General features: G+C 54.8%; 27 protein-coding genes (1 of these 27 running past the window's edge). 14 read left to right on the forward strand and 13 right to left on the reverse strand.

From position 1 onward, the window contains the following. From BN8_RS00435 to BN8_RS00450, 4 genes are all read right to left on the reverse strand, one after another. On the reverse strand, window positions 1-144 hold the 5' portion of the coding sequence (locus tag BN8_RS00435; RefSeq protein ID WP_009279776.1) for a M24 family metallopeptidase. The gene continues 1,227 nt to the left of window position 1, outside the view; the window shows 144 of its 1,371 coding nt (coding positions 1-144); it begins with the start codon at window positions 142-144; the stop codon falls past the left edge of the window. Window positions 145-258: 114 nt separating this feature from the next. Beyond that, entirely contained in the window at window positions 259-1,092 is an 834-nt protein-coding gene (locus tag BN8_RS00440) for an SDR family NAD(P)-dependent oxidoreductase (RefSeq protein ID WP_009279777.1), read from the reverse strand. 104 nt (window positions 1,093-1,196) lie between these two features. Continuing rightward, entirely contained in the window at window positions 1,197-2,861 is a 1,665-nt protein-coding gene (locus tag BN8_RS00445) for a putative maltokinase (RefSeq protein ID WP_009279778.1), read from the reverse strand. 131 nt (window positions 2,862-2,992) lie between these two features. Then, window positions 2,993-5,056 carry an alpha-1,4-glucan--maltose-1-phosphate maltosyltransferase gene (locus BN8_RS00450; protein WP_009279779.1) on the reverse strand — a complete coding sequence of 688 codons (2,064 nt, stop codon included), beginning with the start codon at window positions 5,054-5,056 and terminating at the stop codon, window positions 2,993-2,995. 145 nt (window positions 5,057-5,201) lie between these two features. On the opposite strand from BN8_RS00450, the gene BN8_RS00455 reads away from it, so the two are divergent. From BN8_RS00455 to BN8_RS00465, 3 genes are all read left to right on the forward strand, one after another. Further along, complete coding sequence (locus tag BN8_RS00455) at window positions 5,202-6,569, forward strand: NAD-dependent succinate-semialdehyde dehydrogenase (RefSeq protein ID WP_009279780.1); 1,368 nt, start codon at window positions 5,202-5,204, stop codon at window positions 6,567-6,569. Window positions 6,570-6,654: 85 nt separating this feature from the next. After that, window positions 6,655-7,995, forward strand: a complete 1,341-nt coding sequence (locus BN8_RS00460; RefSeq protein ID WP_009279781.1) for an AAA family ATPase — start codon at window positions 6,655-6,657, stop codon at window positions 7,993-7,995. Beyond that, on the forward strand, window positions 7,992-8,807 hold the full coding sequence (locus BN8_RS00465; RefSeq protein ID WP_009279782.1) for an HNH endonuclease family protein: 816 nt from the start codon (window positions 7,992-7,994) through the stop codon (window positions 8,805-8,807). Before BN8_RS00460 ends, BN8_RS00465 begins: the two co-directional genes overlap by 4 nt. A 48-nt stretch (window positions 8,808-8,855) precedes the next feature. Here the strand turns inward: BN8_RS00465 and BN8_RS00470 are convergent, their stop codons facing one another. Beyond that, window positions 8,856-10,214, reverse strand: a complete 1,359-nt coding sequence (locus BN8_RS00470; RefSeq protein WP_009279783.1) for a hypothetical protein — start codon at window positions 10,212-10,214, stop codon at window positions 8,856-8,858. 176 nt (window positions 10,215-10,390) lie between these two features. On the opposite strand from BN8_RS00470, the gene BN8_RS00475 reads away from it, so the two are divergent. From BN8_RS00475 to BN8_RS00485, 3 genes are all read left to right on the forward strand, one after another. Then, window positions 10,391-13,417 (forward strand): SusC/RagA family TonB-linked outer membrane protein, encoded by a 3,027-nt coding sequence (locus tag BN8_RS00475; RefSeq protein ID WP_009279784.1) that lies wholly within the window; start codon window positions 10,391-10,393, stop codon window positions 13,415-13,417. 36 nt (window positions 13,418-13,453) lie between these two features. Continuing rightward, the gene (locus BN8_RS00480; protein WP_009279785.1) at window positions 13,454-15,136 is read left to right on the forward strand and encodes a RagB/SusD family nutrient uptake outer membrane protein; all 1,683 of its coding nucleotides are present in this window, start codon (window positions 13,454-13,456) and stop codon (window positions 15,134-15,136) included. Between the two features lie 75 nt (window positions 15,137-15,211). After that, window positions 15,212-17,692, forward strand: a complete 2,481-nt coding sequence (locus BN8_RS00485) for a hypothetical protein (protein WP_009279786.1) — start codon at window positions 15,212-15,214, stop codon at window positions 17,690-17,692. A 173-nt stretch (window positions 17,693-17,865) separates the two neighbouring features. Here the strand turns inward: BN8_RS00485 and BN8_RS00490 are convergent, their stop codons facing one another. The 3 genes from BN8_RS00490 to BN8_RS00500 all read right to left on the reverse strand — a co-directional run bounded on the left by BN8_RS00490 (window position 17,866) and on the right by BN8_RS00500 (window position 21,650). Continuing rightward, window positions 17,866-19,416: a phosphatase PAP2 family protein gene (locus BN8_RS00490; protein WP_009279787.1), complete on the reverse strand. Its 1,551-nt coding sequence runs from the start codon at window positions 19,414-19,416 to the stop codon at window positions 17,866-17,868. A 12-nt stretch (window positions 19,417-19,428) separates the two neighbouring features. Next, window positions 19,429-20,313, reverse strand: a complete 885-nt coding sequence (locus BN8_RS00495) for a hypothetical protein (RefSeq protein WP_009279788.1) — start codon at window positions 20,311-20,313, stop codon at window positions 19,429-19,431. Between the two features lie 230 nt (window positions 20,314-20,543). Further along, window positions 20,544-21,650 (reverse strand): hypothetical protein, encoded by a 1,107-nt coding sequence (locus tag BN8_RS00500; RefSeq protein WP_051040973.1) that lies wholly within the window; start codon window positions 21,648-21,650, stop codon window positions 20,544-20,546. Between the two features lie 121 nt (window positions 21,651-21,771). Between BN8_RS00500 and BN8_RS33100 the strand changes: the two genes are divergently transcribed. Then, window positions 21,772-21,966: a hypothetical protein gene (locus BN8_RS33100; protein ID WP_192579006.1), complete on the forward strand. Its 195-nt coding sequence runs from the start codon at window positions 21,772-21,774 to the stop codon at window positions 21,964-21,966. On the opposite strand, the gene BN8_RS00505 is transcribed toward BN8_RS33100, so the two are convergent. The 3 genes from BN8_RS00505 to BN8_RS00515 form a co-directional block, all read right to left on the reverse strand. Then, a complete protein-coding gene (locus BN8_RS00505; protein WP_009279790.1) occupies window positions 21,948-22,502 on the reverse strand; it encodes a hypothetical protein in 555 nt (184 codons plus the stop codon). The genes BN8_RS33100 and BN8_RS00505 overlap by 19 nt on opposite strands. A 197-nt stretch (window positions 22,503-22,699) precedes the next feature. Next, window positions 22,700-24,205 carry a phosphatase PAP2 family protein gene (locus tag BN8_RS00510; RefSeq protein ID WP_009279791.1) on the reverse strand — a complete coding sequence of 502 codons (1,506 nt, stop codon included), beginning with the start codon at window positions 24,203-24,205 and terminating at the stop codon, window positions 22,700-22,702. A 207-nt stretch (window positions 24,206-24,412) separates the two neighbouring features. Next, on the reverse strand, window positions 24,413-25,318 hold the full coding sequence (locus BN8_RS00515) for a hypothetical protein (protein ID WP_009279792.1): 906 nt from the start codon (window positions 25,316-25,318) through the stop codon (window positions 24,413-24,415). Between the two features lie 184 nt (window positions 25,319-25,502). Between BN8_RS00515 and moaA the strand changes: the two genes are divergently transcribed. Continuing rightward, window positions 25,503-26,483, forward strand: a complete 981-nt coding sequence (gene moaA / locus BN8_RS00520) for a GTP 3',8-cyclase MoaA (RefSeq protein ID WP_040005186.1) — start codon at window positions 25,503-25,505, stop codon at window positions 26,481-26,483. Between the two features lie 5 nt (window positions 26,484-26,488). On the opposite strand, the gene BN8_RS00525 is transcribed toward moaA, so the two are convergent. Further along, complete coding sequence (locus BN8_RS00525) at window positions 26,489-27,418, reverse strand: ABC transporter substrate-binding protein (protein ID WP_009279794.1); 930 nt, start codon at window positions 27,416-27,418, stop codon at window positions 26,489-26,491. Between the two features lie 51 nt (window positions 27,419-27,469). Next, window positions 27,470-28,606 (reverse strand): PepSY-associated TM helix domain-containing protein, encoded by a 1,137-nt coding sequence (locus BN8_RS00530; RefSeq protein WP_009279795.1) that lies wholly within the window; start codon window positions 28,604-28,606, stop codon window positions 27,470-27,472. Between the two features lie 164 nt (window positions 28,607-28,770). Between BN8_RS00530 and BN8_RS00535 the strand changes: the two genes are divergently transcribed. The 6 genes from BN8_RS00535 to BN8_RS00560 all read left to right on the forward strand — a co-directional run. Continuing rightward, entirely contained in the window at window positions 28,771-31,125 is a 2,355-nt protein-coding gene (locus tag BN8_RS00535; RefSeq protein WP_009279796.1) for a TonB-dependent receptor, read from the forward strand. A gap of 207 nt (window positions 31,126-31,332) precedes the next feature. Then, the gene (locus BN8_RS00540; RefSeq protein WP_009279797.1) at window positions 31,333-31,962 is read left to right on the forward strand and encodes an RNA polymerase sigma factor; all 630 of its coding nucleotides are present in this window, start codon (window positions 31,333-31,335) and stop codon (window positions 31,960-31,962) included. 109 nt (window positions 31,963-32,071) lie between these two features. Further along, a complete protein-coding gene (locus tag BN8_RS00545; RefSeq protein WP_009279798.1) occupies window positions 32,072-33,049 on the forward strand; it encodes a FecR family protein in 978 nt (325 codons plus the stop codon). 17 nt (window positions 33,050-33,066) lie between these two features. Next, a complete protein-coding gene (locus BN8_RS00550; RefSeq protein ID WP_229367619.1) occupies window positions 33,067-36,573 on the forward strand; it encodes a SusC/RagA family TonB-linked outer membrane protein in 3,507 nt (1,168 codons plus the stop codon). Between the two features lie 133 nt (window positions 36,574-36,706). Next, the gene (locus BN8_RS00555) at window positions 36,707-38,242 is read left to right on the forward strand and encodes a RagB/SusD family nutrient uptake outer membrane protein (RefSeq protein WP_009279800.1); all 1,536 of its coding nucleotides are present in this window, start codon (window positions 36,707-36,709) and stop codon (window positions 38,240-38,242) included. A gap of 105 nt (window positions 38,243-38,347) precedes the next feature. Next, a partial coding sequence (locus BN8_RS00560; protein ID WP_040005188.1) for a VCBS repeat-containing protein occupies window positions 38,348-40,999 on the forward strand: 2,652 nt, incomplete at its 3' end.

Raw genomic sequence — 40,999 nt, forward strand, 5'->3', positions numbered from 1 at the left:
CAGCAGGTTCGTGAAGCGGTCTTCCAGAATCTCGTCGACTACCCGGGCGCGTTCCCGTTCAGACAGGATGGTGGGTTGGGGCTGTGCCTGAGCGAAAGCCCACGTTGTGCTGAGTGCGAAAAGAAGGTGTAGTAGTTTGGTCATGCCGGACGTTCAACGTTTCTGGTTCAAAAATTCAGGTTCAACAAGTGGTAGGTTTACCAGTTCATGGCTCAAACCATGAAAATACAAACTTTGAACTTGAATCCTACGCAAACGTTAAACTCCCGGACTAAATGCTTTCTCCATCTGGTCGTGAATCATACGGACGTAGCCGGTCGGGAACATGCGCGTTACCCAATCAATCTGGCGGGCGTCGGCACCAATCAGGACCCGGGCTTTGTTGCGTCGAACGCCTTCCCAGATCTGGCGGGCGGCTTCGTCGGCCGTGGTTCGGGCGGCTTTTTCAAAACTGGCGGCACTTTCTTTATGCATGGCTTTCGTTACGAATCCGCTTTTGCCGATACGGGCGTTAGAGGCAATGTTGGTTTTGATGCCGCCCGGATGCACGCAGGTAACGCCGATGTTGGTATCCAGTAATTCCATGCGTAGCGTGTCCGTGAAACCCCGGACGCCGAACTTGGCGGTGCAATAAGCCGATTGATTCATGACCCCGGCCAGCCCGAAAACACTGGATACGTTGACGATGTGCCCTTCGTTCTGCATGATCAGATACGGCAAAAACGCTTTCGTCATCCGGATCACACCCCACAGGTTGATACTGAGCAGCCACTCGAAATCGTCCAGTTCAGTTTCGGAGAAGGGGCCGCTGCCCAGGGCTACACCAGCGTTGTTGACCAGAATCAGCCGGCGGTCGTCGAGGGTAGGGAGGGTATCTTCGGCGAAGAGCCGAATCGCCAGGGCGTCAGATACGTCGAGCGGTTGGGTGTCTACATTATCGCCGGCCAGCCGGGCGGTTTCGGCCAGGGCGTCTTCGTTTATGTCGGTGGCAATAACCTGAGCGCCTTTGGCTGCGGCCTGGATGGTAAGCTGACGGCCAATGCCGGAGCCGGCACCGGTGATGATGACAGTTGCATTTTCAAAAGGTGTCATGAGTTTAATTTGACGTTGTAGTTCGAGCCGGGCATACGGGCTCGCCTGTCAAACTACAAACTTCAGACCCGAACTACAAACGTCAAATGATAAACCACTACATTTTAACTGCTCTTGTCTGTCAGTAAACCGGTTTGTAACATGGGGATTTCCTCTACGTGGCCCATGTCGCTCAGGCGGATTTTCTCAATCTCCCGAATGACGTCGATGATGCCCTTGAGGGGAATTTTCACCCAGGAAGGCCGGTAGCTGATCTCATAGCCGAGTTCATAAACGGCCTTTTCGAGCAGGTAAACCAGCAATAGGAAGTTCACCTCACTGTTGTTTTTGAACAGCGGGTGTGGTGTGCCGAACTGATCCAGATAGGCATTCAGGAACGTATCCCGAATCAGATAGAACCAGCGGTCAGAAACGCGTTGCAGATGCGCCGGGTCGATGCCCTCCGTCTCGGAAGAGTTGAATAGTTTGGCGCTCACGGCGTAGTGATACGACCGGATCATGCCCGCTACGTCTTTGAGGGGGGAATGCTTTATCTTCCGATCCGAGATGCTGCTTTCGGGCTCACCTTCAAAATCGATGATGACGAAATCGCTACCCGCAGCCAGAACCTGACCCAGGTGATAGTCGCCGTGAATCCGAATCCGCAGCGAACTAAGCGGCCGGGTTCGGAAATCGTCGATGAACTGGTCGATCATCTCCTTGGCTTCCATAAACACCCAGGCCTGCCGCTGCGCCAGCGGGTCCAGCTTGGTGTAGTTATCGACCAGCAGAGCGTATCGGCGTTCGAGCAGGCTTTCCAGGCGTCGGATGATGAAGTTGCGGTATTCGTCCGTAAACGGCTCGGGGGCAAACTCTGGTTCAGCATCCGGTTTGTAGAGGCTACAGTGCATCTCGCCGGTCCGTTTGCCCAGCAACTCAACCCGGTCGAACACGTCCTCCCGAATGGCAAACATCCGGTGGGGCACGGCGTACAGGAAGTCGTTGAGGTAATCGCCGGTCTGCATCCAGCTATCTTTGTCGTTGGGAACCATGCGCTGCACCATACCCAGCGTAATCTCGGTTTCCGGGCGCTGCCACACAATACTGCCCCCAAACGCCGGGATGTGCTGAAAACCGCCAACCTCCGTCAGAAACGCTACCATTTCTACTTCCGGGTTAGTTTCCTGGAAGAGTTTGCGGTAAAGTTTCATGAAGTATTTATCGCCGAAGACCATGGCCGAATTACTCGAATCGACCGGCAGCACCCGCGACGGCAGCGCGCCATCGCCCTCCTCGAGACCTTTCCCCCGGTTAAAAACCAATTGGCCGTCGGTTTGGGGGATGATCTGATCCGTGTGAATGGCCGTAAACAGCGCCTGCCGGAATCGGTCGTCATAAATGGCGTCGATCAGTACGCCGGGATACTCACCCAGAACAGCTTCGCCAATTCGGCCTTTATCGGGAATGTCGGCCAGCCGAAACGGCAGTTCCCGGGCCGTATGATCGGCTACGAACGACACCGGCAGCAGGTACCGCTCCGGCTCGCCGTCGGTATAGCGGGCTTCCAGAATCAACAGGTACGCGACATCTGGTTCGTCGGTCCGGCCTGGAAGGGGCAGGGGATGCACCACCGGAATCGAGAAACCGGCCTGATGCCGGGCTTTGCCCGCAAACCAGCGGCAGGTATTGACGTAGGAAGGCAATAACGTTTCGGCCAGGGCCGGCCAGAACGTAGCATCATTGGCGAGGGTAGACCAAGTAGTTGATGAAGTTAGAGGTTGAGAGGACATAGGCGCTGAACGAAATTAAAACACACGTGTGTAGTGTCACATAGAACATACAACTAATGATTTAGGGCCCTTGTTAGCCAAAACGCCCGGCTTCTACAAACCGGGCGTTATCAAACCTCTTGCTGAAGCGCTTACAGCAGGTCTATGCGGAACAGGTGCATCGGCAGCGTGTAGGGGTCCAGCTCAACGTAATTCCACTCGCCCCGCCAGGTGTAATAGGCACCTGTAAGCAGGTCGTACACTACGTATTCCTGGTCCGGCTGAATGTTCAATTCCCAGATGGGAACCTGCACCATGCCTGCCCGGCGGCTGTAGGCATCGGTGTTGACGACAATCAGCAGGCGGTTTTGTTCGGCCACTTTCACATAAGCCATGATCGCATCGTCGCTGACGGAGCAGAACGTGATGTTGTTGGTCTTCTGCAACGCTGCGTTTTCGTGCCGGATGCGGTTGGTCAGGCCAATGAGGTACGTTAGTTTGTTGGTCCGTCCCCAGTCCCAGTAGCGTACCTCGTATTTCTCGGAGTTGAGGTATTCTTCCTTGTTGGGGAAGGGAATGTGTTCCATCAGTTCGAACGATGGGCCGTAGATACCGTAGTTGCTCGACAGCGTAGCGGCCAGGAAATAGCGAATCAGGAACTGCGGTTCGTGGCCCCCCTGCAAGATATACGGGTTGATGTCGTGCGTGGTCGGCCAGAAGTTCGGGCGGAAGTAGTACTTCATCTCGCTCTGCGTCAGCTCGGTCATATACTCCTGCAACTCCTGCTTGTTGTTACGCCAGGTGTAATACGTGTACGAATGCGCAAAGCCACGCTTGGCCAGCTCCTGCATCACCTTTGGCTTCGTGAAGGCTTCCGACAGGAAGATCATATCGGGGTACTCTTTCTTGACTTCGGCAATCACCCATTCCCAGAACGCAAACGGTTTGGTGTGCGGGTTGTCGACGCGGATCATCCGAACGCCCCATTCGCCCCAGAGCAGCAGCACGCGCCGGAGTTCCAGCCAGAGGTTCTGCCAGTCTTCGGTTTCAAAGTAAACGGGGTAGATGTCCTGATACTTCTTCGGCGGATTCTCGGCGTACTGAATAGTACCGTCAGGGCGCTTCTTGAACCATTCGGGGTGTTCTTTCGCCCACGGATGGTCGGGCGAGCACTGAATGGCCAGGTCCATCGCTACTTCCATGCCGTAGTTTCTGGCGACGGCGATCAGGTGTTTGAAATCGTCCAGCGTACCCAGTTCAGGGTGGATCGCATCGTGCCCTCCCAGCTCCGAACCGATACCGTACGGAACGCCCGGATCGCCCGGCTGCGACACCACGGAGTTGTTCTTGCCCTTGCGGTGCGATGTGCCAATGGGGTGAATCGGAGGCAGATACAGTACGTCGAAGCCCATGCCTGAAATGCGCGGCAGCAAGGCTTCTACGTCCCGGAAAGTGCCGTGGTGGCCCTCCTCGCGCGCAGCCGACCGAGGGAACAGGCAATACCAGGTGCTGAACCCGGCTCTTGGGCGGTCTACTTCAACGGCCAGTTCGGGCGCATGACGGGTAGGGTACTGGCGCTCGGGATACAGGTGAGCGTAATGCAAAAACTGCTCGCTTTCGGCGAAGGAGACCGCTTCGTTGTAGTTATTGCCCTCAGCATCGGCCGAGCCGGTACGGAATAAGGTCGCGATCCGGTACAGTTCAGCCTCATCGTGGGCGTTGCCGGCCTGTCGACCGGCCCGTTGTGCCATGCCTTCGACGTAGGTAGCCCCGGCCAGCAGTTCGCTCGTAATACGCTGCCCGTCGGCAACTTTCAGGTGGATTTCGTGCTGCCACGATGCCGGATGGTCGACCCACGCTTCAATGGTGTAATGATACCGCCCCTGTTTTTCTACCACAAAGGCTCCGCCCCAGCGGTCGTTGATGATCAGTGCCATCGGTGTTTCCTGCCAGGTGTTGTCGTCGCCGTGTTTGTACAACAGACGGGCCGCCAGGTAATCGTGGCCATCCGCAAAGATGTCGGCTTCAACGGCTATAACATCGCCGGGTACGGCTTTGATGGGGAAGCGCCCACCGTCGATTTCAGGCGTTACGCGCTCAATGACGACGCGCTGCTGACCCTGAATGCCGGAAAGTGTAGTCTGAAGAGCAAGCTCAGCGTTGGACTGGGGAGCGCGTTTTTTAGTCGGCTTCTTAGCCGTGGTTGGTGTGCTCATCGCAGCTTCTGGTCGGTTGGTATTAAAAATTATACCGAAATACTACCGACAATGTTACAAAAAAGTAGGTTGTTGTAGTGTGAACATCAATCAGCAGCCTACGGCAACGTAGGGTTATGGTCTTACTGGTTAACTAAAATGAGTTATGTCGAAGACGTTCCAATCCATAAATCCGTATACACTTCACGTTATTCAGGAGTTCGCCGAAGAAACGTCGGCGCAGGTAGACGCCAGGCTGGCGCAGGCCACTGAAACCCAACGAACATGGGTTAGCCGCTCGTTTGCTGAACGGGGTGAGTTGTTTCGCCAACTGGGTACGTATCTGCGCGATAACCGGCAGCGACTGGCCGAACTGATAACCGCCGAGATGGGAAAAATCTTGTCGGAATCGCTGGGCGAGGTGGATAAATGTGCCGGGCAGTGCGACTACTACGCCGACAACGCCGAACGCCTGCTTCAGCCGGACATCATTCCGACCGATGCGCAGGAGAGCCGGGTGGTGTATGAACCGGTGGGAGTAGTGCTGGCTATCATGCCCTGGAATTTTCCGTTCTGGCAGGTGTTCCGGTATTCGGTTCCAGCCCTGATGGCGGGCAACGTCACGCTGCTGAAACACGCCCCGAATGTATTCGGGTGCGCCATCGCAATTGAGGAAGCCTACCGGGCCGTGGGTTTTCCGGAAGGTGTTTTTCAGTCGCTTATCAGCGACGTTGATGCAGTGGAGCGGCTGCTGGCCGACAACCGCGTAGGCATGGTTACGCTTACCGGTAGCGAACGCGCCGGTTCAACAGTCGCCAGTCTGGCTGGGCGGAACATCAAAAAGTCAGTGCTGGAGCTGGGCGGCAGCGATGCGCTCATCGTTCTAAAAGACGCTGATCTGGATAAAGCCGCCGAGGCCGCCGTGCAGTCGCGGATGAGCAACGCCGGTCAGGTGTGCATTGCCGCCAAGCGGTTCCTGGTGGAGAAGCCGGTCAAAGCTGCTTTTACAGAGAAAGTGAAGGCGTTGATTGACGCCATGAAACAAGGCGACCCAACGCAGAACGATACGAAAATAGGGCCTCTGGCGCGGGTCGATCTGGCCGAACAGCTCGAACGGCAACTGCAAACGGCGCTCAACGAAGGCGCTACGTTGCTGTCGGGTGGCGAACGTCGGGATGCTAATTTCCAGCCGACACTGCTGGATAACGTATCGCCGGATTCGGTCGTGTTTCGGGAAGAAACGTTTGGGCCACTGGCGGCCATCACCGAAGTGGCTGATGAAGCCGAGGCCGTCCGGCTGGCCAATCAGTCGCGTTACGGCCTGAGTGCCGCCATCTGGACGAAGGACCTGGCCAAAGCCGACCGGCTGAGCCGTCAGCTGGAAGTGGGCAGCGTGTTCGTGAACGCCATCGTTCGTTCGGATTCGCGCTTACCGATCGGTGGAGTGAAAAAGTCCGGCTACGGCCGCGAACTCTCCGAAGCCGGGATCAAGGATTTCTGTACTGCCAAGACGGTGTATATTGGGAAGACGTAGGGCAGAGGGTATGGTTGATGCGTTCATGTAAAAGCATACCAAATAGAAGGCTTAGCTTCGCGACAAATTTGTACTTTCGTTTGCTATGTACATCCGACGTATTGAGATCAATAACATTCGCTCCATTGAGCATTTTGAGATGACTTTTGCTGAAGGGCAGGAGGCTGGCTGGCACGTACTGATTGGGGATAATGGAGCAGGAAAATCAACAATTGTACGATCTGTAGCATTAGCAATGCTTGACATTACTGACATCAATGCCGCCGGCCAAAATTGGGATGATTGGCTAAATCGAAAGCACGATCTTGGAAGTATTGATGTGCAAATCGCGCCTGACGGTCGCTACGAGACACAAACTGGACTGGTTCAGAATAGAATTACATTTGAGTGGGAGCAATATGGCAAAGAAGAATCGAGAGCTACATTACTTGAAGTAATTTTTAGGGGCCGCAAGAGCTATTCTAAAACTTCGTATGCTACACCAACAATAACAACTGCTTCGGCTCCACCGCCCACGCCTTCCGCTCCATCAGAGCATCTTAGGGTAGATGCTTGGTTTTCGGCTGCTTATGGACCATTTCGACGATTCACAGGGGGGAGCTTAGAAAAAGATAAGCTATACCAAACCAACCCAAGGTTGGGAGCCCATTTATCGGCTTTTGGCGAAGATGTAGCCCTGTCAGGAGCGTTAGCTTATTTACAGGAATTATACGTCAGACAATTGGAAGATAGATATAATGATAGACCCGTAAATCCATCTTTAGATTATCTGAAAACGTTCATAAATGAAGCAGGACTTTTACCTCATCAGACCAAACTCGAAAGCATTAGTGTCAAGGATGGCGTGTATTTTAAAGACGGTAATGGAAGTATAGTTCGAGATGTTCAAATGTCAGACGGCTATCGATCAGTCCTCAGTATGATGTTTGAACTGATTCGCCAGTTGATTCGTGTCTACGGGGCAGACGTCGTTTTTCAACAGATTAGCAGGAATAACTTAGTTATTGATCTGCCCGGTGTCGTTTTAGTTGACGAAATCGATGCTCATTTGCACCCGACCTGGCAGACACGGATCGGGCAGTGGTTCACCAGATATTTTCCTAATCTTCAATTTATAGTCACGACACATAGTCCATTGGTTTGTCGGGCGGCCGAAAAAGGCTCAGTATGGCGATTAGCAGCCCCAGGTAGCAACCAGCAGTCAGGTGAGGTAATCGGTATAGAGCGTGACCGACTTATCTATGGCAATGTACTGGATGCGTATGGCACTGAGGTCTTCGGAGAAAATGTATCTCAGTCGAACGAAGGGCAAGAGTTAGCGGAGAAATTAGCGAAGTTGAATGTAAAGTCATTCAAAGGAATCATTACAGAGGAAGAGCGGCAGGAGCTATATGAACTGAAAGCCAAACTACCTACTGCCCGATGATTCGCTTATCAGTACCTGAATTGCCAGTCACTACTCTGCGGAAATTAGCAGAATACCAACGGCTTGTGCTGGATGCGGGTGATTATACTTTACAGGTTGCAAAAGCCAAGTCGCTGTTCAAACAGCACAATAAGGCGGATAACGCGGCTTTTAAAATTGTTAGAGAGAAACTTGCCGAAATGTGTGTTGGACCAAGACGCTGTAACTATTGCGAAGATAGCGTCGCCGATGAGGTTGAACACATTGCCCCCAAAGACTTATTTCCTGAACAGTGCTTTTCCTGGGATAACTACTGTTACGCGTGTGGTCCATGTAATGGCCCAAAAAGTAATAGATATGCGGTGTTTCGTCAGGACCAGAATGAGTCCTTCTACGAGATACCCGAGCATGGCGATCCGCCTTTGATCAGGCCACCATTAGGTCAACATGTGCTAATTAATCCAAGGGTGGAGGACCCATTGCAGTTTATGCTGTTGGATTTACAGACGAAAACGTTTCGGTTTGCACCGTTAATGGATGAAGATTCACTATCGTACCAGCGTGCTGACTACACCATTCGTATCCTAAATCTGAACACGCGCGGTGATCTTATAAATGCCCGGCGTAACGCATACACTAACTTTAGAGCTCGGCTTCGTGAATACATTCATGATCGGGACCATGACGCCACCGAAAGTCATCTTGGCGAACTTAAGCGGAATTTTGCTGATGAAAGCCACCAGACGGTCTGGCAAGAAATGAAACGCCAGCATCAATTTCTACCCGAGCTACAACAATTATTTGGAGAGGCACCTGAGGCTTTGATGTGGTAAAGACATTTATAGTTGTTAAGCCAAAGTCATGTATGACGGCATTCCAGTCTAAAAACTACCATCAAACACTTTTCCCGTTTTCAGGTCTTTCAGCGAAAACGAATTGATCGTGCCGATTCCGGCGAACCGGATGTTGACGCCGTAGACCCGGTGCAGCGGTTGTTTGTACGACGCTTCGTAGACCTGTCGGCCGTTGATGAACACATGGGCCCGCTGATTAATGACTCGTAAGGCCAACGTACCGCCTGTGCGGAGGTCGGCCCCCAGAAAACGTAAATCGTCCCGCTGCCCCCATTTAACCTGCTCCGATAACTGTATCTGAGACCAGTACACGCAACCGGGTTTGATAACATCGAACGAATGCTTCGACGACTCCCCGTAGACCGTAACGCCTACCTGTGAACACCGCACGCCGGTCCGGGTGGGCGAGGTTACTACGTGGGTCGTCAGCTCAAAATTATCCGCGTCGATGTCCGTGACCTGTGTGTTGGCAAACTCGATGAAAAACGTACGATTGGTGTCAATACCGGCCTGGGCTGTCTCGACCGCGCTGATGCTTCGTTTTCCGCTCACGAATAAATCGGGTAGTTCGATTGGATAGACCCGGGTGGTGTCGTACATCATGTAGGCAGTAGCGGCCCAGCCCCTGGTCGGCAGAAAAATGGTTGCCGTATCGAGATTCTGCGCCCCTCGTTTCAAAACGGCAAAGTAGCGCCCCGGCTTTTCGTAGTAGTGATTATACAGTATAGTCGTCGTATCTACCGGCTTTCGCTTTCCATCCCCAAACTCAATCAGATAGCGGGCCGATCTATCCACGAATTGCTCAAGCCCCTCAATCTGTAGGTTCGCCGAATGGGGATTTTCGCCGACCGGATTTTTACAGATTAGCCGAATGGCCGTCGGTGCGCCTTGTTTGGCAATGGGGCTGTTCGATACTAGAATTCCAACGGCGGACACAACCAGAACAACTAAACCCACCAGCCAAAACCTCCGGTTGACGTGTGGTTTTTTGCCTGATGCTACGGGCTGATTAACGGCTGCTACGGGTAAGACCGTCGGCAGTTTAGGCAACTCTTCGGTTGGCGGTTCGACAAGTGGCTCGGGTCGGGATTGAGCTTCCACAAAACGGTCCCAGTCCAGGTAACCGACGTAGCTGGCCAGTGCGTCGCGGGTAGCCTTCTGTGGGTAATAGCGGGAGTCCGTCTTGATCTTTCCAAAAATTCGCTTGAGCGTATTGGGGCTAATCTGTACGCCGGTTTTTCGGAAAAGAATTTGACCTAGCCGGACGTAGTCACCGTTTGTCCAGGCCGTTCGTTCGGGTTTGCCATAGGTTTCGCTGACAAGTTGACAACAATGCTCCAGGTGATAGTAGAAGCCGGCCTTGCCTTGTCCATTTTCTGCAATCATTGTTCGGGAGTTGTCTGTAAATCAATGGATTGTCTTGTCCAGAATTTTGGTCAGCCAAATGGTCAAATCTGCCTGCCCCATCGTCGCATAGTGCAAATTTATATTTGCTTACTCAAATTTATCCTAAGTCCTATCGGGGTCGACCCGACTAAGAACCAATAAATATCGGAAAAATTATGCGACAAAAACTTCTACTAAGCTGTGCGTTGCTTTTAGGCTGGTTTGTCCCACTGCTGGCGCAGACACGTCAGATAAGCGGGAAAGTAACCGACGAAACAGCCAAGGACCTGCCCGGTGTCAGTATTGTCGTTAAAGGTACCCAGCGTGGTACCGTTACGGATGCTAACGGAGACTATAAGCTCACGATTCCCGACGCGGCTACGGTGGTATTAACGTTTTCGTTTGTGGGCTACCAAAGTCAGGAGCTGAATGCCGCCGGCCAGTCGACGCTGAACGTTGCGCTCAAACCCGACGACAATTCCCTGGAAGAAGTGGTTGTGGTCGGCTACGGTACGCAGAAGAAAAAAGACCTGACCGGCGCGGTATCGACCATCGATGCCAAAGATGTGGGCGGGCGTCAGACCGTCCAGATTTCCGAAGCCCTGCAGGGCAGTATTGCGGGGGTATCCGTTACCCGAAGCAGCGGAGCACCGGGGGCGGGTGCCAACATCCTGATCCGGGGCATTACGACACTCGGGACCAACAGCCCGCTGATCATCGTAGATGGTGTACCCGTCAGCAGCATCGATAACGTCAACCCCAACGATGTCGAAAACATCACGGTGCTGAAAGATGCCGCGTCGGCCGCAATCTACGGATCGCGCGGGGCCGCCGGGGTTGTGCTCGTGACGACCAAGCGGGCGCGGGAAGGGCAGAGTAGTTTTGAGTACAACGTCGAATACGGTGTTCAGAAACCGACGGCTTTGCCTGCCTACGCGAATGCTCCCGAATACATGCGGCTGTTCAACGAGCAGGCCACCAACGATGGCTCCTCCAGTGGGCCGTACTCCCAGGATTTTATTGAGAATTTTGAGCGGTACAATCGGGAGCGGCCCGACGTGTTTCCGTTTGCCAATACGGACTGGCAGAAAACCGTCATGACCCGGGCAACGGCCCCGCGCGTTCGCCATGATCTGGTGTTCACGATGGGAACGGGCAAGATCAAGACGAAAGCATCGTTGGGGTATACCAAAGCGGGGGCTTTCTACGACAACTACAACTACGAACGCTACCTGTTCCGGGTCAACAACGATTTGCAGGTAAACGCAAAACTTGGTGTCAATCTGGACGTTGCCTATAAACGTACTAATACCGTCACGCCGGTCGTTAACCCGATTTACGAAGCCCGCGTGATGCCTCCCATCTACGATGATTTCTATTCGGATGGTCGATATGCGCTGGCTAAAGATGGTCGCAACCCGATTGCGCAGTTGAACGAAGGCGGCACGACCAACGGCGCTTATAACCAGATTCTGGCCCGGCTGGCGTTCAACTTCAAACCGATTGATGGCCTGACGCTGACCGCCCTGGTTTCGCCCACTATCGACCTTGATAAAACTAAATCGTTCTCGAAGCGCATTACGTTCACCAATCCGGACGGCAGCCCGAGTTCGTTCAGCAACCAGGCCCGCACGACGCTGACCGAAGGCCGAACCGAAAATCTGGCCATCACGGGGCAGTTGCTGGCTAATTACACCCGGGATTTTGCCGGTGGGCACAACATCGACGTACTGGGCGGCTACGAAGAGATTTACAATAGCAACGAATCGCTGTCGGCATCCCGGAGCGGCTTTGCGCTGACCGATTTCCCGTATCTGAATGCCGGATCGCAGGAATTGCGGGACAATTCAGGCAGTGCGAGCGAGGTCGCCTTACGGTCTGTGTTCGGCCGGGTCAAGTACGATTACAAGAACAAGTACTACGTGCAGGGAAATCTGCGCTACGATCAATCGTCACGCTTTAACCGTCAGTACCGGGATGCTCTGTTCCCATCGGTTTCGGCCGGCTGGACATTGTCGGAAGAAAACTTTCTGCGGACCAATAGCTGGGTTTCGTTTCTAAAACTGCGTGGCTCCTTGGGTGAGGTAGGTAACGAGCGAATCGGCAACTACCCGTATCAGGCCACGATCAGCTTCAGCAATGCCTTGTTCTACCAGAACGGGGCTGTTGTGCCGCTGAACGGCGGTGGCCAGGTTGACTATGCCGTCGAGAACATCTCCTGGGAAACGACCCGCACGTTCGACGTTGGCCTGGATGCGGCCTTCCTGAAAAACCGGCTTACAGTTACGGCCGATTACTACAAAAAACGCACGTACGATATTCTGCTGGCCCTGGATATTCCGCTGTACCTGGGCTACGAACGCCCGCAGCAGAACGCCGGTATCCTGGACGTAGAAGGTTGGGAACTGGAAACGAGCTGGCGCGACCGCATCGGTGGTAAAGTGAACTACTCAATTGCCTTCAACCTGGCGGATGCCCGGTCGCGGATTGTCGATCTGAAAGGCACGCAGGTGCTGGGCAGTTTGTCGACGTTCAAAGGCAGCGAATACAACGAATGGTACGGGTATCGCTCAGCCGGGCTCTACCAGACGCAGGACGAAGCCAACAACTCACCCCGCCTGAACACCAACGTAACGGCCGGCGATGTCCGCTACGTCGACATCAACAACGACGGTAAAATTACTCCCGACGATCGGGTGCTGCTGGGTGGGTCATTACCCCGCTACCAATACGGCAGCACGCTACGGTTCGACTATAACGGTTTCGACTTCGGACTGGTGGTGCAGGGCGTAGGCAAAAAGCTGAGTCGGCTACCCGATGAGATTGTGCGGCCGTTTGCGGAGGCTTTCGGCAACGTACCAGAGGAAATCATTGGCAGATTCTGGAGCAGGAATAACACCGCCGAACAGAATTTGCAGGCGCGTTATCCCCGCCTGTCGACCCGGTCGCTGGGGGCTAACTACGAAATGTCCGACTTCTGGCTGATCAGCGGGGCGTATTTCCGGGTCAAGAATATTACCCTGGGCTATACACTACGTAATACCTTGCTGAAACGAATCGGGCTGCAATCGACGCGGCTGTACGTATCGGCTAATGACGTCTTTGCCATTCACCGCTTCCCGAGGTACTGGGACCCCGAAGTGGGCAACTCCTCATACCCTATCGTAACGACCTTACTGGCCGGAGCTACCCTGCGCTTCTAATCAACCCCTGATTTCTGAACCGCCAACCCATTAGCCATGAAGAATTTAGTTTCTATACTCTTGCTGACAGCCAGCGTTACAGCCTGCAATACGCTGGACCTGAACCCGCTGTCCGAACCATCGTCGGAGACGTTTTATTCAAATCAGACGGAGCTTGAGCTGGCCGTTAACGATCTCTACCGGCTCGATTTCTGGGGCAACGACAATGAACAGTTCACCGATAACTACTGGCACCGGGGGCAGTTGGGCAACGCCGTTACGTTCGGTACGATGAACGCCGAAGACGGTACCGTTCAGGCTTACTGGACAGCCTGCTACAAAGCCATTGCCCGCGCCAACTCGTTTCTGGCTAACAAAGACCGGGCGAAAGCGAACACACCCGCTACGGTGATGACGCAACTGGAAGCGGAGATGCGGCTGATCCGGGCGTATCAGTATTCGCGGCTGATTACCCACTTCGGCGACGTACCGCTGATGACCAAACCGATGGTACTGGAAGAATCGTATGCTGTTACTCGCACGAGTCAGGCGGAGATTCTGAAATTTATCTTCGACGAACTGGATTTTGCCATCGCCAACCTGCCGCAGTCGTATCCGGCTTCGGCCGTTAAGCGGCTGACCAAAGGGGCGGCTCTGGCAGTTAAAGCCCGAACGGCTCTTTACACCGGCAACTGGGCGGTTGCTAAAGACGCTGCTCAGGCTATCATGCAGTTTACAGGAGCCGGTGCCTACAGCCTGCATCCCGGCTACAGCCAGTTGTTTCTGAAGGCTGGTGAAACCAGTCCGGAACTGATTATCAGCATCCCGCGCGACGAAGCGCAGAAGGTATTTACGTCCGGTACGAACGTTCAGGATCAGTTACCCCGGGTTACAGGTGGTTTTGGAGCGCAGATTCCAACCCGGGAGATGGTCGACGCCTACGAATGCCGGGATGGCAAACCCATTGATGAGTCGCCCCTGTATAACCCAAAAGAACCGTTCAAAAACCGCGACCCGCGGCTGACGGCTTCCATCGTTGAATTCGGTACGCAATGGCTTGGGTACACGTATCAGCCGCATCCGGATTCAACCACCATTTTCAGCTCCAAAGAAAATCGACGCGTATCAAATCTGGATACGCGGGCCGTGGCCGCTTTTGCCAGCTTCACGGGGTTTCTCTGGAAAAAAGGGGTTGACCAAAGCTGGGCCGATAAACGCAGCGAAGACAACGACGCGATTCTGTTCCGATACGCCGAAGTGCTGCTTACCTACGCCGAAGCCAAAATCGAACTGGGCGAGATTGACGCCAGTGTGCTCAATGCCATCAACCAGGTACGGGCCAGGGCTTATGGGGTGGCTGTGGGCCAGACATCGGCGTACCCGGCCGTCACGACCAGCGACCCCGCTGAACTTCGGCGCATCGTCCGGCGCGAACGGCGGGTTGAGTTTGCCAAAGAAGGGTTACGATACATGGATTTGATCCGGTGGCGGCTGGCCGAAAAAGCCCTGACCCGGCCCGTTATTGGCTTACCTGACCCGGCGGCTCAAAACCGCGCGAAGTGGCCGTTCCCGGGCGTAACGCCTATCGACGACGACGGCATTGCCGATTATTCGGGTTTCGGTGCCGACGTCAAAGTGGTGGCGCAGCGGAGTTTCGATAAAGCAAGGCAATACCTCTGGCCCATACCGGCCCTGGAGCGCCGGGTCAATCCAAATCTTACTCAAAACCCTGGTTATTAACGGTTCCCCTGCGACTTTGTATATAGTCGCTCAATCGCCGGACCGTAGTTGATTCTTAATCCAATCCTTGCGTTAATGAAAAAATTGATTCTTCCGGTTTGTCTTGCCGCCGGGCTTCTGATGCTGAGTCAACCGGTAACTGCCCAGCCGAAAGGCAGGCCATCGTACAGCGGCATTTACCCGCACCTGGCTATGTACAACAATGAAGGGGAGTGCGGCACCGGCGCGGTGGTTCCCTGGGCGGGAAAACTCTGGGTCGTTACCTACGGGCCGCATCTGCCGTTCGGGTCGTCGGATAAGCTGTACGAAATCACGGCGGATTTGCAGCAGACCGTTCGCCCGGAAAGCATCGGTGGCACACCTGCCAACCGGATGATCCACCCCGAAAGCGGGCAGTTGTTCATTGGTCCCTACGCCATTGATAGCAAAGGCAGCGTACGGGTGATGCCCTACAAAGCCATGCCGGGACGCCATACCGGGAACGCCCGCCACCTGAGTGATCCGAAAAACAAGATCTACTACGGCACGATGGAAGAGGGCTTTTATGAAGTTGATGTCAAAACCCTGACCCCAACCCTGCTGTACGAAGACGGAAACATCAAACACGAGAAAGGTGCCGACGAAACGGGGAACCAGCCAACGTCGCTGCTGCCGGGGGCGCACGGAAAAGGGCTGTATTCGGGCCAGGGCGTGATGGTGTATTCCAACAACGGCGAAACCGGTCAGAAAGCACTGGAGCAGTTTGATATTGACGCCGGCGCACTGTCTGAGTGGGATGGAAAAAACTGGACGGTGGTACGTCGGAATCAGTTCGTGGAGGTGACCGGTCCCGGTGGTATCTATGGCAATAAGAATCCGGATACTGATCCGATCTGGGCGACGGGCTGGGACCACAAATCAGTTTTGCTCGGCGTTCGTGACCAGCAGGCAGGCTGGCGTTTTTTCCGGTTGCCCAAAGCCAGCCACAGCTACGATGGTGCCCACGGCTGGAACACCGAATGGCCACGTATCCGGGATGTCGGTACGGCTGGCAAACCGGATTACCTGATGACGATGCACGGCCTGTTCTGGCGTTTTCCGGGCAGCTTTACGGTGTCCAATACCGCCGGTATTCGTCCCCGGTCGGCGTACCTGAAAGTGATTGGCGACTTCGCCCGCTGGAACGACCAACTGGTGTTTGGTTGCGATGACTCGGCTCAGAAGGAGTTCCTGAATAAGCGGAAGGTAAAGGGGAACATCGAGGGGCCCGGCCAGTCAAACTCAAACCTGTGGTTTGCACCACTGAACCTGCCCGATCAGCTTGGCCCCAATACGGCCGAGGGCGCCGTCTGGCTCAACGAAGCGGTTAAAGCCAACGATCCCTCCGAGCCGTTTCTGTTTGCGGGCTGGGCCAACCGCTCAGCCTGGGTGCAGAACAACAGTGACGCAGCCGTAACCATTACGTTCGAGGTGGACAAAGCCGGTAAGGGTACGTGGTCATCACTCCAAACGGCAACTGTGGGCCCCCGCGCTGCTGTTCAGGTTGCTTTTCCTACCAACGCAGCCGGTGAATGGATTCGCTTATCGTCAAACAAGGCAGCTAACCTATCCGCCCATTTTTCGTACGCGACTAACGACCCTCGCAGCACTTCTACCAACTCCATATTTGCCGGTCTGAGCAATGTATCCTCGGCCAGTTTGGCGGGGGGTATGCTGTATGGTCTGGGTAAGAATCGCCGGGCGCTGGGACTGGCAGCCGTTACGTTCGAAGGCACCAGGCCGGGCGATGTCGGCTACTATGAACTCAACGCTGACATGCAACTGATCCGGAAAGAGGATACCGAAACGCACTCGTTCATCAAAAGCAAGTTTGCGATCCCGCAGAAAGTCGTGACGATCGATGACGCAAGCGTACTGGTTGTTGACGATAAAGGCCGTCGCTGGCGGCTACCACTGGGCAACGACGCGTACACAAACCTGACGAATCAGGCTACGCTGCGAATTTGCCGTGAGGTAGCCACCGAACGGGATTTGTTTAACTGCCACGGTACGTTCTACGAGCTACCGGCCGAAAACGCTGACGGATACGCTAAAATCCGGCCGATTGCTTCGCACAACCTACGTATCAACGATTATGCATCGTACCGCGGGCTGCTGCTGATGACAGGGATTGACCTGCAAATGGCGGCTAAAAATGAACACATCATTGTGTCGGACGACAAAAAAGCGGCTGTCTGGGCCGGGGTGATTGATGATCTGTGGAAGCTGGGCAAACCAACGGGACATGGTGGTCCCTGGAAAAATACCACGGTTCGGGCCAACGAAACCTCTGATCCTTACCTGATTGGTTTTTATGATCAGCGGAGTTTGCAACTGTCGCACAAGGCAACCGGCCCCGTTACGTTCACGGTAGAAGCTGATCCGGTTGGCACGGGCGTCTGGATGCCGTATAAAACGTTCATGATCACACCGGGGCAAGTGGCTAACTTCGCTTTTCCGAAGGATTTTCAGGCCCGCTGGGTGCGCTTCAAAACCGACAAAGCCTGCGAAGCGACTGCGTTGCTGGAGTACAAATAAGGGATAAGCTAAGTTAGCTGTTCCCCGAAATGGCCTGTTTTGAAAGGCGATCTGCATGCATAACCCAACCGGTCATGATAGTTGTTAACTACCTGACCGGTTGGGAATACTTCTCAGATTGCGAGGGGTGGTATAAGCGGAAAGCAACGTATTGTACTCAAAATCAAACTATTTTATAAACCGGATCTATCAGCCTGGCCGCGCTCGATGGCGTACTTGGCGATATTCTTACCACAGGTCAGCCCGGCTTCACAATCAAATCGGTAATGAATCAGACCGTAGATCCGTGAATCAGAAGCTTCCAGAGCGCGGGACCAGAACTCAGTTGCGCGATCCGGAAAGACATAACCCAGCACCGTAGCTGCGGCTGCCGAGAAAGTCGAGTGGCCGGACGTGTACGACGGAAAATTAGGCAAGCCCACCGAGGTTTTTAGACCGAACTGCTGCGGGCGTGGGTAATAGTAATAGAATTTCGTTTCCCAGCAGCATACACCCGCGTCCATGAGCGTGGTGCCGACCAACGCCAGGGTGCGGGCCATACGTATTTCGCTGAAGCGGGCTTCGTGAGCAGCATCGGCTGCCGTTCGGTGCCAGTGACCGGGCGGGGTATAACTTCCCACCCCATCGGCCCAATAATTAGCGATACGGGCTTGCTCACGCGTCTGGTTTCCGTTGATGGCCTTCAGCTCATCAAGGGCTTTCTTGAAATCCGGGCTATCCAATGCCGGCGGAGGGCCGGGGCGTAGCTTGGCAATCGTTGCTTTATCGAAGTTCCAGGGCGCAACGGCTCCGTAGTTGGGCAGCATGGGTGGACGGGCCGGAATCTCCTGACTGACCCAGATTTCGCTCAATCCTCGGGATTTAGCGGCTGCAATCATGTCGGTCGTGAGGGCCTGGTTATTGGCGGCACTCATGCCGTCGGTTCTGGCCCGGGCCATCACTTTAGCCGCCACCTGACTGCCGAGATCAGCCCCGGCTACCAGATCACTTGCTACGTTCATGCCGGCCCACAAACGGCTGTTACGGTGTTCGGCCAGTTTCGCATCCAGAAACGGGACTTCGCCGGGGAACATGGCTTTCAGGACTGTGTACGAAGCAGCCGCAACGACCGCATCCTCCGAAGGATACGATGGTAAAGCTGATGTAGGCAACGCAGCCCGTACTGTTCCATCTACCTTCGACGGTGCCGACCGCCCAAACTGGTATTTATAATGCCAGGCGCTAACCAACGCATCATATTGGGCAACGCTCAGGTATGACAGCGCCCGTGCCGTATAAGGCGGGTTCGCAAACGGGAAGCGTGGATCAGCCAGGGGATTGTTGGGGTCAGGATTCGGGTACTTACCGTCGGGCGTCGACGCGGGTGGTACATTGTAGCGGGCGGCCAATTCGCGGGCGATCTCGTTCCAGCGGTACACGGCCCCGGCGCCCCAGTAGGTAACAGCTTCCTGCTGTTCGCGGGTCAGGCTCGCCGACTTTGACTTGAGGTCGGTTAGCTCAGCCTGGTACTCGGTTGAGGACACGGACGCGGGTGTCGATACGGTTACGTCGGTTGGAGCCGTCAGAATATAGGTCTTCCACGTACCAGCTTTTTCGTCGACGCTGGCGGGGGCGTAACCGACACGCTGTGGTTCGTCAATGGTTTTGTCGCAGGAAGTCAATACGGACGAAAGACCCAGTACTGACAGGTTGAGTATGAGAATGTTACGGAGTATTCGTTTCATGGAAGTAAGTCACTAAAAATTTAACTGATACAACAGACCCACCGAGTAACTGGTACTCTGGCCAACATTCAGGCCGCTGGTGACGTAGCCGATGCGAGCATTCACCCCGATGTTGCGGGGCTGAAATTTGCCGTACCAGCCTACCGATGTCGCTTCCATCTTGTTGGTCGGGAAAGGCATATCGTTCCGGCGAATATTATCGCCCGACGTGCAGGCGAATCGCTCGGCCCATACCTCCGTCTGCCAGGTTTTACGCAGAACACCTAATCGGATACCGGCATCAATGGCGTTCGGGACGCTCACTTCGTCAGTGTTGTATAGCCGGTCGTGGGCCTGGTATCCGTCGCGGTCGATCCGGATGTTGCTCCGCCAGTTGTAGCTGCCGTGGGTCGTTACGTACAATCCGGTGCCGGGGTGGGTATAATTGAGCAGCAAACGACCCGTAACGGTGCGGGCCTGTAGGCCAATTGACATCGGCAGAAAATCCGGTACGTAATTGCTGACCGGAATCGAAGCGCCCGCTAAGCCGTTGACTGAAAAGCCTTTGTGATCGAAGAGCTTGTATTTCAACCAGCCCGACAGATCCTGCATGCCTTTCTGGCCCATCAGGTTACCCGCACTGGTTTCGGTCCAGACGTACGGCAAGCTCAGGATGACGTTGAAGCGGTCGGTAATGCCGATGGCCGGCATGAGCATAACGCTCTGAGTTGTGTGCGTCCCGATGTTGAGATTTTCGCGCTTGAGTGTTCCTTCCCAATATTGATTCCAGGAGCTACGGCTGTAAATGCCCGCAATACAAACGGACTTTCTGGGCATATAAATCGCATCGCTGGGCATTTGTGCCCGCGCGATGCTGCTTATCAGTAGGAGAAGTCCTACGTAAAGAATTCGTTTCATACTAATTGTGAAGATTCGAATGCTATGTAAATCTTAGAGGGGAGCAGCTTGATCTCCTAAGTCCGTAGCCAGTCCTGTTAATACCCACAATCACGCTGAAGGCTCCGTAGCGCCGTAGATGTGGTCTTATTACTCACCTACGGCGCTTGAAGAGGAAGGTTCATAGAACATGCTATCAGCAAGTTGCCCATACCGGGTTTTGATCGGGATCTGATCGCTGCGGACCTGCTTTAAAACCAGCGGGATACGTTGATAGACACCAGGTAGTCAGCGAAAGCGGCATCACCGTGGCGCTGGCCGGTTGGGTCCTGGCGGTCGGCGTAGCTCTTGATTCGGTTGCGATACAGGGCCACGGGTACGGTAGCGGCCGCCGAAAACTTACCCCGCATGTAGGTCAGACCCGGCTCAACCGACACGATGTAGCCCGGGCGACGGAACCCCTTGCTGCCTCCAATGGCGTCGATGGCCGGAACGCCTTCCACCCGGCCGCCGAGCATGACCGCCAGCCCTGGAATGAACTGTAGCGATTGGCTCAGGCCAATGCGGGCTGCAAACTGGTCGGCCACCGAAAATTCGCCCGCCAGTAAGTCAATCGTCGTGGCTTCTGGATTGCGGACAACACCGTTCGTCTCGCGTGGATTGAATAGGTAAAAACCGTTAACGTAAGCCGTCAGTGACTTGGTAAACTGGGCATACCCCTGCGCTTCCAGACTTACGCCCACGCCACCGTCGCCGAGTTGAATCGACTGGTCGACCGGTTTGTTGATAACGTAGTCTTTCTTTTCCTTGTCGAGCTTGTGGAAGTTGTCCGTTACGCGGTAGTTTCCCGTTGGGAGCTTCACGCCTAAGCCAACTGCCAGGTTAGCCTTAGGAAGTTTGAACGGGCTAACTAACCAGTAGCTGCCCGAGATACGCATATCACCAATCCCCTGCGAACCCGTGTGGAAGCGTTTCTGATCGGGGTTCTGGGTGATGGCGTTGCCGTAATGTTCGTACAGCGACGACCGGTCATTGTATTGAACCGGCAGGTATGCCGAAATTGACCAGCGGGGCGTCGGCATGTAGGTGATGCCCAGATCCAGCGCGTGCGATACGTTGACGACTTCTGTGTGCTGATCTATGCGCTCATGCTCTTGGTGATCCCCTCTGAAATGACGGAATGAGCGGAAGTAGCGGTAGCCGGCGTTGATCTGCCAGTGGCCGGTACGTTGTTTGAAGAAGTCGGCTGAGGAGGCACCCGCCGGAGCCGCGCAGCTCATGTGGCGAATAGCTATACAACCCTGCGCAAAAAGTTGATTATAGACAGTCAGGCATAGGATTAAGAGCCCTATGCTCATACGGAAAGATTTCATAATTGTAGACCCTCTGCTCCGGGAGAAAAGTAAAATGGGGTTCATGGCCTGGAGCGTTTCGCCATGAATTGGTTCCAGATTGAATGATTTACAGTCGTAAAGCAGGATGGCAGCATTGTCCGGGCGGTCAGACGTACCGTCAGACCGAAGTACCCACCGAATCACCCAAGGTCTGACGGTACGTCTGACCGAGTCAAGTCTGACCAGAGCACAGTCGACTATGCAGCCGGGGAGTACGTCTGACTACCAAACGCACAGCCATCAGCGACTGTCGCATCTGCCTTACACCAATGCAATCTGAAACTCCGGAGGGGGCGAGTGAACCGGCAGGGCTCGCAGCGGCACCACAAACGTATGAGTGGGGATTCGTACGGGATCGCGCCGGTCAATGTGAGGGAAATGAAGGACTAAACGGGAAGCAGGCGAATACTCTTTGAGTAAGAACTTAAGCCACTGACCGGCTTTGCGGTTAGCATCGTCGGGCTTGGTCAGGTGATCGTGCAGGAAGGTCAGCAGGTCGCTTTGCCAGAACGAGCGGCTGGCGGTTTCCAGACCGGCAATGTGCAGAACATCGCCCTGTATTTCCATGCTGACCACGCTGTAATAATGGCCCCGGTAGCTGAACCCGTCTGTGGTTGCCGTGGCGAGGTCGATCTCATCGGGCTGATTGCTCAGCGGAATCTGAAACTCAACAAGGCTATCCACCGATCGATAAACGAGCAATTCTTTGGACAAGTCATGCTGTTCCTGCCACCGAACGCTGAAAAATACGAGCACGTAGCCCAGCGTATGGTAGAGCAGCAAGAGGCAAAGTCCAAAGCCAATTACACGTCTCACGATCGATTCAAGGGTAAATTTTAGTCAAATATAATTCTTTTTGGAAAATTTGGTATTTGTACTTAGGCGATTTTTTCGACATTCAGTGCAAATGTTTGTGGAAAACCCTGTCAGAAAACGAGTTGGCGTTTGACTGTAATGCAGCGCATTACAGTCAAACGCCAACCTGAAAAGTGTACGTGCAGCGTATCCGTCAGTTATTTCGCTCCATCAGCTTTCGCCCAGTTGACGGCGGCCTGGCCGATATTCTGACCGATCTTGATGCCCTCCACAGAGTCGAACCGATACTGCGTACCGCCGTACAGCTGCGAAACAGCCGCTTCAGCTGCCATCTCATTTATCCTGGCTGCCTGCGATGGGAACAGATAACCCAACACTGTTGATGCCGTTCCCGACATGGTCGCGATTTCCGAAACGTAGCTGGGGTAATTCGGGATTTCCGTTGCCGCTTTAATTGTTGGGTCGAGTTGGGACGGACGGGGAACAAAATACTGATACTTCGTAAACCAACTGGCAAGCGCCCCGTCCTGTAAGGCCCGATTGAGCAGCGCCAGGGTGCGGGCGGCCCGAAGTTCGTTCTGACGGTCCTGCCGGATAAGGTCTTCAGTAATCAGGTTCCAGTGCCCGGCTGGGGTGTACGTTCCTACGCCATCGGCCCAGAGGTTGGCAATGCGCCATTCATCCCGGCTCCGGTTATCGGCAATGGTGCGGACTTCTGCGAGTGCCGATTGAAAAGCCGGTGAGGTGGTTGCAGGCGGGGCGGGGGCCTTACGGAAGTCGTCCGATTGACTGAACCACATGTTGCCGGTGCCGAACTGGGGTAAGATCGGTGGACGGGCGGGTATCGCCAGACTCACCCATTTTACGTCGTACGAAGCGGATCGCCGGAGTTCCTCCCAGGCGTTATTCACATCAGGAAGCGTCTGAATGCCATCGTTTTGAACGTAGGTAATCACACGCTGCGCAATCGAATGGGCTATTTCATCCCCGGCTTTTATGTCGCTCGGTACGTTGGCACCGCCCCAGATCCGACTCTGTTTGTGCTCACCTGCTCTCGCAATCAGCCAGTTGGTTTCATCTGGAAAAAGAAGCGCCAGCACCTGGCAGGAGACTTCCGCAACAGCCGCGTCTTCGGAAGGGTAGGAAGGGAGATCGGCAACGGGAAGGCGGGGCGTTACTCCCTGACGAGCCAGCGACGGCCGGTTGTACAGGTACTTCGCGTGCCAGGCAGCTACGAGTGCATCATACTGAGCCACGCTGAGCAGCGCCAGGATGCGTGCTGCCGCGGGAAACCCTACAATCGGTTTGTTTGGGTCGAATGGGACCGTCTGACCGGTCGCATCGTTGTAGCCGGGCGTTACATTATACTTGGCAATCAACTGCCGGGCAATCTGGTTCCAGCGCAGTACCCCGCCGGCGGCCCAGTAGTTGACGGCATCAATCTGCTCAACGTTCAGGGCAAAGGCCCCGTTTTGTACGTCAATCAGTTCCGTTTTGTAAGCGTCGGACGTAACGGGTTCCGGCTGAGACACACAAACATCAGCTACGGACTGGAACAGAATAGGACGCCAGTTACCGCCTTCGGGATCTGTGGTGGCCGGCGCGTAGAAGGTAGGAATAGGCTCATCAATAACCGGCTCTTTGCAGCCAACTGTCCAGAAGAGAAGCCCAGCCGTAAGTAAAAACCAAGAATATTTTTTCATATCTGTTAGTCAAACTATAACGGCAAGTACACTTACCGTCGATGTAATGCCGGGCGCCAGAACCCGACAAGTGCGGTTTCCAGAACCGCGTTTAATCGTTTCGAAGACGGTTCTGAGGAACCGCACCTGTCAGTTTCTCAAAACTGACAACACTGAATACCGGTAACCCGGCTGTGCAGAATCTCGCGTTGCGTCCAGGTTGGACACTCACAATCCAACCACAAACCCTCCGCTGAGCCGCGTGGCTTTACCAATATTACGGCCGCTGAGGGTTGTGCTGTAGCCCCCCGTGAGGCCAAAGGTTTTGATAAGCGGGATGTAGAGGTTGGCACCTGCCCGCGTGAATCCGATCGCATTGGTTGGATACGGGATGGCAGGGCCAATATCCGTGCCTTTGCTGTAGGGTGTCTGCTTTTGGACCCAGCCGTCAACGTAAAAATGTTTGGTAGAGAAACCGCTCCGGATAATCAAGTCTGTTACGTCAGGTACGTTCACCTTCGTGCCGATGTTTGGGTTTACCTGATCCGGTACGTAGTAATTCACGACGCGGTCGAGGTCAACGGCTCCGCGCCGGATGTAGCCATACTGGCCCGTCAGGAAGAAAGCGCCGGCTTTAATGTGCAATAACGTCCGGCCGTCGAGGTTACGCGAGCCGTGGCCGATGGCGACGGGCGCGTCGATAACGTATTTCTGGAGCGGTAAGGTGTAACCAATTGAAAAAAGCCACGATACCGTTACGCCATCGAACTTCCAGTCGTAGGCTTCCCAGCGCAGCGCGGCCGACAGGTCCTGCAACCCTTCCTGTTTTTGCCAGTAACCGGCGCTGGATTCGGTGCGGATGTAGGGAGCCGCCACGATCACGTCGATATCGTAGGCCAGGCCATACGTAGCGTACAGGTTAATGGATTGGGTTGTAATGGTACCGAGGTTGGGATTCCGGACTTCGGTCGTGCCGGCGTAGTACGTGTCGTAGGCTTCCTGCGAGTAGGTGAGCGCGAAGCTGGCTTTGTCCTGGCCGCGCATGAAACCATCCACCAGGCCCTGCGCGAACGAACAGGCGGGCAACAGTAGCCATAGCGCCAGTTGAACAACGCCCTTACTTAATTGCTTCATCTAAAACGTGTAGTAATGAGTTTACGGAGCAGGCGTCGCACAAAGGAGCCCACGGGTCATTGACACCTGCCTAACGTTCAAAGATACGGTTTCCATCTGTGCGCCCCGGCGTAATCTGAGGATGCGGAATCAATTGGAGCCAAAAGCCCTATTTTTGTGTTACCCTGCTGTGCAACGACCGTTCATGATTTACGACAACCATAAGCGCCCCATCACCTACCTGCGTCTGGCCGTAACGGATCGCTGCAACCTGCGGTGTTTCTATTGCATGCCGGAGGAAGGCATCAAGTATCTGCCTAAGCATCAGTTGCTGACGTACGAAGAAATGGAGCGGGTCGTCCGGGTGCTGGCGCAACTGGGTGTGTCGAAAGTTCGGATTACGGGAGGGGAACCGTTTGTGCGGGCTAATCTGATGGATTTCATGCGTCGGCTGGCGGTCATTGACGGGCTGGATGATTTGTCGATGACGACCAACGGCGTACTGACGGCCCCTCACGTGCGCGAACTGGCCGAATTGGGGGTACGGTCGGTTAACCTGAGCCTCGATACGCTGGACCGGGAGCGGTTTCACCGGATTACCCGGCGCGACGAGCTACCCGCCGTGCTCCAGACACTCGATGCCCTGCTGGCGGCCGGTATTCAGACGAAAATCAACGCCGTGGTGATGGATGGACAGAACATCGAGGATATTGGTCCGTTGGTTGAACTAACCCGTAACCAGCCCGTCGACGTTCGGTTTATCGAAGAAATGCCGTTTAATGGTGAGGGTAGCCATTATCCGGTTCTGCACTGGACACACCAACGCATCGTCGACGAAATCAGAGCGCAGTACCCCGATCTGGCGAAATTATCCGATCCGCCGTTTTCAACATCAGCCAATTATCAGATTCCCGGCCACCGGGGAACGGTTGGTGTTATAGCAGCTTTTAGCCGGACGTTCTGCGGCACCTGCAACCGGATTCGGCTGACTGCCCAGGGAACGCTCAAAACCTGCCTTTACGACAACGGCGTACTCGACGTACGGGCCTTGTTGCGAAACCAGGCTACAGATGCTGAATTAACTGACGCTTTTCTGCGGGCTTTTGCCCACCGACCGGTTAATGGATTCGAAGCGGAACGGCAACGTGATACCGTTACGGAGTCGATGGCTACGATCGGTGGTTAACGATCCTACGACAAAAATTCGTTCGTATATAACTGGTTAATGTCCAGTTCCTGCACCAGTTCGCCGTCCTGAGTCGTCAGCAGGCGGTTACGAACCAGCCAGTTGATGAATGATCGCCATACGTTCGGACTCATGATGCCCCACTGTCCGTCGCCGTTCAGGTAGTAGTTAGCCGCAACCTGCTGGCTTTGCTCCACGAAGTCGCGGTTGGAAAGAGTAGGGTGATTGGCCGTTTGTATGAACAGATCAGCGGCCTCTTCGGGGTTATCAACCGCAAACCGGAATCCCTGGGACGTAGCGGCCAGAAACGAACGCAGGGGATCCGCGTTCTCATTGGCCCAGTCGCGGTTGGCGGCCAGAATAGGGCTGTAGCCGTACGAAATATCGTAGTCGCTGAGCTGGAAACGATTCAGTGAGATATCCTTCAGGTCCGCTTCGACCCCTTCCCAGTTCAGGAAAATCCAGGTGGCATCCACTTCGCTGGTTAGCAGGGCGTGCCAAATGTCGAGCTTGGCGGGCTTGTGCGAAACGAAATGCCCCCGGCCACCGTCATTAATAATCATCTGGCTGATGATCTCGTCCTCAAACCGGGCGCCGTACGACGCATATACCTTGCCATCAAGCTCTTTGGGCCGGTTAATGCCGCTTTGCTGAAGCGTCACGATGGCGCTGGCGTCGCGGGCCAGCACAGCCGCTACGGCCACCATCGGTACCCCGTTGAGGTGGAAACTGATGACGCTTTCAGACGGAGCAATGGCCAGATCGGCCTGACCCTGGTTTACTTTTTTGGCGGGTGTTGTCTGGTAGTTGTCCTGGTCGGGCGACAGAAGCTGTACGTCCAGACCAGCCTGTTGATAGTAGCCGTTGGCAAGGGCAACATAGAAGCCAGTATGATTGGTATTCGGTGTCCAGTCGAGAGCTAAGCGGATGGTCATGTGTGAGGTAGTTTGGTCAGTAGTTAACTGCCAGACGCCGGTAAGGTTTGGTCAGGCTACCTCACGAACCAGTTTACGGGCAGCCCATCGGCGTTCGATAGGGGCTTTGCTACCCTTCGTTTGCTTCTTCCGTTTCCCCCACCAGATCAGGAAGCCACTCACCGGCAGTGAGGCTGAAAACAGGCTGGCCAGAAAAGCGAGAATCTTACCCGGCAAGCCAAGCCAGCCGCCCGTATGAAGGTCGTAGGCGGCTCCCCGTGCTACGTCGCCCCGCGAGAAATCCTGGTAACGTTTTCCCTTCAGCATCGCCCCGCTGTACTGATCGAAGTAGAAGATGTTATACTTCCGGTACAACGCACTCTGGTCGTAGCGGACCTGCACCCGTAACGCCCCCACCGAATCGGCCGGGAAGATAACGTAGGACTCGAACGAGTTTGGTTCAAGGGCCAATACCTGTGCATACGCCTTGTCGATGGAGGTAGGTTTTCCCTGGGGCTGGTAGACCGAAACAGCTTTCTCACGATCGCGGGCGGGAGAGCCAGTCAGGGCGTATAACCCGTTTTCCCACCAGTCGAAGGCCCAGATCAGGCCGGTCATGGCAATAACCAGCAACAGCCACATGGCATAGAAACCACCAACAGCATGCCAGTCGTAGTTGACCCGGCGCCAGCGGGCGTTCCATTTGATAGCCAGGCGCTGCTTCAATACGGTTTTGCAGCGTGGCCACCAGAGAATCAGGCCAGACACCAGCATGAACAGGTAGATCAGTACCGAATAGCCAATGATCGTACTGCCCGTTTTACCCAGCATGAGGCTCGTATGAATGTCCCGAACGATGGCGAAAAAGTCGGTTTTAAGGTTCCGAACGCCCAACACAGCACCCGTGTACGGATCGATACTGACCAGGCGCTTGTCTTTTAAAATGACCTGAAAACTGCGGTCAGGGTCGTGCCGACGGAAGATACGCTGCAACTTACTTTCCGGAAACTCCCTGCCGACGGCCGAGGCTACCTGCCCCATACTGAGGGTTGGCGCTGGCTGGGGCGCTACGAACAATTGCTTCTGATACACAAGCGCCTGGAGCTCTTCTTCAAAAACGTACAGACAGCCGGTCAGGCTGATGATGAACACAACCAGGCCTGACGCCAGACCAAGCCACAGGTGTAGTTTGCCGAAGAGCTTCTTCATACGTAGTACTACGGACCGCCGTCAACAGAACAGTCTACCGCTTTGTCCTACAAATCTGGAGCTTCTTTAGATTTAATCCAAATTATGCGTTTGTTTATTTTGACTGAATCTAAACAAGCGCTAAGTTTGCCCCAAATTATGTGAACTCGCCCTGAGTTAATCCTATGTTGCGATTCTTCTTTTTGTGCTTATTCCTCTCCATCCACTGTACAATTTTTGCTCAATCTGAACAGCCCACGCTACAGGGAACCGTTCTGGATGCGTCCGGCCAGCCAGTTGCCGCCGTCAATATCAGCCTTTCCGGAACCCGCTATGGAGCGCAAACCGACGCACAGGGTAAGTTTCAGGTAGCCGCCCCGGCTGGTACGTATACTTTATCCATATCAGGTGTTGGATACGAAACTGTTCGGCAGTCGGTTACGCTACGTACCGGCGAAACAGCTTCTCTGAACCTGACTGCCCGGGCCAGCGAATCCTCGCTCGATGAAGTGGTCGTAACGGCGAGCCGCCGGGCCGAAACCATCAATGAGGTGCCGTCGGCGATCACGATTGTGAACAAACGCCAGATCGCTGAGCAAACGGCCCTGAACGCCGACGTGACCAATGTCCTGCAATACACTGTTCCCGGACTGGCCCCGGCTACCTACCGGACGAGCAACACGGGCCAGACTCTGCGCGGGCGGCAGGTGCTGGTCCTGGTCGATGGCGTACCGCAGTCAACTCCGCTACGGAACGGTGGCCGGGATCTGCGACTGATCGATCCTTCGGCCCTCGAACGTATTGAGGTGATCAAGGGCGCTACGTCCATTTACGGTAACGGCGCCGATGGGGGTATCATCAACTACATCACGAAGCGGCCCGAAACGGCCAAGCCCTTCACGAGCCAGACCTGGGCAGGCCTGACCAGCGGGCTGAGCAGCCTCGACCAGACGCAGGGCTTCCGGCTCAGCCAGCAGTTTACAGGCAAGACGGGTAAGGTTGACTACGTGCTGAACGGTACGTTTGAGCGGACGGGTCTGCTCCGGGACGCCAACGGGGAGGTTCTGTCGCCGTTCTACAGCCCCGGTCAGATGAACAATTACAACGTGCTGGCCAAAGCGGGATACACCCTTACCGACCGGCAGCGGCTGGAGGTGATGTACAATTTCTACGCGAGTCGGTCGGATCTGAACTACGTCGAAAAGGTGGGCGTGTACGGTAAAACCCCCAGCATCGGCGTCCCTGCCACCGAAACGGCGTTGGGAACCCGGCAGGGAACGCCTTATAACCACAACGTAACGCTCCGCTATAATTACAGCCGTATTGTGGGAGGTACAGATGCTGAGGTAATCGTGTACGGGCAGAGTTTTCGTACTGTATATGGCTACGATGCCCAGTACTTCGAAAATGGCGGGCAATCCAATATCGTTTCCAGTAAAAAAGGGGTGCGGCTGAACCTTCAGTCGCCTTACCGCCTGGGTTCGGCCCTGAGCGGTGAACTGCTCTACGGCGTTGACCTGCTGAGCGACCAGACCGCGCAGAAACTGCAGGACGGTCGGTTCTGGACGCCCGACATGAATATGCGGAACCTGGCCCCCTACGCTCAGTTGAAGCTCGATATCCTGAACAACCTGGTGCTGAAGGCTGGTGCCCGGTTCGAAAACATCCGCGTTGATGTATCTGATTTCACGACACTACGTACGTATAATACGACAACGCAGAAATTCGACGGGGGCGTGGCGGTGCAGGGTGGTACGCTGAACTACAATGCTTTTGTCGGCAACGTAGGGCTGCGTTACAATGGAGTGCGGGCTTTCCAGCCGTTTGTCAGCTTTTCGCAGTCGTTTTCCATCAATGAGTTAGGTCGGATTTTACGGACATCACAGAAGAGCATCGTATCGCAACTGCCAACGGATCCCATTCTGGTGAATAACTACGAAGCCGGTGCCATTGGCGACATCGGTCGCTACGTTCATTATGACCTGGCGCTGTTCCGCAGTACGTCGGAGCTGGGAGCATCGTATCGACAACTGCCGTCGGGCGTGTTCGAAGTGGTACGGTCGCCCGAGAACGTCTGGGGCTACGAACTGGCCATTGATGTGCGCCCGCTCAGCTTTCTGACGGTAGGTGGTGCGTATGCGTACGTAGAGGGCAAAACAGATGGCAACAACAGCGGAGATTACGAAACCTACCTGGGTGGTGACCGGATCATGGCCCCTAAAACAACGGCCTACGTACGCATCAGCCCCGGTTCGCGCTGGAACCTGACCGTGAATGCGCTCCGGTCGAGTGCCCGCAACCGGTTCCTGCCCAACGCTCGGGGGCTCTACACGTACGGACAGGGGCCCGTAACGCCCTATACGGTCGTGAACCTGACTGGTGGGTATGCGATCAATCAGAATCTGAATCTGACCCTGGGCATCGAAAACCTGCTGAACCGCGACTACTACCCGCCGATTTCGCAGTGGGCTGCCCGCGATGCTGATTACATAAAAGCCCCCGGTTCGCGGTTTAGCCTGACGGCTAACTACCGGTTCTGACCCGGTCGGAACGTAGCGGAAAAAGGGCTTCAGCATCCGCCGAATCATAGTATACATCATAAGCCATATCGATAGTTGAAAAGCCTGCCTGTTCCGAACGGACAGGCTTTTTTGTTTTGTCAGGTCAGAATAGCATATAAAGAACATAGATTTTGGCTTTTCTAAGCCAATTAATTAAATTAGCCGAATAAAAATCACCGGCGACCGATGCGTAACACGAAACGGTTCGTAATTCAGTCAGACTCCAATTGGGAAGCGGATTTGACCCTGCGTGTAAGGGCCGGTGACGAGCGTGCCTTCGAAGAAGTCTTTTTTTGCTACTACAAACACCTCAACGCCATTGCCCTGAAATTTCTGAAAGACCCCGAACTGGCTGAAGATGCCGTTCAGGATATTTTCTTAAAGTTGTGGGACAACCGACTGGCGCTTAACGAAACGTATTCGCTCAAAGGATTTCTGTCAATCTCCATGCGGAACCACGTACTGAACGTGATTCGCAACAACCATGCGGAGATATGGGAGTCGTTATCAAACCCGTTGGGTGTAGATTATACGACGGAAGCAACGGCCGCTGATGATTACCAGTGGCGCGAATATGGCGAAATTGTGGAGCGCGGGCTGAAGCAGCTATCTCCCCAGAAACAACACATTTTCCGGCTGAAAGTCTTTCAGGGTTTGGACAACGCTGAGGTGGCAAACCAGCTCTCCATTTCCATCAATACGGTTAAATTCCAGTTTTCGCAGGCGACCAAATTCATGAAAAGCTACCTCGGCAAGCACGCCGATATTGAAGGTATGCTGCCTGTTCTTCTCATGCTGCTGTTAGGCGAGCTATAACGGGTCTGCCTAGAAAAACAAAAAAATTTACCGGCTCTATCATACTCCGGGCACACGAATGTGTATCCATAGCAGAACGTCTTGACCTTTTCAAAGGAACCTGAATGCTATGGATGAACAATTACTGGAAAAGTACCTGCGTAACGAATGCTCACCCGCCGAAGCCCAACAGGTGCTGGCGTTTCTGGCAACAGACGATGGTCAGCGGTTACTCCAGCGGGTGGTTGACCGGGAAACCAGCTCATTAAAGCGAATGCAGCTTGACCCCGCCGAACACGCCGAAGCCATGCGGGTGTTCAAACGTGTCCAGGCAGCCAAACGTCCCGCTCTGGCACCCGTCCGGTCCACTACGTGGTGGGCAGTACGATGGGCGGCTGCGGCCGTTGTATTACTAACGCTGGGGATAGGTGGCTGGTGGCTGTATCAGCAATCGATTGAAGAGCCCTGTGTAACCCTGCGGACCCCCTACGGCCAGACCCGGCTGATTACCCTCCCCGACCAGTCGGTCGTAACGCTCAATGGCAATTCGTCCGTTACCTACCCAATCCGCTGGACCGACGATAAACCCCGCGAGGTGTGGGTCGACGGGGAAGCGTTCTTCGACGTAGTGCACACAAAGAGCCATCAGCAGTTTGTCGTACACTTGCCGGCCAACATGAATGTGGAAGTGCTGGGCACGCGCTTCAATGTCTATACCCGTAAATCAAAAACCAAAGTAACCCTCGATACAGGCCGTATTCGGCTGCTACTCGACGAACAGCGGAAAAAACAACTCGTGATGAAGCCTGGCGAGATGGTTGTCGCCGACACAAAAGGCAAAACGTACTACAAAAAACAGGTGAACGCCAAAGCGCTGGCCTCATGGCGCGACAAGAAACTGGTGTTTGAGGGCATGAGCCTGCTGGAAATTGCTCAGATGCTGGAAGAAACCTACGGGGTCAAGGTTGAAATCGCCGACCCTACTCTGCAAAAGCAGCAGTTTTCAGGCAGTATCCCAAATCAGAATATCGACACTATTCTCAAGGGCCTATCTACACTTTTCGATTTTCATATTACCCGTCAATCTAACCGAATCGTAATCCAATGACCCAATCTACTTTATCTATGAAGCGATTCCTGTCTGCGCTGGGAATGCTGATTCTGATCGGCACGTTGCCGGCTCAGGCCCAGCTCCTGGCCTCTTCTAATCGGCATGCGACTCAACAAACTAAAGAGAGCGACACCCGCCTGATTACCCTGCGTAGTGCCCTGGCTGAACTGGAGCAGCACTACAACGTTTCGTTTATTTACCCAACGACGCTGATGGATACCCGCGTTACGCTTAGGAGCCATCACAGCCAGAATGTAGAAGAAGCGCTGACCAACCTGTTGACCGACAAAGGCCTGACGTACCGGAAGGTGCAGCCTAAATTCTACGCAATCGTATCGGCGAACGATAAGAGTGGTCGGTTTTTTCGGAAAGTCGAGCAGCTTGACACCAAAACCGAAATGGCTACGGCCGGCGAACCGGCGGCCCTCCCCGAACGGACGATCAACAAATTAGAGCGGATTGGCTGGTCAATGACGACCACAAAACCGCTGGAGGATATCCGGGGCCGTGTCGTTGACCGAAATGGGTCGGGAATTCCCGGAGTCAGTGTTGTGATCAAGGGAACAAACCGTGGTACGACCACCAACGCCAACGGCGAATACACGATTAATGCCAGTACCAATGCTACCCTGGTGTTCAGCTTCGTTGGGTATCTGTCGCAGGAGGTGGCCGTATCGAGCCGCAGCCAGATCAACATCACCCTGGCTGAGGACGTAAAAGCACTGAGCGAAGTGGTCGTTGTGGGGTACGGTACCCAGAAGCGGGCTTCCGTAACGGGGGCCATCTCGTCGGTTTCGTCGCAGGAAGTAACGCAACTGCCGGTACCGAGTGTCGAAAGTGCCATTCAGGGTCGGGTGCCGGGTGTCAGCGTCGTGAGCAACGGTTCGCCGGGAACATCGCCGATTGTCCGTATCCGGGGTATCGGTTCGATCAACTATGCATCCAACCCACTCTATGTCATCGATGGCTACCCAACGAGCGATCTGAATAACTTCGACACCCGCGATATCGAAAGCGTTGACGTGCTGAAAGATGCCTCGTCGGCCGCAATCTACGGGTCGCGGGCGGCAAACGGGGTAATCATCGTCACGACCAAGCGCGGTTCCCGCGACGGTAAGCTGCACGTTAACTACGACGGCTACGCGGGTGTGCAGAGCGCCTGGCGGCAACTCGACCTGCTCAGCACGGACCAGTACCTGCAATACGGTACGGCTCTGCTGCAAAACGCAGAGAACGATAAGGCTGCCGCCGAAAACCGCGCGCCAATCGACGCCCGACCGGCCCGCTTCCTGAACATGAACCAGCCCATCTACCAGGGCGCTACGCAAACCTACGCCCAGACCAACACCAACTGGCAGGATGCCGTATTCCGCGATGCAGCCATCACGCAGCACAGCCTGCAACTATCCGGTGGTAACGACAAATCGCGGTTCTATTCGTCGCTGGGCTATTTCAAGCAGGATGGGATCATGATCGGAACAAGCTATCAGCGGGGGAACTTCCGGATCAACTCGGATCATACGCTCAGCAAGCGTTTCACATTCGGGCAGACGCTGACGATTTCGTACGACGACCGGTACAGCGAAGTGGAAGCCGGCGGCCGGACGCAGATCCAGAATCTGATCCGGATGACGCCGTATATGCCGGTTACTGACCCCTTCCTGGTGGGTGGCTACCGCGGTCCGGATGGCTCGGACGCATCGGACCCTCAGAACCCGGTTCGGGCGGCTTTACAGGACCGGACCAATACGCAGCGGCTGAAACTCCTGGGAAGCGCTTACCTCGACGTGAAGCTGTTCGAAGGACTGACCTACCGCATTCGGGGGGGCATTGACTACGTAACCTCACGCGATTACGCGTTCCAGCCGATCTATAACGAAAGCTTCAACGCCCGCGCACTGGCTACCCTGACCGACAACCGGTATACCTACACCTCACCCCTGATCTCGAATCAGTTGACGTTTGAGCGCACGTTTGGTAAACACAGCATCAATGCCGTGGCAGTAGCCGAGCGTCAGGCCGGTATCTATTCAAACCTGAACGCATCGGGCAACGCTACGTCAAACGACATCCGGCAGGTGAGTGGTCTGTCGTCAACGGGATTGGGCCTGACCGGCGGACGGAACCAGAACATACTGATTTCCTATCTGGGTCGGATCAACTACGAGTACGGTGGTAAGTACCTGGTAGGCGCTTCGTTCCGGCGCGACGGGTCGAGTAAGTTTGCACCCGGTAACAAATGGGGTAACTTTCCCTCCGTGTCGGCCGGCTGGCGCATCAGTGAAGAAGCCTTCATGAAGGATGTACCGACAATCTCCGAACTGAAGCTGCGGGCCAGCTACGGGTCGATGGGCTTCAACGGCATCGGCGATTATGACTGGCAGGTAGCCGTATCGCAGACGACGAACGCGATCTTCAACGGCGAACGCGTGCAGGGAACGTACTTCGACAAGCTCGGTAATACCAACCTGCGGTGGGAGGTAACCGACATGACCAACGTTGGTGTGGACCTGGGCCTGCTGAATAACAGCATCACCCTGACGGCCGAATACTTCAACCGCGTTACCGACGGTCTGATTCTGGGCCAGCCGATTGCCCCGTCTATCGGGTACTCGCAGTCGCCGATCGTAAACGTAGGTAGCATGCGCAACCGGGGCGTTGAACTACAGATCGGCTACAACCGCCGGCAGGGCGAATTCAAGTTCGACGTATCGGCCAACGCCAGCGTTATCCGCAATAAAGTGTTGAATCTGGGACCGAACATTTCACCGTTGTTCAACGGAAATAACGCCGATTACGGCGGGTTCGACATCACCCGGACCATTGCGGGTGAGCCCATTCAGTCGTTCTACGGCTGGAAAGTGGCCGGTATCTTCCAGACGGCTGACGAGGTCAGAGCAGCACCAACACAGGCAAACGCCCAACCCGGCGACATTCGCTTCGTAGACGTCAACAATGATGGCGTGATTAATGCTGATGACCGGACGAACCTCGGTAGTTTCCTGCCCGATTTCAATTACGGGTTCAATTTCAACGCCAACTACCGCAACTTCGATCTGGCCCTCTTCCTGCAAGGGGTACAGGGTAATAAGGTGTACAATGGGGTGAAGGTTCTGACGCAGGGTATGCTGCGCCTGTTCAACGCGGGCACGGACGTACTGAACGCCTGGACGCCGACCAACACGAACACCGACGTACCCCGGGCGGTTAGTGGCGATCCTAACGGCAACACCCGTACGTCGGACCGGTTCATTGAAGATGGTTCGTACATGCGCGTGAAAAACCTCAGCCTGGGCTACAACATGCCCGCCGGGGCGCTGCAGTCGTGGACGCGTGGCACGCTCAGCCGCGCTCGTTTGTACGTAGCGGTTACCAACCTGCTGACGCTGACGAAGTACACCGGCTACGACCCTGAAATCGGTTCACGCCCCAGTACCAACACACCGTTAACCACCGGGGTCGACTACGGCCAGTTCCCGCAGGCCCGGACGTTGATGGTTGGGCTGCAACTTGGCTTCTGATAAATACATCTCCTGCCTTGTATATAACAGGGCAGGAGATGTATATTAGATGCAATTTTTTCTCAGCAGAAGATAAAATGCTTCACAACAATAAAAAGGATTCGATGTACGTAAGTTTCAAACGAACTATACAATGAAACGTAATTATTTAACCGTCACAACCATTACCCTGGGGCTGCTCTTAGGCTGTAGCACGGATAAGCTGGAGCAGATAAATCCCAATCAGTACACAACCGAAACGTACTATAATAACGCGGCTGAACTGGTTAAGGGCGTCAATGCCGTGTATGCGATCTGGCAAAGCTACAACCTGACCGGTCGCGAATGGTTTTTCCTGCACGACCTGCGTGGCGACGAAATGACCTCGGGTGGCGGGCAGTTGGAAGCCCCCCGTAACCAGATTCTGATCGGGGCGCAGATTCCGGGCAATCCGGTGGCATTTTCCGTGTGGAACGGGTTGTACCGGGCCATCCACCGGGCCAACGTCGTGATCGATAAGGGCGCGGAGGTAACCGATAATCCGACGCTGACGAAGCGGGCCATTGCCGAGGCTAAATTCCTGCGGGCCCTGTCGTACTTCGATCTGGTTACGCTTTGGGGGGGCGTTCCTCTCTATACGAACTACGTAACGGCCGTTGACGGCACCAAAGCCCGGGCAACACCGGCTGAGGTATACCAACTGATTACGTCTGATCTACAGGCGATTCAGGCTGATCTGCCGGCGAGCTACAGCGGGGCCGATCTGGGCCGGGCTACCCGTGGAGCGGCTGCTGCGCTGCTGGGCCGGGTTTATATGCAACAAGGCGATTATGCCAAAGCTAAGACGGAGTTTCAGAAGGTCATCAGTTCAGGGCTCTATCGCCTGACCGACGAGTACGACGCTAACTTCCAGGAGGAGAGCGAGAACAACGCTGAGTCACTGTTTGAAATCGGTTTCTCGAAGATCGGTGACTTTAACTGGGATGGCGACGGTAACGACGGGGGCGCCAACGAAACGATGACCCGCAGCCAGGAATACAGCGCGATTGGCTGGCGGAACCTGATTCCATCGGCAAGTCTGCTGGCTGAGTATGAGCATACGGCCAAGGGTGATGAGAAAACCGATCCGCGCCTGGGCTACAACTTCTATTTCATCGGGGATAAGTTTAACAACGGTGCCCGGACGCTGGCCGAAGGCGATGTACAGGGCAACGCGCAACCGTTCAACGGAACGACTCAGAAAATAAGCTGGCGGAAATACACGGCCATGTACAAAAATGCTGAAACGTTCTATACGTCAGGTATTAACATGCGAATCATTCGCTATGCCGACGTACTGCTGGGCATGGCTGAAGCCGAGAACGAAACGGGTAATTCGGCCGCTGCCATCACGCTGCTGAATCAGGTGCGGGCCCGGAAGAGCGTTGCTATGCCGTCATATCCAACCAAGGCTTATCCTGTCAACAGCAAAGACGAGGTGTTCCGGGCCATCATGCACGAACGGCGCGTTGAACTGGCCGGTGAGCAGATTCGTAACCGCGACATTCTGCGCTGGCGGGCACAGAACAAGCTGAAAACAGAGCCTATCTCGTATTTCGCCAGAGGTAAGCAGGAACTGTTGCCCATCCCGCAGCAGGAACTGGATAACAACGGTAAGCTGAGCCAGGCCGATCAGAACCCAGGCTATTGATTTAGGTTGATGTTCAGGGTTTCAGCCTTCGTATTGAACCTGAAACCTGGAACATCAGGCAAGAGCCTCCTCCACCGAGGAGGCTTTTTTTTCGTATCTTACCCTATGCGTTTAGTCTCATTTCTGTTTATTGGCTGTGTGGTATGGCTAACCGGTTGCGGTCAGCGATCAGCCCGGTTTGAGCTGTTAAGTCCCAGTCGGACCGGCGTCGATTTTACTAATACCATCACCGAAACGGATTCCTTCAACGTACTGGAGTTCGAGTACATCTACAATGGGGGGGGCGTTGGAGTCGGCGATTTCAATGGGGATGGTCTGACCGATGTATTTTTTGCCGGTAACCAGGTGTCGAGTCGGATGTACCTGAACAAAACCGCTCCCGGCCAGGCGGATTTCCAGTTTCAAGACGTGACCGAAGCGGCTGGGGTTGGTACGAAGGTCTGGTGTTCGGGGGTAGCCGTGGTGGATATTAATCAGGACGGGCGGCTGGACGTATTCGTATCGACCCTGCATCCCGACAAGCGCAGGTCCGTTCCTAAACTGCTCTTTGTGAACCAGGGTAACGACGCCAACGGTGTGCCGCGGTTCGTTGAATCAGCCCGGCAGGTGGGACTGGCCGATTCGAGCTTCGGTACGCAGGCCGCTTTCTTTGACTACGACCGCGATGGCGACCTGGACGTGTATCTGCTGACCAATGCCCTCGAAGAATACAATCGTAACACCGTAACTGGACCCCGTAACAACGGTAGTGCCCGCAGCGTAGATAAACTGTATCGGAATGATGGCGGTGGGCAAGGGGCGGTGGACAAGGGGCTTGGGGCCGGCAGGAATGATCGAATAAACCCTCCGTCCCCTGCCCCCCGCTCCCTGCCTCATTTCACCGACGTATCGCAGGAAGCGGGGATCATCCACGAAGGGTGGGGGCTGGGCGTGATCGTCAACGATGTGAACCAGGATGGCTGGCCGGACATCTACGTAGCCAACGATTTCCAGTCGAACGATGTGCTGTACATCAACGATCAGCACGGTCACTTCGTCAATCAGATTACCGATGCCCTCAAGCACCAGAGCCACAACAGCATGGGCGTCGACATGGCTGATATCAACAACGATGGCCTGAACGAAATCACAGTGGTTGATATGATGCCGGACGATAACCTGCGGCAGAAAACCATGTTCGGAACGATACCGTACGACAAGTTTCAGATGGCCCAGCGCCTGGGTTACCAGCCTCAGTACGTCAGGAATGTGTTGCAATTAAATCGCGGCTTTGAGCCGGGGGGCAAAGGGCAAGGGGCAAGGGGCGTGGGGCAAAGCGTACAGCACTCCCCCCAGCCCCCAGCTCCCAGCCCCACACCCTTATTCAGCGACATCGGGTACATGGCGGGTATTTATGCGACCGACTGGAGCTGGAGTCCGCTGCTGGCCGACTTTGACAACGACGGCTTCCGGGATCTGCTCATCACCAATGGGTACCGGCGCGACGTAACGGATCTCGACTTTTCGACGTACAACCGTGAGGCTAACCAGTTTGGCTCTGACGAGGACCGGCATCGACGCATTCTCGAAAGCCTGAAAACGCTGGAAGGGGTACATAAACCTAACTTCATGTACCGAAATAACGGGAAGGGACAGGACGCAGGAAGTACGGGGCTATCCTTTAGCAACGTAGCGGAAGAATGGGGGCTGGACCAACCCTCGTATACGAACGGCACGGCCTACGCCGACTTCGACAACGACGGTGATCTGGACCTGGTCATGAACAATGTCAACGACGCGGCCTTCATTTACCGGAACAACACGATACAGGGGCAGGTCGCGGCCGACAATGCGTTTCTGCGGCTTCGGCTGAAAGGGGATACCGGAAACCTCAGCGGGCTGGGAGCAACCGTTTGTATTCATTACCAGGGACAGATGCAGTACGCCGAGCAGGTAGTGCAGCGGGGGTATCAGTCAACGGTTGAGTCCTTGATGCACTTTGGATTAGGTGGAGTAAAGCAGATTGATTCTCTCAAAATACGCTGGCCCGATGGTCGGGGGCAGTTGCTGACCAACGTAGCCGTGAATCAGGTCCTGACGCTCAATCAGGCGCAGGCCAGACCGCAGGAGGCTTCGTTCATGCTTCAGCAGAACCCGACGTCACAACCGCTATTTCGGGAGGTGTCAGCGGCCGTTGGTCTTACGTTCCGCCATGAGGAGACCGATTTTGTGGATTACAAAATGCAGCAAATGCTGTTGCCGCATAAACACTCGCAGATTGGTCCGGGCCTGGCCGTCGGCGACGTTAACGGCGATGGGCTCGACGACGTCTATATTGCCGGGGCTGCCCAGCAATCCGGAGTATTATTCGTGCAGCAGTCTGGCGGTACGTTCCGGCGTATGACCATGCCGACAAAGGACGAAGAGGAAACCGGTGTCCTGTTCTTCGATGCCGATAACGATGGCGACCAGGATTTGTACACGGTTCGGGGGAGTACCGAGTTCGGTAAAAACCAGGCGAAATTTCAGGATCAACTTTACCTGAACGACGGTAAAGGGCATTTAACACCCGCGGTCAATGCCTTGCCGCCGACAACGGCCAGTGGTTCCTGCATAACAGCCGGGGATTTCGACAAGGACGGCGATCTGGATTTGTTCATCGGTGGGCGGGTGGTGCCGCAGGAGTACCCGAAGCCAGCCCGAAGTTATCTATTGCGCAACGATAGTGAATTAACCTCACCCCGCCCTAACGGGCACCCCTCTCCTTCAAAAGGAGAG

Origin of the sequence: Fibrisoma limi BUZ 3 (assembly GCF_000296815.2) — a bacterium.
Classification (GTDB): Bacteria; Bacteroidota; Bacteroidia; order Cytophagales; family Spirosomataceae; genus Fibrisoma; species Fibrisoma limi.

Excerpts from the sequence above, each read along its gene's own strand:
- moaA (WP_040005186.1), top strand. The coding sequence starts at position 25,503 with ATGATTTACGACAACCATAAGCGCCCCATCACCTACCTGCGTCTGGCC.
- BN8_RS00490 (WP_009279787.1), bottom strand. The coding sequence starts at position 19,416 with ATGAAACGAATACTCCGTAACATTCTCATACTCAACCTGTCAGTACTG.
- BN8_RS00470 (WP_009279783.1), bottom strand. The coding sequence starts at position 10,214 with ATGATTGCAGAAAATGGACAAGGCAAGGCCGGCTTCTACTATCACCTG.
- BN8_RS33100 (WP_192579006.1), top strand. The coding sequence starts at position 21,772 with ATGGCAGCATTGTCCGGGCGGTCAGACGTACCGTCAGACCGAAGTACC.
- BN8_RS00495 (WP_009279788.1), bottom strand. The coding sequence starts at position 20,313 with ATGAAACGAATTCTTTACGTAGGACTTCTCCTACTGATAAGCAGCATC.
- BN8_RS00480 (WP_009279785.1), top strand. The coding sequence starts at position 13,454 with ATGAAGAATTTAGTTTCTATACTCTTGCTGACAGCCAGCGTTACAGCC.
- BN8_RS00545 (WP_009279798.1), top strand. The coding sequence starts at position 32,072 with ATGGATGAACAATTACTGGAAAAGTACCTGCGTAACGAATGCTCACCC.
- BN8_RS00540 (WP_009279797.1), top strand. The coding sequence starts at position 31,333 with ATGCGTAACACGAAACGGTTCGTAATTCAGTCAGACTCCAATTGGGAA.
- BN8_RS00440 (WP_009279777.1), bottom strand. The coding sequence starts at position 1,092 with ATGACACCTTTTGAAAATGCAACTGTCATCATCACCGGTGCCGGCTCC.
- BN8_RS00445 (WP_009279778.1), bottom strand. The coding sequence starts at position 2,861 with ATGTCCTCTCAACCTCTAACTTCATCAACTACTTGGTCTACCCTCGCC.
- BN8_RS00475 (WP_009279784.1), top strand. The coding sequence starts at position 10,391 with ATGCGACAAAAACTTCTACTAAGCTGTGCGTTGCTTTTAGGCTGGTTT.
- BN8_RS00455 (WP_009279780.1), top strand. The coding sequence starts at position 5,202 with ATGTCGAAGACGTTCCAATCCATAAATCCGTATACACTTCACGTTATT.
- BN8_RS00550 (WP_229367619.1), top strand. The coding sequence starts at position 33,067 with ATGAAGCGATTCCTGTCTGCGCTGGGAATGCTGATTCTGATCGGCACG.
- BN8_RS00510 (WP_009279791.1), bottom strand. The coding sequence starts at position 24,205 with ATGAAAAAATATTCTTGGTTTTTACTTACGGCTGGGCTTCTCTTCTGG.
- BN8_RS00500 (WP_051040973.1), bottom strand. The coding sequence starts at position 21,650 with ATGAGCATAGGGCTCTTAATCCTATGCCTGACTGTCTATAATCAACTT.
- BN8_RS00485 (WP_009279786.1), top strand. The coding sequence starts at position 15,212 with ATGAAAAAATTGATTCTTCCGGTTTGTCTTGCCGCCGGGCTTCTGATG.
- BN8_RS00515 (WP_009279792.1), bottom strand. The coding sequence starts at position 25,318 with ATGAAGCAATTAAGTAAGGGCGTTGTTCAACTGGCGCTATGGCTACTG.
- BN8_RS00535 (WP_009279796.1), top strand. The coding sequence starts at position 28,771 with ATGTTGCGATTCTTCTTTTTGTGCTTATTCCTCTCCATCCACTGTACA.
- BN8_RS00555 (WP_009279800.1), top strand. The coding sequence starts at position 36,707 with ATGAAACGTAATTATTTAACCGTCACAACCATTACCCTGGGGCTGCTC.
- BN8_RS00460 (WP_009279781.1), top strand. The coding sequence starts at position 6,655 with ATGTACATCCGACGTATTGAGATCAATAACATTCGCTCCATTGAGCAT.
- BN8_RS00530 (WP_009279795.1), bottom strand. The coding sequence starts at position 28,606 with ATGAAGAAGCTCTTCGGCAAACTACACCTGTGGCTTGGTCTGGCGTCA.
- BN8_RS00450 (WP_009279779.1), bottom strand. The coding sequence starts at position 5,056 with ATGAGCACACCAACCACGGCTAAGAAGCCGACTAAAAAACGCGCTCCC.
- BN8_RS00465 (WP_009279782.1), top strand. The coding sequence starts at position 7,992 with ATGATTCGCTTATCAGTACCTGAATTGCCAGTCACTACTCTGCGGAAA.
- BN8_RS00525 (WP_009279794.1), bottom strand. The coding sequence starts at position 27,418 with ATGACCATCCGCTTAGCTCTCGACTGGACACCGAATACCAATCATACT.